Here is a 57671-nt window from a genome sequence, read left to right on the forward strand (position 1 = left end):
ACTTGGGGAGTTAGCATTAACTCTTTCAAGTTTGTATTCAAAAGACCTGACACACCATCCATAAAGTAGCTTGTAACAGATAGTGGATCTATCATGTATCTATGCCCTGTTTTATCGAATGATAAAAACTCAAAATATTTGATTAACACTAATCGACTGTGATCTGTTCCCTTGTCTACAAAATCAAAGATAACAGCAACATACTCCACTCCTATAGCAATTATTAGCAGTAAGAATGAAACAATAACAATTTCAAACGCCAACCTAAATAAAGCACCAACACCACCGGTATAGCGTGGTGGCTTCTCTCTTTTTTGTGAACCGCCTTGTTGTGAATTTCCCTTGTTTTCTTGAGCCATAATTGCCCTCCTTTTACGATTTTCACATAAAAGCCAAATTCATCATTGATTAGACAATCAACGATTAAACAACTAATCCATGTTGATTTTGTAAACAGCAATATTGTTACGTCATGGCTCAATTGAGAACGATAGAAATATGACTGTTGAATACAGAATGGATGGGCAGTTACGTCCTATAACCGAATATAAAGCGGCCTTGGTTAGCTCGTTGGGAACTTACGCCCTAGTTGCAGTTCCTAGCCTTGCTGGTTTACCAATATCACTTAGTTATACGTTAGCCGTAGCAACTGCAGCAATGGCTGGAACTCAAATCGTTAATGGTAGAAAACTAAAACGCTACCAGAAAAATCTAACACGCTTAGAAGCATTCGCAATGACCACCGAAGAATTACCTGTCTCTGAAACAGAGTTCTACCTTGGTAAAGGTTTTGATTGGACTCAAGTACATGCCCAACGCGCTTATGAATGCCAAAAGCAAACTGGTCGAAAGTATATCAAGCAATCTCCCCTTTACTATAAAGCGCGTGAATTAGAACGATATGCAGCGAAAACAGGTAAATTGCGCCTAATCGCAGATCTAACAAGTTCAGGCAAAATAATTAACGGTAAAAAAATAGCTAAACGCCTCAATCGAATAATTGAGAAAAGACCGGCACTTAAACCTCTGGCCACAATCAGTAATAAACTCAATTACATTAACCTAATTGATAACCCATATGCGCCACTCCCTCCCGTTGGTGGTGAACCTTATCTGCATGGTGTAGGTGCAAGTGAAGAAAAAGATATGTTCATGGAGCTCGGTGGCCGAAATGGACATACGCTTGTCATGGGTACTACTCGTGTGGGAAAAACCCGTGCAGCAGAGTTATTCATATCTGCAGATATTGCCCGTGTTGTAAAACGCAAGATTACTTATCGTGGGTATGACGGTTCAATTGTCAAAAAAGTAATGAGTGAGCCAGAGGCAATGGTTGCCGTGCTTGACCCCAAAGGTGATGCAGACTTACTTGCCCGTTGCTACTCAGAAGCAAAACGACATGGACGCGAGTTCATTCTATTTCATCTTGGCGCACCAGACGTTACAGCCCGTTATAACGGTATTGGTCACTTTAGTCAGATTTCAGAGTGTGCGACCCGTTCAACTAACCCGTTGGGTGGCGGCTCAGATAACGCATTTAAAGAGTTCGCATGGCGATTCTCTAACGTTATTTGTACTGCATTATGCCGATTGCGTAAGCGTCCTAGTTATGATCTGATTCGTAAATACATCATGGATATGGAAGTGCTATATCTGGAATACTGCAAAATGCTGATGGTTGAGTTAGAAATTGAAAACTGGCAAGAACTACACGAAGACTTGAAGCAAACAATGAAAGGTATTCCAGCGTCATTAAAGGCAATGTCACGCGAATCTTTAGCTTTCTATATGCTAATCAAAGAGCAGCAAGAAGCCGGTAATATGAAAGATGATCCGGTATATGAAGCTGTACTTAACGCTGTTCGTTATGATCCAAGTTACTTTTCTAAAATCACAGCTAGTTACTTACCGTTCCTTGAAAAGTTATGTAGCGGTGACAACTTAAAGGTGTTGTCTCCTAACTATGATGATTTAGATGATCCACGCCCTGTATTCGATTGGACGCAAGCAGCCCGTAAACGTGCCGTAGTTTATTGTGGTTTTGATGCCATGACAAACCGTGACGTAGCTAGTGCATGTTCAAACGCCATGCTTTCTGACCTATTGAGCTTATCCGGTAAAATATACAAATCAGGCATCAACTATGGCGTAGATGGTTGTTTATCAACTGAAAAGCCCGTTTGTTATCTGCATTTGGATGAAGCAAACGAAATGGTCGGTGAAGAATTTATGCCAATTTTGAACAAAGCTGGTGGTTCAGGTATGCGCGTAACCGCTTATACACAGTCAAGACAGGATCTTACAGTTAAACTTAATGACAGAGCCAAAGCGGAGGTATTGGAGTCTAACTTCAACACCTTAATAATGTTCCGTGTCAAAACCGAAGATACAGCCAAGTTATTCACTGATCAGCTACCAGAAGTAGACCTTTATGACACAAAGATACAAAACGGTGTCACACCTGACTCTGGCATCATAGATGATGGATTGGACACCAAAGTATTTTCAACTCGCGTTAGTGATTCTGTCGGCACAGCCAAAACCCAAAAACTTATTACACCAGATCAGATCATTGCCCTACCTAAAGGACAGGCATTTTGTATCGTTGAAGGCTCAAGAGTAATCAAGGTGCGATTCCCGCTACCTAAAGAGAGCGCATCGACACTACCACCAGATATTGAATCACTATGTTCAGCTATGCGAGTCAAATACAACTCATATGATGGATGGTGGAATGAGCCAAACTCTACCCACTAAAGTAAACTTGTAATAATCAAAAATAACATTCAGGAATGGATTTTGAAAAAAACAAAAACAATTAGCTTTATCTTGGTTTGCATTCTGCTTTCAGCATGTAGTTCCTTTGCTGAAAATGACAAGACGATCAATACCCAGATCAACGAAAATAACCATATAGTAAAAGATCTTGAAGTGACTTATTTCGTTTCTGGCAACCAGTGCATAAAGTTCTCACAATCAATTGCGGAAATAAAAAACCTAAATAGCAATAAACCTATACCTAAGTATTTATTGAGCCACGAACGTATTAATTGCCCTTAATAAACCAGTCACAAATTATTCATCAAGGCCGCCCTTTAAAAAGCGGCTTTTTTTGATGAATTAATCATTATTACCAGCCAGTAGCTATATTAGAAATTAAGAAAAAAATAATTAAGTATACTTCTCCCCTATAAATCAATAGGTTGATGTAATCCTAATAAATAAGCATTACTTTCTCATATCTCAACAAATAGTTACCGTAAAAATAAATATCCATTCACTACTACCACATATCAGCCACTTCTATATTCAAAAAAAATTTTTTAATATTTTTATTTTTTCCCAAAATAACGTAAGTAAAACTTAATACAAATCAACATTACCGTTAAAATACCGCTAGTACATCATAATGAGAATCACGATGCAGCCATTAATACTTATTAACGATGATGAAATTGATCGCGTTCTAAATATGCCATTACTAGAAACATTTGGCATTCGCACTACGAACAACAAAACACTAGCTCGACAGGTGTTCTATTCAACATTCAAATATACAAACCGACTCATTGGCCTAGCAAATAAATATGGCTACAAACTAGAAGTTAAAGCAGTACACCCTAAAAATGCCAAATATGAGCCAGGGGAACGTTATAGAATTTCATTGAGTTATAAAGTAATAGGAATTGATCCAAAAGAAGTGTCGCCAGAGTTCAAAGCAGAGCTAAAAACAGAACAGTTACATTTCGCACAAGAATCACTTTACCAACAAGTACGTTTAGAGAATGAATTATTCGTAGAACGACTAGCGATGAAATTAAATAGATTTAAACGATTAAATGATCTTATGTCTTTGAACAATATCGCTGAAATGAGTGCAGAATGTTTTTCACGCAATAGTAAAAAAGCAAAACCACGGATGATCTGTAGAAAGTATCTAAGACAATACCTCAGCAATCCAAACCGTGTAGCTAGTGCTAAAAAGCAATTTGAATCAAGCCCATTATTTGTTGAGTTTAGAGCTAATTTCATTGCTGAAATTCAAAGACTATCCGTACTACTAGATATTTCATTTATTGAGTTCAAGTACCAGACAGTAAAATACATAGAGGATCAAATTAAACAACAAGAGGTAATTTAAGAGAAAGAGCTTAGGCTCTTTTTTTGAACATAAAACATACAGGTATGATTTACAGTTATTTACGATTATTTGAGTGTGTTCATTAAAAACCATAGATATTGATGTAAATTCACTATTATCAGTTATCCATAACTTTTAAAGTTAATCGTATACGCCGATTACTCCACGATTAACTTTAAGTAACAACTCTCCCTGCTCCACACCATCAAACACGCCATACGAACGCCTCAATCGCTCTGCACAAGCCCCAAAGCCCTTAGCTCGACATGGTAAGTTCAGATCATCACAAAAAGTCTTAAATCACGCTACAGGATGATTTTATCACTCTCTGCATAATAAAAAGATCATGCGTAGTAGTCACCTCTCATATAGCTCTAAAACGCCCTGAGAGCTAATCTAAGGCTTGATTACCCAAATTAGGCTATCAAGTTAGGGCTATATTGTTGGTGGCTCTTAAAATCGCTTACAAGAGATAATTTAAGTAAAAGTTAGCAGTTGATCTTTTAAGATCCAAATCAGGATCTTCTGTGGGATCGTGTTTGTATATACCTGTTGGTCGTGTGTTTTTGTTTTTGCTGTTTTAAATTTTAAAAAAATGGCTCTAAAGATCTTTTATTTATTTTTACTTTAAACTTTAAACTTTAACGCTTTAATACTTTAGGTACTTTAGGCTTTACTTTAAGCTTTACTTTATACTTTAAGCTTTGTCTGATTTTAAGTTACTGATTAATATTTAAAATCAGGCAATATACAGCAACAAGATCCCGTTGAACAGCAACAAGATCCCGTTGAACAGCAACAGAATCCCGAAGATACAGCAACAGAATCCCGAGGATACAGCAACAGAATCCCGTGATACAGCAACAGAATCCCGTGATACAGCAACAGAATCCCGCGATACAGCAACAGAATCCCGCGATACAGCAACAGAATCCCGTTGAACAGCAACAAAATCCCGAAGATACAGCAACAAAATCCCGTAATTTAGAGTGATAAGTGCTCTTATTGGTTTTTTTTAGCCGTTACCACATGTGGATAATGAAAAAATATAGCAACAAAATCCCGTGGTTATTCGTCAGTTACCCTATCGAAACGAAAATACAGCAACAAAATCCTGAAACGTGATGCAATCGAAAACAAAAAACGGTCATATTTTCCGATAGTGCTCACAAAAAGCACTGGAAATAGGCCAAACAAAGATACAGCAACAAAATCCCGAAAATATCAGCTTTGTAGGGGGGGGGAAATCAGCAGTAGATCACTTACTGCTCAAAAAACAAGTAGTTGTTTTAGTGCTGTTGTCAAATACAGCAACAAAATCCCGTTGATTTGCCTGTTTACGAAAAAACCATGCCGATTTTGTCTTTACTGTTAGTATTTATTAGCTTAGATGTTTTGTTATTGTGTGTTAGGTGTTTAATATATGTTGTGCAGAATTTAGCAAACGATTGTTTATCAATAAGTTATATTTTATCAAGTCTAGCTTGCATGATTTCGTGAACTTGTAGATTATCGGCTTTGATGTTGTCATATCTTATGTGATCTAAAACATGTTATTCTCCATAAGTATCTGAATATAAATGATTATGTTAGATTGTGGTTTTTTGGTGATAAATATAGCAACATTGATTGTTTGCAATGTTGCTTTAATTGTTGACGACACACCTAACTCATGTTGAAATGACGTTCTAATAATAAAAATCTTTAAGTTTGGGATGACTATGAGTAATAAGCTAAGTGCTACAAGTGAACAGCCACAAACAATGCTTTATCGTATGCCAGAAGAATTGAGATATATCATTCCTGCTAAGTTTTTATTTGGTCGTCAGGAACTAAATAAGAATCAACGTAAGATTGTTGCGCTATTACTTTTACAAATTAAGCAATGGCGCGATGAATTATATGAAAGTGACCTAATCAACGGAAAAATGTCCGTTACTGAATTGTCAGTAGATGAACGTAGAGCTCACTACAATAATTTTCGTCCTGATCCAGACACACTACCTAAACATCATTTGGCCGTTCGTTTTCAGCAGGACATTATTAAGAAAATGTTTGGCAGTATTGATTACGAAACCCATCGTATTATTGGTCGAGCATTAAAAGGGATAATGGGACGAGTAGTACATGAACAAGATCGTGATGCCGCAGGTAAGCTAGTCACTAAGATGTATGTGATTATTCCAAAAGCTGAAATTTCTGGTGGTGTATTAGAGATATTAATCGACCGTGATGCTGCAATTAAACTGATTGATCATTCAAAAGGTTATTCTGACACAGATCTTTCTATTTGGACTGAGCTAGATGGTGGTTACAGCCAGAAATTACTTGAAGTAATCAGTAAGAACAAACGTCATGTAAATGGCATGACCATGAGTATTGAAGACTTCCGTTTTACGTTCGCGTGTGATTACAAGACGTATTCACGCAAAGATGTAGAAGATGCCATAAAGCGTGGTGATAATAGTGTTCGCTACGGTGATCATGTTCTGAAATACAATCCGAAAACAGAAATTTTTGAAAAAGTACCCCTTTATCCTCGTATGCAATCATTACAGCATCGTGTTATTGAGCCAGCATTTCAGCAGTTGCTAAGTAAATCGCAAGGTTATTGGGTTGCCACGGATAAGCCAGAAGCTGAGGGTGCTGAACCTAAAGGTTATGAACTAATTCGAGTTAAAAAGAAAATTACAGGTATTCGGTTTTGTTTGAAATATGTAAAGAACCCTGTTGTTAAGGCTATTAAAGAGAAAAAACCAGAGGTTAAGGATGAATCAATCCCACTACTGGAAACAATGTCGCCAGTAATGAACTCGCTTGCACAAACGATTATTGAGGTAAATAAAGTATCGGCAATCCTTGATGTTACACAAGAGCAAGTTAACACATGGAAACTGGCAATTGACTCATATATAACTACAAGAAAACTTATCGAAAGCATGACAGATAAGCCGCAGCCGTTTTTCTCTAATGACGTAGATGAAGCAATAGAGAAATTCTATAAATACTTTAAAAAATAGCTTTCACACTAAAAACGCTAGTTAGCGCGTGACAACGTAATATGAGCCTAATAAAAGTACACGAGGCTCAACATGAAACTTTACGCGCTAACTCTTGCAACCATTTTTTCTACCAACTTTGCTCATGCCGGTACTGTCGATTTATCAGGTTTAACTGATCCGCAAAGTGTGATTGTCCACTCACAACTAAATCTATTTTCTGAAATTGCAGAAAGCAAAATTACTTCTCGAAACCACCAGCAGTATTCCAAAGATTTACAGACTATTATGTATTGCGGTTATGAGGCGTTCAGTAACAATCAATCAAAATTCAGCCAGATTATGAAAGTGAATGAAGATTTTATTTTTGATACCAAGTTGCTTAAAAATAAATATCAATCTTTGATAAAAAAGCAATTGTCACTACCTAATGACTTATCTATTTGCACTAAATTTCATGATACCCAAATAGCTTTAAGCTACGGCAATGAAGTTATGGATGAACTGTTTTAATACTTAAATTATTGTTTTATAATATTGTAAAAATATTACGTGTAGAAGTGTAATATAATAAAGTCAATAGGTTACATTGAATAACCATGATTAGTAATATTGTTTTAATACTTTTTCTATATTATTGTAGATATAAAAAAAGCCTCGCTATCTGTAGTCATACAGAATGCGAGGCTTTTTTACATGTGTGGCACTATTACTTTAATGAGTAATAATGCTTACGCAGCGTACTTAAAAGAAGTAAAACTGCTATTTGCGAAATTAGATATAGTTTCACCAATCACCTTACCCGCCTTTACAAAAGCGTTAAAGATAACGGACTGTCCAAGAATCTCATGTGCGATAGTATCAGACACACCGTTGATTAATCGGTTAGGTATTGTTTTGATCCGTGCATGTTCGTTTGGTGTAAACAGTCGAGTCAGTACATCATCAAATTTAGCTTTAATGTACGGCTCACTTGAACGGCACTTGTGATACAAACGCCCTACTACACCGCAATACTTACTATTTTCATCTAAGAGAGTACGACCAAATCCTTTACCAGCCATTTTATCACGTACCTCTTTATCAATAATATATTGAAATGTTTTCCAGCGAGTAGAATCTTCTGGTACATCATCCATTAACTCACCAAGTAAAGGCACTTGAATATTAGTATCAGGTACGATTTCATCAATATCGAATAAATCAGCGAGTTCTTGAAGCATAGCTACTGCACAAAGACGATTTCTATTCTCGAATGCACCAAATTCATTTCCATTAACTACTTTCGTTTGTACCTTATAGCCTTGTTCCTCAAGAACTGAGCGAATAACACTAAAGCTCAGTGTTTTTTCATACTCAACTACATTTTCAATTAGAACGATTGGTGCTTTCAGTGCAAAGTTAAGTGCGTAGTGAAACATCGTCCCTGCTTCCGCATGTTGTTCAGCAGCAGAGATCTTGTTCTTCGATTTTCCAGCAATACTGGCACCTGTACATGGAATACCCATCGAAATAACGTCATAACGATCTGCGTTGTTTGAATTTACATACTGCACTTTTGATTCAATCACGACACTATTTTCATCAAACAAGTGAGGATTGTTATTTAGTGAGGCATCGAGGTAAGCAGACTCACACTCAACAGCTAAAGCTATTTTAGACTTGATACCAGCGTTACTCATACCATCATGAATTGCACTATCAAGCACACCGCCACCGTGAAACAGTGAACAAACACGTAATGGTTTACCCTCTTTTACACGATTAACTAATTGAGAAAGCATTTCTTTCTTAGCGGTATCGCTAGTCGTTCGACTAACAATGATGCCTTTTGGTGTAATAAGAACACGTACATTTTCATCAACATTATAAGCATCTAATTTAGAGCCAGTAATTTCGATGATCGGTAAGTATTCTTCACGCTTTTTACGCTTACTAACAATCTTGTCTGCGTTAGCATCACGTTTGATCGTTAACTTATCACCAGCAGCATCAACAGCGATGTTTGCCCCCACATTGAAGCCGCAACGTGCAAGGCGAACTCCTTCAAGCCATAGACGCTTTTTGCCACGATTTAGACCGATCTTAGTATTGATTAGAAATTTCATTAGATTGTTCCTGATGGATAAAAGGTCACTCTGGAAAGTGACCTTGATATTAGATTATTGGATTTTAGAGATTGGAGATTGAGTGTTACTGCAGATCGTTTTGAATATTTTGCGCTAGTTTATCTAGCATAGTTAATCGGTGTTTGTACTCACAACGTAAGCCATTCACGCAAGTTAAATATTTTTCGTGATATTCCTTTATGCCACCCTGTTTGTAAGCGTCCAACACAACGGAAATATCATTACCAATTGGTGCGATGGTTTCATTGGTGAAATTTACATTTGAGATTGCATGGTATGGGTTATCACGATCATCTTCCAAAATGTCGAACTCAACTTGACTCAATGTTGGTAAGCCATATTTGTTCGGAATGAAAGATGATTTTGGGTACTTGCCGTAGTCATACGTTGCGAATCTAAATAGAGGCTCTATTTCAAACTCAATTTCAGCTTGTGTAAGCCCTGTATGATTACTTAAAGCAAAGGTATCACTTGATGAAAATGATTCGTTATCATCGTATACAAGCGTGATTAGAACGAATTTAGGTGTGATATTAGATAGAGGCATTAGGTTTTTCCTTTTGGGGATTATTAGATAGATGTTTGTTTAGCCAAAGCAAAGTGCTTGTAGCTCGTTATAACTTAATTCGCAAAGTACCTTATAAACATGAATCGTGAGATCTTGTGTCGCTTGGTTATCGTGACTGTTATTTATCAATACTGATACGCTGTGATCAGTAAATGTAACGCCAGTTCTTGAAGTACAGACTGTTGAGTAAACACGATATTCGTAGCTATCACGATTAGTAAACGGGCATGAATTAAGAAACTCTGTTCGTTCGTAATCGTTAAGATCTGATTGCCAGTTAAAAGCAAACAATGCTGCGAGCTGTTGATGTTCTGTAAATGAATCAACATTAATGCCCTTTTGTTGAGCAAGGCTGTTAGCAGTATTAATCTCTTTATGGAAGTAAGTGTTGGGGTTTAGGTAATTATTAAGCATGGAGGATTGGCTTATAGATTGCTGGAACAAAAGCTAAGAACTTAGCCCTGGTAACTACGTTAGATATTGTTGTTTACAAAATCAAAAAGCACGTAGGTAGCCATGCTTGTTATAAAAACCATCAAGCATAGATTCAAACTTGCTTTCAACTGCTATAACTTCATCATCACTCATACAGGTAAGGTGATCGTTTAGATAATGCGCTGGCACATGCGATAACACATAGTTAAATGTACCATTCACATTAAATAGTTCATTTTTAAGTGAAAATTCACGACCAAAGATATTCTTACACTTGTTGAGTGCTGCGAGTAGAAATTGAGAATCAACATTATGGAATGTTTCTGCAATTTCAATGATGTTATTAATTTTAGAGTCGATAGACATAGTAGTATTTCCTGATAGGTAATTTAATAGATATAGGTAAACGCACGAACTGACTGTAGTTCATGGTGCAATATTGGACAGTTGGGAATGTTTAGATAGTTTAACAAGTAGAGTACGGGGCTTTCACCGCAAGATGCCGTTATGAAGAATGGTAATGATAATAGCTAGCGTGATCGTTGGCAAATTTACTTTTTTAAATTGTATTGCAGCAACTTAGCTTTGCGTTCTTTACGTATTGCTTTTGCTTCTTTTGTGTTGCCATGCATTGCTATTGGATCGGGTTCTATACCTAAATACGCTTGCATCATTATCTGGTGTGTTTCTAGCACTTTCGTAGCTGCTCTTGAAACCATCTTATAATGAATGCCAGATCGAGCTGCAGCAACACTTGAGCTTTGTCCGTTTTTTGCCGCCCATAGTACCGCATCACGATTTAACTGAGGTATATCACGCAAAGAGTGAACAGCAAGGCATGCTTCAATATGTTCTAATTTTATTCCGATTAATCTTTTCATGTTTAAATTTGTTTTATCTAGCCCTTAACTATTGCTTTAATATTTAAGTAGTATTGTAAAGCCACTATTTACACCAATAATCATTGGGTTAAGTGATCTTACAGTATTACTAGAGTATTGTATTATTATTGTTATAGTGTTTTTTAGCTATTGATTAAATAAAAATCTTACATTTTCAAATGATGGGGCTACCCATAAGTAGCCCATTTTATGATGTTCTTTTGATAATATTGGCATAATTAAATTTCTTGATTATTGATTAGATAATTTTATAGTTTTCAGTAGGCAAACGCATAGCTGTACGAGTGTTCACATCACCCCATAGAGATAAGCGTTTAGAGTTACCTGCAAATTTAGATTTGCCGTTTACAATTACCCATATACCAGTATCGTTAAATGAATACACCAGCTTTAAGTCTGCTCGTACAGACATAGGAAGAACCTCATTATGTATGTTATCCATTATAAGAGGACGAGTAGATTGATTAGAATAGTAACCTAGTACCATGTGCGGTGTTATACCGTTTGCTGTTGTGTATATTAGGCGTAGCTTTTCTTTATCAACACCCATGCGAGTTAGCACTTCTAACTTAGCAATTGCGTAGTCCTCACAATCACCCATACCCACACCAAGAAATTCAATAAGTGAAGCCCAGTAATCATCCTGCCCCCATAAAACTGAATCTTCGCGGTAAGCAAACGCATTAAAGAAGTCGTTAACTACGATTAGCTTTGTCTCAATAGGTGAGTTCGCATGTTTTGCCATTAGAACATTTAGGCGATCAAGTCGTACTTGTGCATTAGAGCCGTACTTAACCGTGTAATCTGTATTAGCCGTAAATGAATTAGCTGCCAATACTGGTGCTGTTGTTGTTATTAATAATGCGCCAACAAGGGCTTTCCTTATTAAACTTAAAAAATGTTTATTTTTCATATTCTTAACCTTGGATTCCATAACAATATAACTATGATAATTTTTAAATTTGTTTTCGGTAAGCGTCACCTAAGCTGATTTGTAAAAAATATAAAAAAAATTTTTACTTTAATTTTTCAATTAACAATTTTACTTTTCATTTAATACAATCACCCGTAAGTCACTGTTTTTAATTGCTTTATTTTTTAATTTTTCATCGCTGTAAATTTTTCAGATACAAAAAATGCGCCCAAGGGCGCATCGTGGATTTTGAAATATTTAAAGTTACTCAACGAAATATCTGTAAGTAATAATAATTAATTCAATTATTAGTATTGTGTTAATATTACTATATACGTAAAAACAACGGGTTATGATTGCTTTTGTCCAAATGTAATATTTATACAATATTTATGTAGGGCTACAAATATATTTAATAGCTATTGCTATTGTATATATTTCAACTCAGGTAGATAGAATGGTTGCCCTTGGAGGGGTTGGGGTAGTGTGTGATTAAACTCAACAGGTAGCATTACTGGTACAGGTTTTTTATCACATATCATTGCTTTGCAAAGTGCAGCTATACGTCTTTCAATGCTAATTGACTCATGCTTACGTTCGCAAAACTTCATCCAAAAATGCGGCTTGGCTTTTTGAGTTAAAAAAGCAGGATCAATTCGACAAAGTAAATCATCTAACTCGACAATTGCATCATCTTCATTCATCGACATATAGCTTGACTGCTCACTTACTGTAAATGCCAAATCTGTTCCTTTAAATATTGCATTCCAATTATGTAGATACACACTAACAGAACGATTTAACAATTCAGTCATAGCCTCATAGATAACAGGTTCATCCCATTCGCTATCAATATCATGTGACTTGAAACAAACATCGTTAACTACACGATTATGCTCAATCATGTTTTTAGATAAGCGAAGAAGTTTAGTGCCTAGCAAGTTTGATTTCTTCTCGTTACCGATTAACGCTGGCGTTCGACAAGTATCAAAGTGCGGTGTCATATAGCCGTATTGAGCCGCAAGGTTCAATCTATCCATATATGCCTGACCCGACTTTTCACACAAGCCTAAGAAATGCACTCTACGCCACACAGGACGCTTAACTTTACTGTTAGGTTTGATTGGTACTTTCATTTCCAGCAATCTTTCTATATCTGATAATGAAAGGCGTGGATGGATCTTATCTAAACCCTCAAATCCAGTATCAATACTCAAACGTGAGGGTACGCCAAGCGTGATATTTGGATGATAATTAAGAGCCTCAAGCATGTTAGTCGCATGATTAACAACATTCCCGCACTTATGTACAACGATCATTACTTGGCAACGGTTTGCCAGGGCAATTATTGCTTTAGCATGATCCGTAACGACTTTTAGACTTTTTGTTGGAAACAACATGTCGTCAGGGACGACTACAGATAACCTACTCGCTTGTTTTACTGTTAGGCGGTCTATGATGTTTTTGTAATTTGCAAAAACATCATTTGGAGTGACGTTTTCACCTTTGTTCATCGCTGTAATTACACCGTTATCAATGAATGAATATTGTGATTTTAGCGAATTGGATATGAAGTAAGGTAGGAAAGGTTTGGACTCAAAATAGGCGAGTGACGTACCGATGTTGCAGCCAGCAGATAAATAGCCAATTGCCTCGTCAGCATTTGCCACCCCAGAGCGGAAGATAACAGGCTTAATGCAAGACTTGTTAACTATGGCATTAACGATGCCTTTCACTCGACCACGCATATAGCCAATACCACCACAGTTACGTGAGACATAAAGATAATTAAGCCCTTTAAATCTGGTTTTTAAGCCATTTTCAGTTAGGTGATCGAATGCATGTTGATACTTTAGCGTTAGGCATACGTAACAATCACGACCTTTAGTTAACTTTTCTTTAAGTAGTGCGGTTGCCGATTTTTTGTGAGTATTAATAAACTCGTTCATTTCCACAGTGCCAATATTGGGCATTTCAAGATTGTAATGTGCAATTTGTGCATCTGCAGTAATTAAACCGTGCTTGGCTGACAGAATTAAAACATCTGCGTATTCACGTATATCACGGCAGTTCGAGTTAATCAGAGAAAATATTTTTCCCTGGTACAAATCATATGCGGTATGCACTCCGAGTTTCTTTAAATCACTACAGTTGATGATAAGTAATGGTTTTGTATTGTTCATTAGATAATTCCATTGATTTTGTTGTAGACGCAATGCGTTTGCGCTATTTGATTGGGTTGTTGGTAAAAATTAAGGTTGGTGGTTTTTATGTGTATGCGCTTGAGAAATCGCTACTCATTTTTTGGTTCGATAAATACAGGGGATATGGATAGATTTACTTGAGTTAGATGCTCAGAGTTGATTACGGAGCTTTCACCGCAAGATGCTGTTATTGAGCAGGTAGATTAATAGTTAATAAATCTGATTACAATACGAACTCAGACAAAAAACTCACCTTAAATCGTAATAATTATTTTTGGTTAATCATGGTTTTTTGTGGTTAATGATGATTCATATAAATTATTAGCATTTTTTCATGGTTATTGATAAATATTTACGGTTTTCTGTAAATCATGGCGGTATGTTTTTTGTACTTTAATGGTGACGAATTGTAGCGGAGTTGAATGAAATAACCCATAAAAATGGTGAACTTACTAATCAACAGTAAATATCACTGACGATTTATGATGTAGTTATCAAAATGAGGAACTAAAGATGATTATGTCTATTATCGCTGGCGGCTTTGTTGCTGGTGGCCTTACTTCTATCGTTGCTAATCAGTGGCGAACTGTTATTAATGAAAGTTTGGATGCTGGAAAATTAATTAGTATACGTACAGTCGTAAGCTGTGTTGTTTTTGCTGCATATGTTACCGCACTACAAATTAATGTTGATCCAACTAACTTCTATTCATTCGCGCTTTTTGGCTTGATGCTGTGGTTACTGTGCTTGCTAGATTACGACACCATGACTTTACCCGACAATATAACCCAACCGCTATTATGGGTTGGTCTATTGTTGTCTTGTACTAAATACTCAATGTTATCGCCAGTAGATGCTATATGGGGCGCGACAATCGGTTATATGTCGCTATGGTCATTGAATATGTTTTGTGTTTTTGTATTTAAAAAACAGGGTATGGGGCATGGTGATTTCAAGTTGTTTGCCGCAATTGGAGCTTGGCTTGGTGTTCAATCATTAATCGCAACAATGGCAGTAGCAGTTATTGTGGGCTTCATTACTGCATTATATTTCTTTACATCAAAGAAACACAAAAACGGTGCATTCCCATTCGGAATCGGTTTGGCTTCTGGTGCAGTAGTTTACGTTCTGTGCGGTGATATTGTAGATATGTTTCTATCACTATTAAGTTGATTATCCAATTAACCAGAGCGTCCATCATGGACGCTTTTTTATAATTAATATTAAATAAACACTAAAGAACAACTATTACAATACTTGTTCAATATTTATATAAAGCTATTGTAATACTTTTTTAATACTGCATTTTAGGTTAATTTTATTTAACTTATTGAATATTGGTTGGTGTTTTCTTGTTTGTAATATTTAAAGTATATTTAAGTAATACTTATTGGGTGTTATTGTAGTGTATTTTAGATATTGTATTTATATTTATTTTGTGCTGCTGAATGGGTCGTGTATGAAAATCCAGTTGTGATTCATTACTTCATTAAAGGTTAAATTGTGGGTGTTTCAATACCATTGATGTACTAAATGTCTTCGCTCAAAGATATTAAATTAACATAGCCATTTCTTATAATTGAACATTAGGTTATATATGGGCATCACCGTTTTAGTAATTGTTATCGTTGTTATCGTAGGGTTAATTGCTTTTTCTGCGTTTACAACTGGATCTTCATCTCAAGCTCCAGCACCAGAAAAAACGCAGGAAGATATAACTGCTGAACCAGAGTACCAGTACACAAAGATCGAGGCATTGGTAACACCTGCAGAGCTAAAGTTTTACAAAGCTCTAGTGCAAGCAACTCCTAGTGAATATGTTGTTTGCCCGAAAGTTAGAATTGCTGATGTTTTGGGTGTTGGTGTAACACGTAAAGGGAATAGCAAAGTATGGCATCGACACTTTTCAAAGATCAGTCAAAAGCACTTCGATTTTGTAATCTGCAATGTTAGTGATATGAGTTTTATCTGTGCCGTAGAACTTAATGATGCAAGTCATAATCGTAAAGACCGCGTTGAGCGTGACGAGTTTGTTAGAATGGCGTGTGAAAGTGCCAATGTTACGTTACACGAAGTATTACCAAAGCAAAATTACGATATTGAAGAATTAACATCAATGATTAATTCATAATCAACATTTAATAACGAAAAAGCCCGTTACACTCCACAAGGAATGTAACGGGCTATTTTTTTACTTAATAATTTAGATTGCTACAGGCTACATGCAAGGCAAGCAATTTCGCCCTCAATGTTTCCTTTCGCTTTATCCTTTAATCGTTGCTTTCTTATCTCGGACGGTAAACGATCAAGTGCAATGTTCTCAAACATACCAGACCAAGTTACCTCACCAAGATTAAGCTCATCTTTATCATACTTACGTGCAAAGTTGGTTTTAGCCGCCTTATAACGCTGATACAAGTCAGAGTGAACGATTATTTGTTTTTCGAGTAAGCGATCTTCAAAATCAACATACTCTTTTGCTTGCTTAAAACGTTTAGTTAAGGCTACTCGCAGGTTATCTAAATGCTCTTTTTCACCCTCACGAACAAGAATGAAATGCATCATAGTTACGTTCTGTTCGATTGATCTGTAACTTAAACCGTTTGTACCCCATGTGTAACTTTCACTTTGAATCTTATCTAACGTCAAATTGCCTTTTTGCACTTTGATTTCATAGATACCAATTCGCATGTTTGTAAGCATTGATTCTTGGGTTTCATCGTACAACTCAGCAGTAGAAATAATCTGCTCATAAACATAAGCAAGGCTACTTCTAATTCCATTGAAGCTATGTGAGAAGTTAACAATTTTAGAGTAGTAAACCCCATTAAACATATCGCCATTGCCACGGAATGCGTCATAGGTTGACTCAGGCGTAACAAGGAACATCACTGCAAAGTAAATAGTATCAACATCATCGTTATTATAGTTAACCGACGCATCAAACAAATCTAAATTGGTAATGTTTTTTGATTGCTTAATTGGCTTAATTGGGTTCGCTTCACTTTCAGTTAATGTACTAACTGGTTTGGCAATCAGCATGTTTGGATTATGTAGATGATGATTACCAATTAGGTAGTTTGGCATCTTCTTCATGATCGCATTAAACATTATTGAGTTGTTCAGCTTATCCGTATCAGCAGGGCATAACTTATCGTAAGCAGCAGTTTTGGAAAACTCACTGTATGCTTCCACACACTGCATCACTCGTTCACTATTGCGCTTAAAGAAACAGCAGCCACAGCTAGAGCGTGAAGCGTGTTTGTACACGGGTGAAATACCACATGTAGCAGCCAGTAGGCCGTAAACTTGAGTACGTGCCATGCCAAGATTAATGAACGGATAACGGGGCAATACCCAATTAGCACGTTCTTCATCATTAGATAGGTCAGTAAAACGATCTTCATCATCACGAATGCCAATATAAAGATTAACCTTATTAGCAATGCGTTTGAATTTAGCATCAAGCCAAAAATCCATGCTTTCTAGCTTTAAGATACGAGTACAGTACCGAGCTTGACCGCTAGGAAGAAAGCCATTGAAGCGTTCAATTAGATCAAATAGACCCTCACTTGGCTTAACAACATGTACTTTCGTACCAACCCACTCTGAAATTTCTTCAAACTCAGCGTAAGCGGATTCTTCTTCTGCACCAGTATCAGTACAGACAAAGAAAAAACGCTTCTTGGGGAAGATTGCTGGCAAGATCATAGCCATACATTTACTGTCACTACCGCCCGAAACTGGAACAATGTGAATACAATCAACATCATCATGGTTGGGTAGTTTATAGTCGCGCCAGTTCACACCAAGAAGATCAAGAGTATCAAGGATTAGCTTTCGGCGTTGTTCGTTCATCATTAGATATTTTCCAGATAGGATATTGGATAAGTTAAAGGCGAACATTTACGTTCGCCTTGTTAGGGATATTGCTTAATCACTTAATCACTTAATCACTTAATCAATCAGATTTAATTCTGTGGGAAACAAAATTACTTCTTCAAGATCTATTGGCAGGGTTTCAAATGTATCAATAGGTTGATTTTCATCGCCTAAGTAAGCACATTCAAATTTCAAACCTTTATGGGTAATGACAGCTTTTACTGTGTCAGGGTAAATATGTACTGCATCATAGAAATTATGTTCGGTTACGTCCGTCCATTGAAACATTTTTAGATCAGTCACATCGTAACTAACAGTGGTATAAGCCATACAAGCATATGTATAACGCTCATACAGAGCTTCTATATCATCTTGAGATAAAGTCACACGAACAAACGTAGGACACTCAGCAAATGCGCTTGTAGGCAAAATAGATGAAGTAATTACAGTAGATAGTTGTGTAGGCATTTAAGTAATTCCTGATAGAAAAGCCACCAGCATACGACTAAGTGGCTTATTGGATTGGTTGTTAATTAAAGCGCAGAACCAAGCATTAAAGGCATGTTCTTAGCTTCAAGTTGAATGTTAGATTTAAACATGCTTTCAACGCTTTGAATGTCGTAACCAGTTTCTTCCGCAGCTTCTTTTGCAGAGCGTAGCCAGCCTTTTAAGCGACCGAACTCAACATTGAATTTTTGCATGAATTTCTGATTGAACTTGATCCAAACGTTGCCATTTAGATAGAACTTAACTTCCATTAAAATTTCAAGATCACCGGTTGATAGATCTTTATATTTAAAGTCGTTCTTTTCGCCTCGCTCCCATTTAAACGACTGTGCTTTAGGGCACTGTTCGTTTTGCAGGAATCCAAGATTATTTGAAATAGTTAAAATGTTATTGATGTTATCAACAGAGCGTTGTTGTAAGCCGCAGTCACTATTGCTATATCGCCATGAACCATCAGTTAACCCACCAATCCCATGACATACAACACGGTAGTCAAGTTTGTAGTGAGAGTGTTCAGAAGCACAGTTGTAACGCCACTTGTCTTTAACAAGCGTTTTATCATTACTCTTGTAGTTCTTAGCTGATTCAAGGCTGTAAATGCTTTCAAACACTTCAATAAGCTGACTATCAAAGTAGTTATTGCAGTTTTTAAGCACCCATATACAAACAGCAAAAGCATTTTGAGCAGTAAAGTCGATACTCATATTGTCTTGCATAAGCCCTAAGAGTGATTCTCGTGATGTGGAGGTTAGACGGGAAGTAATATCCTCTAAGTTATCGAACAACTCTTTCCAATACTTCTCTTTTAATGAAGAAACTTTCATGCGTAATAATTCACGAACGTCTTTCATGGCTACGCCAATCTCACTTAGTAGGCCACTATCTATAGAAGTAAGCGATTTATATGTTTCAAGCAAACGAGTCATATCACGATTGTAAAATTGCTCTAATGACTTCACTAGACCTTGCTGATTGATTAGATCAGTACGAGCTTGATCTTTTTCTACCTGTTCCTCGTCCATTTCAAGCGTACATGTCTTAGAAATGTCGCTTTCAGTTTTGCTAGGTTCAAATTCATTCTTAAACCATAGGCTAAACGCATCAACATTTTGTTCAACACGGTAATCACGATAATATTCATGGCTACGTGAAGAAAAATCGACACGAATTATGTCAACAATGGCACGGGCTTGACGATCAGCATCTTTGAAGTCGAGTAACTTCAATCGCGTGGCGGTTGCACCTCGATCTTTGAGTGTACGTTCGATTGCAGTATTTGTTTGCCAACGGTGCGGAATTACAAAATATGCGTGTTCACAATTGGACTCTCGAATAATCTTACAAGTCCATGCTTCGTATTCAAGGTAAGGTGGATTACAGAAGACCATGTTTACTTTCTTATCCATTAGGGTTTGCTGATGAAAATCAGTACCAATCAGGAAAATACTTGCGTCCATTGATTGCTGCAGCAAGGTCGATTTTTCGATAGCATAACGCTTACCATCGGTTAATTTCATTAACGCTCGACCATCACCAGCACCCACATCAAGGATAGATTGCTTAATGTATTTGCGAGTTGGATCGTTACCATGACCAATTTCACGAACTTTATATGTTTTGATGATGTCACTTTTGATTACATCAAGAATTTCGTCAGTCGTTGGATACCATTCAAAATCTTGTTGCTGCTCTTTCACTTGCTTTAATAGTCGCTGTGTAGCACTACGATTATTAGTATTAAAAGGGCTTGGGATATTAGCAATTGCATTCATTATTAGATTATTCCAGATAGAAAAAAACCTCAATAAATGAGGCTTTAGTTAGATAGGGGATTGGAGTTAATACTTAGTGGCTGTACATCACTGATATATCTCTGAGCAATGTTGCGCATTGGTAAGGACTCATTGATTTAAACCACTCGCTAGCTTGGTGTCTAATACAGTTTATTGACTTTAAGTTGGCGTAATTGGGCTGCACTGTTTTATCAGTCATAGCAATGTAATTAACTAACCATTCGTCACTTAACATCGTTTCTTTATCTACTGTAGGTAAGTCTCTCGAATCAAGCAAAACGCTTTCAATTGCCACAAAAAGCGCGGCAGTATTATTGTTAATACAATCTTGCTCATAAGAGCTAATATCAACTTCATTCAACTGACTAAGAAGTACGGTATCAATATGACGCTGTACAGCTTCGGTAAATATATTGTTTTTGTTGTTTACAATTTCGAACATAAACGAGGTTGTTAATTGTGAAACGCCGGCATCAAATTGATTTTGACGTAGAAAAGACCAATAAACATATTCTGCAGGGCGCGATGCTTTTTGGATATATGACACAAACGTTTTTAAACGGTGTGATAAATCACCTTTCTGCTTGCCCTGGCACACGTTACGCAAGTATTTATAACTACGAGTTGAAATGGAACACGCATTACACAGTATGCTATTGCTCGTACCATAGTCACGCTTACGGGCAGATGTTACGAAGCCCGTGGCACTTAGGTTTAATGTTCTCTTATCAAAATCATTATAGTAATAACCGATATTGAAGTATTGCTCAGTGCAGAGCGACATATACGTAAACGCGAACTCAATAAAAGCAAGGTTTAGTATATTTGAACATTCTGATTTAAAGTCACGCTTTAATACGGCTTTAGCTGCATCAATGCCGCTGGCCGTATTAAATCTAAAAGCATATAGACGTGCTTTACTTTGAACTGAATCAATATCTGGTTTTGCGACCATTTCAAGATCACAAAGATTATTAACGATAGTAGTAAGAGTCTTCATTAGATAATTCCATATAGGTAAATTGGTAAATAAAAGCCCCGTTTGAAAACGAGGCTTAGATTGGTAGATTACTGCAGGTATTTTGATTCAGTGCCAGTTTGTAAGTAGTTATTGTTTACTTTACATATAACACTTGCACGTACAGCAACCTCTAGTGGAACGCTATTAACTTTTGACCATGCTCTAATGGTGTTAACCTTAGATGTTAGAACAGGCGCGAGTTGGCACGGATCATCAATCCCCATCAACTCTGCAAATCGATCATAAGAATATTCACCAAGTCCGACATTAACTTTAGTGTCTAGGTGATCTTTATATTCTTTGAACGATATTTCTTGCATAACAAAGAGTTCAGCCTTGGATGCATCGAGCAAAATAAAACGCTTGTTTCGCATTAAGCCCTCAAAAGACCAGCCTTTGTTAAATGACTGTATTTTCAAGTGGGGTTCAACACGCGCTAAAATAGCCAAAAAACTATCAATTGATAAATAACCGTGCTTTGCATGAATGTGGTTATTGAAAATGATTTCATTACCAGCGAATAACATTACTGTACCGGTACTACATATCTTTAAATATTTAATGCCGTAATCCTCTTTTAATTCAAGAGCGCGGCTATAAATATCATCAACAGTAGAAATACGGACAGAATTGCATTTACGGTTATTTGCATTAGTGGTTATTTCAGTGTTTTTTTTGTCAAAATTAAAGTAGCACATTAGATAATTCCATTTTCCACAGTTTACTTTTCCACGCATTAAAACGTAGAAAGTAAATAAGGGTATTTTTAGTTAGTTAAGGCAAATTTGCGGTTCGCAAAATTACCCATTAAGAGGTGTATTAATTCGCCCGTATTGGGTGATTAATAGATTTTGGGGAAACAATGAACTCTGATTCGTTACGCTCGTCAGTGAAGTGAATAACATCACTTTTATTGATCGTTATTTGCCAGATTTCAGGGTTTTCAGGTTTGAAACGATTAGCGAACCATCGTGCTTTTGTTAGATCGTTTGTCCAACTCAAGCCATTTAACAAACCACCACGATATAACGTGATTTGTTCAGGCAAAGACTGGAAATAGTCATCACTCAAACTCGGTGAAGTACCAAGGTGGTTAAATAGCCATAACCAAATATCTAGGTTTACAGAGGGATTTTCAGAATCAATCCAGATGTGTGAGACTAGTTCCCACTGATCCAAATGTTTTAACTGAGAAAGTTCATCAAACTTATTTAGCAGGTATTCAAGTCGGAATGGACGTTCAACAATACCTAGTTGCATTGATAGTGATTTGTCTTTTATGTGTTGTTCACGCGCACTTACTGCCTTGTTTATGTAATTGTTCATTTCTGGACAATACAAGCTAGTCAGAAGTGGATGCCTGAACATGGCCAAGTCATCACTATCGTCAACATACTGTTGAAGTTCTGGTTTGAGTTTGCAGGGTGTAGAAAATAGATCGGTATTCATATTAGATAATTCATATAGGGAAATTGGTAAATCGCAGACGCGACAAAACGGTAACGGGATAGTTACTGTTGGATAGGTATTAAATGGATTGGTTTTAGAATTGGAATACGGAGCTTTCACCGCAAGATGCTGTTATGTAGGCTTTAGATTATATCAAGTTTGATCGACTGACAATATGAAAATTGTATTAGATTTTGCAAACCACAAAAACAATAAGTGACACTGTTACGTTGATTCCGTGGTTACTTCTCGTTAATGGGAATGTCCTATCACCTATATCTATTATCTTTAATTATCCTGCGATTGATTGGAGATAATACTATGTCAAAAGATTATGATGATAACGAAATGCCACATGTGGAAATGCCAGTTTTTGAATCTCAACCAAAAGATTATGCTGAATTTATACAGCGCACTACCACTATGGCTCACTATTTTGGTGAGTTAAAAGGAATTAAGCGAGGCTATGAGGCTGGCTTGGAGAAAGGCAAAGCAAAAGGCTTTGTCTTGGGGCAGTTACAAGGCTATCAAGATGCCAATAAAGACCATGATGCTGCAATTTCAGATGGAACTCGTAAGGGTTCAAGTGAGTGTGCTAAACAGCTCAGGAATAGAAGAAAAGATTAATAAAGGTGTCGTGCTGATATGAAAAAACGAGCAACTAACTATGTAACTAATTACTCGTTTATCTAAACAGAGATTAAAGATCTTCAAATGCAGTAAATAAACCACCGCTATCAAGATTGGTCGATGTGTATCTTGTTATTTTTGAATATTTATTGTGAGATTAACTTTTACGTCCCTAAGTAAATATACAAAGGGCAGGGCAATTAAATATTCAGATTGAAGTAAATTTAACATCGAATGTTGAATAGCCTCCTGCATTTCAGGACTAAATGTAGCGTATAGACTTAAAATCATATTGATCATGTAATGATTCTCTTAAAAAATCGTGGCCATAAAGTAATGCTTTTAGCCAAGAATTACTTTTGACAATACTCAATTACGTTTTTACAATACGATTAACCTTGGATTCGCATTTAGGGTTAGTTAATCGTAAAAACATAACAGTTTGAGCGTTGGACTTATCGGAACAAACATTATTCGAGTAGTGTTTGTTCCGTCTTCATTTCTAGTATTATTTCTATATTTGTATAAATACTTCCCTCTATTTATGTGACGTTTTTAGGCAAAATATCCTCTTATTTCCTCTCCGATAAACTGTTACTCATTCTCCCATACAAACTTATAATCAAGCTAATACAGTTGCGGATGATGAATATTTAAGTCGATATAACATAAGGTTGCGTTGCGCTACTCAGTTAAGTGTTTACAAGATAATGGTGAATGCGGAGTTTTGCAATATGGTATTTTTTGAGGGGCTGTGGATAACATGGGGATTTCAAAAAAAAGTTAGCACCTGCTCACTTATGTAGTAAACAGCATCAAATAGATAATAAAAATCAATGCTTTTTAAGTTATTTTTTTAAATAAAGAAAATTTATTTTTATTGCTTTTCTTTATAATCAAATAGATAGCATTTAATTGATTTTTGTTAGGTTTATGGACTCTAAATGTAATAATGAATGTTGATTTAATGTTTGTTTGTTGTGGTGGTTATCTGTTAGTAGGTGGATTGTAGTGCAGTCCATAAATATGACAATTCATTTAACTGGTTGCAAAAATAATCTATCAAATATCTCTTTGGGATAGATTTAAGGCAAAAAAACGAGCAACTAACCAGGTTAATTACTCGTTTTTCTGTGAGTTATAAATTAGAAATCATCAAGTGCAAGAAATGGGTTGCCATTGCTTGTATTGGATTGACTATTAATACCGATTACCGGCTCGATAGTAACCGGAACATCTGTTTTAGGTTCTTTACGCTTAGTAGTCTTTGGCTTCTTAATTTTAGATTGTATTTTAGGTGTCTCAGCCTGAATGTGGCTAAATGCATTTGGGATCTTATTTGTACGATGCCCTGAGTCGAATATATACCAACAGTATTCGCAAGAATCAGTACCATTTTTAGTGAACTTTGGGCGAGGAATAAGGATTGGTGCTTTTTCAGGAAATCCTATTTCATTCCAGAACGGTATTCTTTTCTTTGAACCAAGAAAATTAACTCGCTGTAAAAAGATCAGTGTTCCATCTTCTGCAAGTTCAGATCGCATCTTACGAATAAATTCCTCACTCAAACTAAAAGGTGGATTGGTGATTATTACGTCAAACTTTTTGCCAAAATCCGTTGTTAAATAGTCACGATTTTCTTGTATTTCACACCAATACTTTTGTTCCTCTGGTAAGTTAACAGCGTTAAAAATACGACTCTCTGTGCCACGACATGGCTCAAGAAAATCATCATCCTCACGTAGTTCTATCAACTTTAAAAGGGCATCAATCGCATTTTGTGGTGTTTGATAGTCATCATGTTCAATTGTATTTCCAGTGGTCGAGCTCATTAGATAATTCCGTGCATGGTAAATGGATTAGGGTTTTTTACTTAATTTATGGCGCATCTAGATGCACCATAAATGCATTTATTTTGGGGACAGTATTAAAGCATTCAGTAATAAATTTGAGTATCGAGTAAATGAACAATAAGTATCAGTGTTACTTTCAACTTTTTGGCGTTCTTTGAATTTCGCAGCATCAATTTTTATGCTTTTATCCCCATCAATATCAAAATCAACAATTAGCTGTTTGAATCGAGGGAAAAAGTTGTATGTGATACTAGCGTTTTGTAAGTCACTCAATTCGCTAGCAACAACAGTTACATTGCTAAACTCATAGCCGGTAGATTTTATTGCTTCTATCAATCCACAAAAGATACCAGTATTCGTAAAGAAGTACGTGGTATCGCAAACTTTTGTTGATAGTAGAAATTTATCATTACCCGTTTGATCTTTAGATTTGAGTGTATGGCACTTATAACTAACTGCTAATTCATCCATTGCTTTAGAAAATGCAATGAGAATTACTGCAGAGTCTCGAACGAGTAAATTAGAAAAACAAAAAGGAAACGATAAAGCATAAGGATCATTTAACCATCGCGATAAACACAACTTGTTATTGCTGTTTACATCTTCAAATATCTTAGATTCATAGTAACTAAGAAAGCTGAAAGCATTTTGAAGTAGAAACAACGAACCTGTACTCATGCGCTGTGGCATACCGCTAACATCGTCCGTAATATCGTTGAAACGAGATAAGGCCGATGTAGCAAGGCGGTGACGCTTAATGTCTGAATTGTTCATTTAGATAATTCCGGTATTTGATAATTGGTAGGATTGTTAATGCTATCGCTAAATTTATTATTGATTTGCAAGCTCAGTGTTTTTTAGAGCAATTGCCCATACTTCATTTTCGATGGTCGTATCTAGTGGTGTGTGAGCTAATGATTCCATTAGTACAAACTCCCAACCTTGATCATCAAATAACTCATTTGGGTACGGTTTATCTGTATTTTCTAATTCATCAATATCTAATATTGGTTCACCATCACCTAATGTTTTACACATTATTTTCGCTGTCTCTTTAGCATCAATAATGACAAGACTTTCGCCAGCATCTTTTGCTAAATCTTCAAGCTTAACAATGTTTTTTAATACAGTTAATGGATCTAAATTAAGTGCAAAATATGCATCAATAGCCAATGACTTTGATTCAGCCATAATTAGCATTGTCTTTACTGAATTAGTCGGCGTGGTGTAAGAGATAATAAATGGGTATTTAGTCGACATTAGTTTTTCCTGTTCTGAAATTAGATATAAAAAAAGCCCGTTTATTAACGGGCAGGTAGATAGGTTTGTTGATTATTGATAGCAAGGGAAGCAATCATAAACATTAGCATCACAATCGAACTCGATCATGCGGTAGCCAGCGTTTAGTGCCGATTGAGCGATAGTGTAGAGGTTGTCTTGAAGTAAAGTAATTTTGATATTCTCTAAATCAAAACTCTCATACATTTTCAATAAATAACCCTCATTACGCTTACCAATAAAGGCAAATGGTATTCCATCTAATGCATCATTACGTTGTTCTATTAACACTAATTCTTCAAGTAACGCTAAATCATTTTCTGATAAATGCACTGTAGAAATACCTATAGCACGGTAGTTATCATCGGTGTTAACGAGTTCATTGATTGTGGTTTGATTAGTCATTGTAATTCCTTGAGTAAGTTAGATGATTGGTAAATTTAAGTAACGTTAATTAAACGCTCTTGTATGGTTAGAAGTTGTTTATTTAGAAATGTAATTTTCATTGTAGACTTGGCCAGCTACATACTCAGAAAGAGAAATACAGAAATCAATGTAAATATCATCATAACCATTCCAGTCATGTTCGATCTTTACATGTTCAATAAATTTCGATTGAGCTTCATTTGAGTTATTACTTTCGATAAACATTAAAATATTTTCACAGTTACTTACACGGCCAATAGTAACAAATGTATTTTTTTGATTAGCATTTGGGGTAGGCATAAAATTATTCCTTGTTGGATAGTTGGATAGTTGGATAAACGGGCTTTCACCGTCTGATGCATTAAGAAATCTATTTATTAACGCTTTAAGAAAAACGTTAAAAGATAGAGGTTAGTTTGAACATGCAATGCACATTCAAACCAACCCTAATCTCCACAAACTTTATCTCATATTAATTACTTGGTAGTTCGTGGTACATATCTGTTGGTGCAACACTGTAATCCCCTGGAGCTGGCATACCTTGATCAGTTGGCATGTCATACCCATATTGAGATTGCGATGGTGCTGGTGTGTTAGTTGGATTAGCCTGTTGATTTCGATTACGACATTCAAGCATTAATACCCGATCAATTTTGAAGTCATTTGAAACAACACGGTTTTGATTGCGATCTTCATAAGAATGAGTTTGTACTTTAGCTTTAATTAAAAGGTTATCACCTTTATTAATGCCGTACTTGAACGCTTTAGTTGCAAACTTTTCATGTACAGAAATACGAACCCAAACAGTAGGATCATTTTTACTTTTTTGTAGAGCTAGGCTAACTGTCATCCATGCATTATTAGGATTTTTTTCAACCTTACCTACAGTACCACCCAACAAAAACTCATTAGCAATTGATTCGCCACCGTTACTTACCGATAGAACATCTATAACAACGTATTCAGTAATTGTTAACTTTGAAGCGTTATTACCTTTTGCTTGGAATGAATTAATCTCAACTTTTGCGATAATTGCAGTTCCATTCACAATAGCTAAGTCTTGTACCAGTGGAGTGTTGATAATTAAACGAAGTAAAACAGGTTTAGGTTGATATTGACCCTCTGCAATAGGTGTATGCTGAACCCACAGAATAGATTGGCCATTTCCATTATCATTAATCTGAATAACAGAACCACCTAAAGTACCCTCGTTTGAATTGATTTTCATGTTAGACCCTTAAAATAAAGTTTGTAGGAATTAGATATTAAATAGTGCGCGTTCATCTGGTGTAGCAATAGTCTCAAGGTACTCTCTTAACCAGACACCACTTTGAACAGCTTTAGTAACCACCAGCCCTTTGTTCCAGTCGTTAGTATCAACTAGCGCATCAAGTGAGCCAGCAACAAGCATGTTATAACCACCCATAAACGCAGATTTCACCGCGTCTTTAAAGGTTTTAAAAACATCGTGATAACTTGCACCAGATTGGGAGTAGTAACTTAAACGATATAGGTTGCCTTTCTTACGCTGATCCAAATATGGTTCAGGAAGAATAACGACCATCTGCTTAGTTTTACTTGTTGGATCGATTAACTCTGGACAATTACTATCAGCATCCCATAACTCATTAGCAATCTTAGATAGCTTTTCATCAAAGAATGCTTCTTCTTCAACGTGCCAGTCTTCAAAGCTAAGAGCGCAGTTTTCACCATGTTTTCGCGCAATCATGCCAATAAAATCATCAAGGCAATTAAGGCGTTTTAAGCGATAAGTGAAAGTGCGTTCGGTTTGCCATTCAGCAAAAGTAATAAGTTCATCAACTAGGCGTTTGTGGCGTGGTTTTTTTGCATTAGACATTAGGGTTTCCTTGTAGGGGCGTTAGATTAGTTAAATAAAAAGTATTCACGGTGCGCGTTTATGCGCTGAGATAAGCAAAAGTAAATATCGCTTACCGTAGATGAAATTAGAGACTCGTAATTGGCATTATTTAAAACACCAAAAAAGCGACTTTCAACTTCTGATACACATGAATTAAAGATGGATTGGTCAACGACATTATTTTCTTCATACTCAACTAAAGCGTTATCTATAACGTCAATACGGTCGAGGTTTAGTGCCAAGTTAAATCTAAAATCTGGGTGCGTAATACTAGGGAATTTATTCATAATTTCGTTTCGGATATTAAGAGAAATTTCGGTAGCATTACACGGTTCAGTTTCAGAGTATGCCTTTAGGACTTCAAGAAGAATTAATGCTTCATAGATGGTTGGTGTAATAGATTTCATGATTATTCCTTGTTGGGGTATTGGAGGTTAAAGACAAATATTGGTTAGGTAGTTGTACAATTGAACGGTATCAAAACCATCATCAAGTGAAGTGCAACCACGGTGATCAATTTCAGTCCAAAGGTTATTGTCAGCATCTTGAATCAAGATAATTTCAAACCAGTTCACTTCATCAAGAGACAATCCAGTACGCGCACAAACAGCAGCATACATTTCATCTTTCGTTTGAAATGTCATACAGCCGGTTAAATTGTCAGCGTCAAAGTCATTGCCGGTTACAGCAAAGTAATGATTGTTTTGGTTGATGATGTAGTGAGTGTTAACCATTTTGGTTTCCTTAGATAAGGGGATTGGATAATGATATTGCTGTTTACAAAAACAAGCGGTTTTAGTTGGATAGGGAAGAACGAGAATGGGCTAGAGTTGCAAGCATACTTACACGCTGATTAATGCGTGAAATAACTTTATTTACGTAAAACAACTCTTGATATAAACCGTCACAATGAATCGTATAACCATCCTTTACTGCTTGCAGTATCGCCTCTGAAATAGAGTGATAAGCAACGCTAGATGAACAATGCTTATTATGTCGATGGTAAAAAGACACTTCGACTTTAAATCCATTTTCTTTAAAGCAATCACGACACTTAGAAATAGTGATAAAGCTATCGCCTGAGTTCTTCTTTAGTTCAATAAATTCACTATTATTAGCCGTTATTAAGATACGCCTAACAATTCGTAATTTACTTTGGCTATCGAGTGCCATTGCATTACTGAATAACTCGCTAGTGCTATTGGATGTAAGAATTTTGTCATTAGCAAACGACATAAATTCAGTGTTATTGATTAGTGTTTTTGCTGAGATGTGTTGCTGCGGTTTGAACGTAAGTTCATTTAGGGTTGATTTCGCCATTAGATAATTCCAGATGTGCGAAAACCCCGTTACGGATTAACCGCACAGGTAAGTTGATAAAGGGGAGTTAGATTAGGTGTAAAGTTGGATAGTTAAATAATTAAAGGCAGAGGCTTTAACTGCATCGCTTTCTAAAGAGGTATTAGAATAGCGTTAACATAAGATCGCGTCAACGCTGATAACTAAAATTGTTTTTGTAATCGGTATCATTATCTATTTTTAAATTCCTGCAGATCAAAGTGCTTCGATATTTGAACACAGATAAACCACAGTTGGATCTTCTGTATTGATGCCGTTAATAAAACCTTTCTGAGCCCAAAATTGTTGTGAATCACTATCAGTAGATTTGCACTCGACCAAGATCAGTTCAATGTTAAGTTGAGTAAAATATGTAATTGCGTGGTCTAGTAGTTGATTGCAATAACCTTGATTCCGCTTCATGGTTTCAGTGTAAGCCCAAGTGACAATTGCTAAGTCTTTTCGTAAAGGTAATTGCTCACAAGTCATTGCTGACAGTGTATTGCCGTTGCTATCACAAAGCTCGAAAGCATATAGTTCTTGCAAATCATCATTGCTAACAATTAGTGGTTTTAAAACAGCATCACGATTGTTAATTGAGTATAAGTCGTGGGCTCGTTCACGTATGCGATTGATGTTATCCATGCCGAATGGCTGATTGCCAACATGATTGATTATTGAAAGATTGATTGTCATTGGGGTGTACCTAATTGGTCAAAGTGAACTTGTCACTGAGAAAGAAAAAAATACCCCGATATGTGATTCGAGGTATGTTATTAAGCAGAATTTTGAAGTGGCTTTGATAACTTCACTTTCTATTTATAAGCAAAATCAATTATTTGTCAATAGTCAGTAGGGAGCACTAAACCAAAAATATAAATTAATGGTGGTTATCGTCATTCATTATATTGTAAGTTGAATGTGAATTTGTAAAATCAAACGGCTTATCGTCATTCAATACATTGTAAGTTGAATGTGGGTTTGTAATATCAAACAGGTCATCATTAAAGTTACTTTTAAACTTATCGTTATGTTTATTGTTAATGTTGAATAAATTGTGTTTTGCTGCGTACTTTTCTTCTTCCCACACCTTTAAAATAAATTTAATGACTAAAGCAACAATAAAAATGATAATTAAAACGTCCATATTCCTAATCCTTTAGATAAATTCCCGCAGTAATTGTATCAACAAAAATTTTACGTTATATGGGGCAGCGCAAAAAACGAGCAACTTCATTTAAACTCAACGAAAAAAGAACAATGCTCTCTTTGCTAACAGTAACATCATAATGATGTTGATACTTCATCAATATGATGTAATATTAATAGTATCTTGTGTCAACATACGGGCTCTGTAATGATTAATACTGCAGTAAATGATGTTGCTTTTAATGGTGATGCACCACTACCAGAAAACATCTTTAATAATGATAAGGTCTATTATCAAACTGTCGTTAAAGGATTATCTGGAAAGGTAATTAAATGGGCTGTTTCGGCAATGCCAAAGCAGAAAGAGGTGATTGTAAAAGCACTTGGTACAACGTCAGGCAATCTAAGCCGTCTATATTCAAAGACTGCGCTAGATAAGCACCAAACCGAGGAAATTCTTGACGTTCTTAAACTATATGTCGAAGTTTGTGATGTATTTGGCAGTACCAAGAAAGCCGATTTATGGTTGTCTATTTCTGTTCCAGCACTGCAAGGCGAAAAACCAATTGATTTAATGGACACATTCATTGGTCGAAAAATGGTACGCGAAACGGTTAATAAAATTCGTTTTGGTGAGTTTTCATAGTATCAAAAATAACAATAAGACCTGTATTAAGGTAATTTTTAATGATCACTAATTTATTTCGAGCCTCACCAGAAATATACTTAAACAACCTAGATGGTAAAGGTGGTAGTTATGCTAATGGGGCGCGATGGAATCCTGCTGGTTATCCAATTGTGTATTTAGCCAGTTCAGCATCAACGGCCTTACTCGAAATGGCTAATTACATACCGCATCCAGAGTTAGTACCTGATAATTATCGTTTGGGCAGATATGAAATACCAACCAATTTGATTGATACTTACGATAAGTCGAAACTACCAAAAAATTGGGATGAATATCCTCACCCGCAATCTACGCAGCAAATAGGTAAGGCTTGGTTAGATAATGGTAGTAACGTAGCGTTACGGTTGCCAAGCAGTGCAGTTCCAGGTGGTTATGATGATATTGTTATCTTCAATCCTTGTCACCCCAAGGCTGGTGAACTCAAGTTCATTGAAGCGTTGCCACTAGCTTACAGTAGTAGAATGTTCAGTGGTTTAAGTAAAGATTAGAGAACATTAAAGCTATCCAAGTAATGCATTGTTTTCATTAAAAATGGTAGCCAATAACGTTTAAGTCATTAAGATTCACAATATCAACGGGCGCGTCTTTGTGTGCATTTCTAACAAGCCCATTTTCTTGAATAAACACATCATTAAACTTGCCAGTAATGTCATTGTTCCAATTCTCAATATTAGAGAAAACTTCCGTACCATTTAGAAATATTGCTAATTCTTGTCCTTTTTCTAATCTGTGTTTAATTGTCTCATGGTGAAGAATATCATTAAGGCAAGTAACAGCACCGCCATTATATCCTTTGATAACCAGTCTATTTATTGCTTGTTCGTGCGTTAAGCCTTTAAATGGGCTGCCAGCCCCAACGACATAAGTGGTGTCTATGCCGCGCAATTCGTTAATCTTCTGGTAATATTTTTGTATATCAGGCGTATCTAATTTTGGATACAAAGTGGAATTGGGATCATAGTTACTCACGCTACGAGTTGAATAAACATACAGATTTTCAAATGTTGTTATTTGACTAGCTATGGCAGAAAGTGTTCTTGCAAGTTCCATTTGCTCATTTGCACAAATATTATTAATTGAGCTTCCATTTTTGTCTATCGACTCAAATACTCCGAATAGAGCAGTGTGAAACCCATCCCAGTAGAAAGTGCCATTAAGCATATTAATAGCTGTACTAGTAGTAAATCGTCGTCGAAATCGCTTTCTAACGATTTGGTTTTGTTGGTTGTAATATTTGTTTGTAACCTCAACGAACACTAACGAATTACATTTCTGGTTCATATCAAAATACCCTGCACTTTGTTTAAATCAATCTTATTCCTCGAACGTTGTTCTTACAAGTGCGCGATGTTAAATATACCAATAAATACAGCCTGTTACATAGATCTTGAGTTGGATTTTAATGCACTTTTATAGGTTTAAAAATAGTGTTGCAAAAATAATTATATCTCACTGAGTAGTGTTTATTTCAAAATTAATACGATTTTGTACAGGACAAGAATTGTTTTAATTCTGTATTGATTTATTCTAATTGCATAGCGGAAACCAGCATCGTTATTTGGAATTAGACAAATGTTAAGTTTAAAGAAAAAAGTAGAACTAAAAATTCAACAATTAGTTAATCAAGACAAAAAATTACAAGCATTCATATTGGTTGTGATTTTAGGTCTATTCAAACAATTAAAGCGAGTTGGTATTGTTGTTGGCATCTACTTGGCTATTTATTTCAGCATAACCATATTGAGTTATATTCTGCCATTCGGTGAGTATGAGCATGTAGATGGTAAAGTGAAACTGAGTGCAAACTTAACGTTTTACATTGTATGTTATCTAAAACGAGTTCCACTAAAAGCATTCTTAAAGCGTAGAAGTAAAGCGTTGATGGTTAAAATGGGTTTCGCTGCTTAATTTACCCCAATCACAACGTAAAAAACCGCCACTAACAAGGTTTATTAGTAGGCGGTTTTTTATATAAAATTAAGAGTAAAACCTTTAATGCATTTGATCTTTAGTTGGGGGCGGGGAAGTTTTTTTAATTATTTGCGTAGCCAGTCCATCAGTAATAAGCATTTCTTCTACTGATTGCGATGTATGAGTCAACTGAATCATATATCCAATTGAACCGTTTGAAAACTCACCATGCACTAATCTTATTTGATGATCGTTTACATTGGTGTTTGATTCTTCAGCTACACTTTCAACCCAATTGGTCAAATCTTTTAGTGTGTTAATTCGCGAGTTAGGACGCATTTAATTACCGCGCTTTTCTAAAGTTATGCCACATTGTAGCATTAATAAGTAACGAGGGTCACAAGACTATATACTTAGCCAATACCCATGATTTTCTCAACAAAAGCTGATTGGCTCAATATATAAACCAATTGAAGCGCACTTAAAGTTAAAACCTGAAAAATTAGAAAGTTATGAACTTCTTGCCTATCAATATTAGTCACCATAATGCATATAAATGTAGAAGCTAACAAGCAATTTAATATCAATAAGTACGTTTGATTGTAATAAAATATTGCTATTGTTCCCCAGACCATTGCATTAACAATTTCTACAAATGGGTAACGTGTACTTATTGGGCTTTTGCACTCACGACATTTGCCGTTTAACACCAACCAGCTAAGTATAGGAACATTCTCTATAGCAGTGATCTGGTGATTGCAAATAGGGCAAGCAGATCGCGGTACATTAAGATTAAACGGCTTACTTAGGTCAAAATTTGGATCTAAATTTACTTCTTCATGTAACTCTTTTATATGAGGTAAAGCATTTTTTAGTGCGTTTCGTTTTGCCATGATTGGTAAGCGATAAATAACGACATTCAAGAAGCTACCGACAGCTAAACCTAAACCCGTGGCAATAATTGTTGTAAGTGTCATTTCTATTGTCTTAATTAATGTATGTAATTCCTTATTTTTGCACGGCTAAACATTGCCACTGAGATTAGTTGTTAGACTCATAAAAAAAACCAGCTATTTATCTTAATAACTGGTGAACGGAACGGAGTCGTTAAGAGTATGAAACATTTAGTCAAATTGTTAAGTAAAAAATTAGTTAGCAATTTTGTATAAGCGTGTTTATGTAATAGGTAAACACGTAAACACTATGGCGATAGTATGCTTTTATATTGTCAGGATCAAGTTTTTGCCCAGAAAAATATACAAATTGAGCTTATAACGTATATTTTGAGTCTAAATTTATACGCATTAGACTTGGTGGTTGTTTTGTTTTTGTTGTTTGCAAAATCAAAACAAAAAGCAGTGAATTGTATTAACTATCGCGGTGGCTGGTTCGCTTTCCATGCATTTAAGACATGTTGTTTGGCTAATACGGGAGAGCGTTAACCATTATTCTTAACCACACATTAGTTTAATGAATAGGTTTTTTATGTTCTGTTTACAATACACACAATTACGCAGCTATTATGGTGTAATATATTTATCTATTAGGTAATCAGTGATATTGTCATAAGACTATAATTTTTGTATGTGGCAAGAATGGACGTAACTTTAAAGGCAACAACCGTTACCAATGATGAAATATATGCCGTTGTTAAATCCACAATGGAATTTGTACTATCTGTAGCGGAAATTTACACATTAGAATCACAACCACTCAATGTTAGTGAATCTAGTCCAGTAACATTTAAAAATGGTATTCGTAAATTCTATTCATCAGGCTATCAATATCTATTAGAGTTGAATAAGAACATTGTTCCAAACAATGGGAATATTTACTGTGCGAATATTGATGTGGCATATATTTTACTTGGTGATGTGCTTGGTGGGCGGTTAACTGGTGATGATATTTCAGAGAAGAACATTGCCATTACAGTTTGTGCGTATATGGGGCTGCATACCCGTAAAACATCTAAAAATGTTGTGGTAAACAAAATAATTCGTTCCCCAATGGCTTATTGTGAGTATATGACAGACAATGATCTTAAAATCATTGCTGTGACAACAGGTACAGCATACTCAACGCTTAATAAGTGGTTCTTTACACGTTTTACCTTGTTTGCGAGCATTGTTCACCAGTACCAAATTCAGCGATTCAATTCTCAAATTCAGAAAGTTATGACCGATAGGGTTATATGTAAAATCATTCCAATCGTTGAAGAACTTAATCTTTAAAAAAAGAGGTGATTCATCACCTCTTTTTTCGCCCCTAACATCTAACTCGATTCTTTAATTTCATATGTTATTCATTACAAAACTCTAATGAACGTGACGAAATTCTTAAATTGTCACCATTGTTAATTCTGTGCTTATTGAACAATTCAACTATATCTGTGCTGATAGGGCTCAATTGTCGGGTTATGGCATTAACCGGTCTGTTTACCAACTGCTCTTGTAGATCTGTTTGCGTAATATTACTAATATCGTAAAACTCAATATTATTGCTATCAATACAATCACCATCGTTCCCTGCATGAATGCGAATAATTGACTTATTCATCGTTCTATAAGCTGTCAACGACCATTCTTGATTGAGCTTTTTGGTTGCAAAGCGGAAAGATTTATAACGGCCAACTTCAACTACCATCAACATATCAGCAATCACACATACGAATTGAAACTTAATATTGTTTCGTGGCATAAGCTTGCTCTTTTTTGGTCGCTTATTGCTAATGCCCTGGCTTTCCTTTGACATAACAGTAGCGTAATCAAGCTCTAACTGAGACATTAGAGATACGTAAGCACAACCTGATACTTCTCTGCCAATATTGCCGCCTTTAGGGATGGTGTGCTGTCTGATGATGGAGTCTAATTTTCCTTTTGGCCGCTCAAGCTTAGTTGAGTCACTGTTAATGAGAGAATGCTCTACATGAGCTACCGTATCTAACAGCGCGTGTTGAGGTACTTTTATAATTGATAATGGTTTAATTAAACAAAATGACGAGTTGCAGTTAAAAGCGGCAATATCTTTTTTGTGAGGCTTTAGTGTTAGCATGTTTTATGTTCCATATTTGTTGTTAGAGTTTCCATATAGGGATTCAATAGCCACATAGTAGACTGTTTTTAATGAATTTATTTGCAATGCTTGCTAACAAAAGGGTTATCATTTCCTTGAATAGCTTTAATCTTAGCGTTGCGTTCACACTCCCAAGAGCTAACTGGATCTTGTTTATCCCATGCTTGCATCATTTTTTTTTGCTGTGAGCTTAAACGGTACATAGGATAAGAATATTCCATGTACATACTCGCTCTTGCCACTTCACCGCGACTATTCTCTGGCGGCTGCGCGATACGTTTTTTAGTGTCGTAACGGAAGTCACACGATCCAAATATAGACTTAGCATTAGGCATCATTGCCCAACGATAATTGCTATGCGCGGCATTAACTGAGCCAATCGCAGGGCTAAGATTATGGAGGTCTGCTTGAATATAACGATACTGCTTTGATACCTTGCTTGCGCAGTTTCGGCCTTTAAATGATTTGCCTTTTTTATCTACGCATTGAGGTGAGCCCTCACGCCATTCTTTGAACGATCTACCGATATTTTCCATCGGTACTATATGTTCAGCCTCCCAACGTAAAGCTCTTTTTTTCCACTTCTGATTAATAAATCCTGTTGGTAGAGTAATGTTTTTTCGACTATCAAATTGGGCATTACAATAAAGTGTTTTCATGTTAGTCGGTTGAGTATAGATCTGGTGTTGCATGATTTTTTTTGCTTTATTGAACGAATCATTATGCGTATTACCCGTAATACCAGAAGCAAAAGAGCTACAAGAACTTGCTGCAGCTAGAATGGTGATCGTTAATCTTGTCAGTTTCATTTTTTACTACCCATAAATTATTGATGAATATCTATTTCGATTATTAGCTACATTAGCTTCTGTTAAAAACAGCATTAATCCAGCATCACTTGTGTCACTAGAAACAAAAAGCAAAAAAAATCACCGTTTTGGCAACTATGATGTTTGTTGATAAAAAATATTGGTGAAAGACCGAAAAACGCAACCGCATCTACACCAATATTTTCTATTATCAACTCAACAAAAAATCTCTACTTACCGCAATTGAAAATATCTTGTGGCAACTTTTTAAATATAGCCACGCAATTATTTTTACTTTCCGGACAACTAAAATCTCCAACAGGCAAAATGGATTCACTCACAGAGTCGTTTGAGCAACGCTTAATTATTAATGACGAATAATCACCAGAATAGGCGACTTCATCACTCATTAAAGAACGGGGATTTTGTAGTGAAGCATTGGAAGAACACCCAACCAAGGCTGCAGTTACTATTACACTTGCCGCAATTTTTACTAAATGAGATTTAAACATTTTCTTTCATCCTATCTGTATAGTTGATTTGCGCTATTAAAGCACATAAATACACACATTACATTATTATGTTTATCTAATGGATAAACATCTTGCTTAAATGTGTGGGTTGGAGCTATATTGACTTACCGCAAAAATGGCGATGTTTTGTTGTCAGCAGTCATTTTATGTGTGGTTGTGAGAATAAGGATTATTAGTTGTTAAGGCTGCTACTGACTAAAAGCCGTATAGAGCTAATAAATCTTTATTATTAAACTCAACATGGAGAGAGGTACGAAAATGAAGAAAGTTACAAAAAAAAGGTTATGGAAAGTTGTAGACAGCTTTCTTAAAGCTAATCGTCTAACGTACAAGCAGAAACTTTTAGCTGAGGCCATATTTTGGGCGATGAAACAGGATGGTAAATGTGTATTGGATTCATCTTTGTTATGTAGTGTTGTGTCGGCTCATGTCACTACGATGTACCGGTATCGTGAAGTGCTAGTTGGTATTGGTTTAATCAGACATAGCCGCATTGGTATAAGGTCTACATATGAATACACATTAAATTTTGGTGCGTTGGTTGAATATGGGCTTTACGATTTAGCTCCCATTACGTTACGTGAGTTTAACTCTGAGGAATTAATTAGTATTCCCTTAACATTTGACGTTGATTTGCTGGATATTGATCGTTCAGCAAAGGTTATTAATATAGCTGCACCAAACTTACCGGAGGCTACACCGTCAATAAATAATTAAATAACACCCCAACTTACACACGGAATTATCAAAATGACAAACAATCTAATGCTACAAACTTATCAAAATGGAGTGAAATTATGATCACTCTTGAAGAATTTCTTAAACAAGAACAAGCTAAATTACAATCATTCGAGGCGTATTGGCGCAAGAATGAAATTGTACAACCAGAATTATTTCCTAGTGAATTATTAGCTGGCGATTGGGATGAAATGCTTGCCATATATGGCGAAGAAGAATAATTATATTTCGGCAATCCATACAGCAAAAAGCCCGTTAGTAACGGGCTTTTTTAATGTGTATTCTAAGCACTAACATAGAGTAATTGGCGTTCTTTTGCCTCACGTTTGATTTGTAATTCTTTGCGTAATTTCAGACCAAACTTATGTGTTAATAGATTAGCAAATAAAACAGTATTGTCGCGTGTATCAATAGCAATAAACACACATGACTTACGAATTACAATGCCATTTTGATTTGTAACATCGTATTCGTAAATTTCAGATTCAAGATGTTCTTCAAGATCAGTGTGCTTTGCATTTTGACGTACAAGCCACGCTCCCATCTTTACTTTACCTTTGACCTCTTTAACACCTGCAGCATTAAGACTCTCAGCTACGTCATTGATAAATTTTTGATCGAGGTTCAGTTGGTTTTGCATGTTTGTAATTCCTAATCATATTGTTTCGTTCTGCAGGTATCATAATGGGCAAAGATAAAAGGGTAGGGAATAGACTGTAAATTACCTACCCCCAGGTTTATTGTTTCGTCCCAAATAGAAATTGCAAATAACAGAAACTATTACTGGCCAAAGCCTAAGTTTGTTAAATATGCAGGATAATAATTGAGTCCAGTATCATCGTGGATTTGTTGACCACTAACAGGAATAACATATAAGCCTTGTGCGCGTTCTAATATGTTCGCGTATTGTTCATCCGAATGAACATCAACGAGCATGATAGTGACGTTCTCACGCTTAAAACGCTTAATGTTTGCGTCCAACCATTGCATTGAGTATTGGTCACTTCCAATAATAGCCAAAGAACTTGTCATTCCCTCTAACGGCTTTGCTAACTTGGTATATGTCATACCACTTTTGGGTTTCATGCTAGGTGTGACTACCGGAAAAATAGCAGCAAGTGCTTCATCCATAAGTTGTTGCCTATCACCTTTAATGTTCATTTCTAACTCTGCTTTTTTAGCTATTTCACTCATTCTGTCAAAACGTATTACCCCTTGCGCTTCTGCTATACGATCTTTTCCCATAACCTCAACCAGAGTTTGTGTTTTTAGTTGTCCAGTTGGAAGTTCAGTAAGTGCGTTCGCGTAAATTGGCGTTATTAATAAAAGGTACGTTAAACCCAATTTCGTAGTGCGATTTTTCAAGTAAATATTCCTTTGATGCTTCAAGTTTCTTCATTAAAAGTAAGCATGAAATATCTAAATCATGTGCAGCAATGGCTTTTTGCCTCGCAGTGGTGCAGCTATCAGCATTAACCATATTGAAATTGTATTTGGCAAAATCGTATTGCCATTGAAGACTCTTAATTGCATCAAGAGCCAAAGGTGCAGATTGATTTAAGATATTCTCAAGCGAAAGAGGTATTCCCTTTTGTTTAGCGATATAAAATAGATTTGCACAACTAAAGCAATTAAGGGTTTGTTGTCCTGTTAATAGCGATCCTGTAATTTGTTCTGAAATCTCATTCTCACATGCGCTCTCATAATCAAAATACGTACTATCAATGCTCTCTTTTCTCCATTGACGATGTTTGTTCAACGTAATGCCAATACCTAATTCAAGATCAATCAGGTGATTAGCTGTTTGAGCGTTTGTATTGGACTTATACCAGTATTCCCAACGGTTAATGCCGTAAAGAGATCGCAATGTTTTTATTGAATGACTTTTACCAATAACCTGAACAGCTACGTGATTAAATCTTTTATGCCAATGCTGTCCAGTTGGTAAGTTGTAGCAACTCATGTATTTTTTTTTATTACTCAATTGAACTACTGGTTTAGTGCGCTTGTAGCTCGTCAATTCAGCATCAAGTGAGGGTAGAACATTAACTCTACGTGAAGTCTTGCTATCGCGCATATAAACAACGTACATACCGTTATTGCGTTTTTCTAGTGTATGAAGCTCGCATGGACGCAAACCGGCACTAATTATTAGTCTTGTAGCCAGTGACATACGATCAGATAAGTTTTCAATGATTTGTTTAAGCTCGCTAGAGGTATAGCCATTCTCTGTGTTGCTGATAGATAATTCCATTATGTATATTGCCGTAATGTTTTTGATAGTTTAAAGGCTAGTACGTATTACAATAAATTTAGTGTGTCGGGCTTTATGGGGCTTTTATCGGAAAAAACCTGATACGTTAATCAGGCTTAAAGGTAAATGGTAATTATGCGATATATCCATTAAAAAATAGGAATAACATAAAGAATAAAACTGCAGGGATACACACAATAATTGTACTAATAATGTGTTGCGGGACTGTCATTTTGATTTTGTTATTTTCAACGTTAAGTTTCATCAAACCATGAGGGATTGTAAGACGTAGAAATGCAAAAATTGCGGATGATGTTAAGACCCCAAAGAGGGAACGAAAGATCTCACCAGTCGATAAAGCATGTTCTGACAAAAAACACTGGCTTATAGTGAATAACGACTGAGAAAACATATAGCCATTCACCACACAAAAACCAATAAACAAAATCCAATTATCACGTTGTTTAAATCTACCGGTTAAGCAAACCTCTTTAATGTATTTCAACAATTCTTTAAAGGTTGGTTTCGCGTTAGTATATTTACTCAATGCTTTACTCCAAAAAAAGCTGCTAGTGATCACCACCAGCAACTAATTAAATTTATTTTATCGAATGATATATTTCAGAACAGAGCCAATTAACACTAGTGCGATGTAAACCCATAAAAGGCTAATCTTTGCTACAGCAACAGTTTTAATCTTCATGTACTGTTTAGCTGTTAAGTTCTTACCACCATCAAGAAACATACGGAGAATAGATTTAAGACTACGATCTCCCTCAAGTCCGTAATAGATAAATGCTAAAAGGTGGCTAACAGTCAGTGTGGCAAAAACAGCAATACCTAGATAGATATTGCCCAATAGAGCAATTACAATTAAAAAGCTGATGCTTGTGATGATATTTGCTTTTTCTATTGGTTTTTCATCAAACTCAATTAATCCTTTAAAATCAAAATTAAAAGATTGGTTCTTCTTCTTTTGATCATCATTTGAGTTTTCAGTCGAGGTATCTACATTCTCAATGTCAGCCATGTTCACCTTGTCGTCACGAATATTTTCATTAGTTTCAGACTGGTTTTCTGTTACTTTTAAATAGGTCATTTTTGCCTCTAGTTAGTCTCGTAGCATGGGGAATATTGTCGAATGGAACTGTAAAAGTTATGGACTGTTTTTCTTACATTGGATTCAGATGTTTCTAGTAGGGCTAATGTCGCCTCTTGACACATTTGTAAGTTCAAATCTTCTAAATTACCTAGACAGTAAACCTGATGTATTGCGGCCATTTTAGTGCGAATAAAATCATGATTTACTTGCTTGCTATCACTTGCTAATACCCAATCAGCGGTCTTGCACATTAGAAACATGAAGTCCTCTGTTTTATCAGTAGGGTTAAGCAGATCTCTTTGCTTTTGTGTTAGCTCTTTCGTATTTAAAGTTGTGTATAGCGGTATATGAGTCATTGATAGCCATTCCATTGATGTCAGATGAAAAAGGCTGTAAATAAGTAATGTTGCAAACAGCCAGTTTTCTTTTTGGTTACATTCTGGTGGCTAATATAATCGTCATTAAAAAATACGGCTTAATTAGTCACGCAGCGCAATATTCAAAATTTGACACGAGGGTAATCTAAGAGGTTATTCGTACCAGTCTTGCTATAGGTAAAGCGGAAATTAGAGCAAAAAAAACTGCAAACGGGCGTTTGCAGTAATAAAAAAGTTGGGCATTACATAATTGGAAGTTGCTCGAACATATTAGCCTTACTTTCTGACATTTCGTTTAGTAATTGCCGTGAGATATATGCAGCACTAAAGCAGTCTTCATTTTCGTTAATGGGCATAACCAATAACATGCAGTGGCGGCCATAATCTCTAATGGATTGTATTTTGGTCACACAGCAACATTGAGTGAACTCATTAATGGTGTGTTGAAAGTCATAGATGAATAAACGTGTATTCAATGTTTCATTACTGAGGAAGTCACTGGCTGGCTCAAACTCTCGCTCAGGATGATTAAACATTTCTTTTCGATAGACCATTTCAACTAGCCAATCCAGAAATTGGGTTTCCGTGTTTAACGTATTGAGTGTACTACGTGCGTTGATAGTCATTGCTGGCTGCGTTGTTTCTCGAACCAAAGTATGTAACGTTGATAGTGAAACAGGTGATTTCTTATTTTGTATGGTCATGTTATCCAGATCTTTTAATTATAAGTACGAGCTAATTTGTTTTTGTATCGTTTCTTGTATCGTGAAGCTGCTTTATTGTTTCCAGGGGAGTGGTAATAAGCAGCAGCATCAATCCAATTACCACGCGCCATATATCCCTCCCGTAGTATTTCGCACCCAACACGGACGTTAGTTTCTGGTGCAGTCATTTCCCATAAAGATTTAACTCTATCTTTATGCCAACGCCAATTCACTTGCATAATCCCAATATCAAACAAGAGTTGTTTGCGGTCTACAAGACGCTGCGCTGCAATATAAAGCGATTTTCGGTTAGGGTAGAAATAGGATTTGCCTTTGTGGTTTATCGTCCACGCCCACGGTGACGAACGCCCATTTTTCAAACCTGTTTCTGTCTCAGTTAGAGCAATGGCAAACAAGTTTTTAGCTGGTACATTGCATGAACTGGCTATTTTTTTAAATGCTGATGGTACTTGAACTTTTTTGGCATTTGCATGGGGTACTGTTGAAACACCAAGTGCTAGTGCTAATACAAAATAACGAAATTGTTTACTCATTTAACTGACTTCCTCTATCGAACAACACCATTTTTATCCAATTATTATTTTCTGGTGGAATTAGTGCGTAATAGAAAAAAGCGCGGCCAATAAAAATTATTAGCCGCGCTTTAGTGGTTGGATAAGTGTTTAATTAGATAGGTTAGTTGTAAGTTTGATTAGATTTTGAAAACTACAAAATCATTTATTCAAAATGGTTCGACACGACTTTTACCGGAGAGAACGCACAGATAGTATTTACATCATACTCAAAACCACCCGTCGCTTGCTGCACTGGTGTTTCAATTGCAGCCACAATTAACTGTAATTCAATATCGCTAGATAACAACTCAAGACAAGGGATTACATCACTAACATCACCGAAATCACTCATACCGTTCTTTAGAACTGCAATACATGTATTAACGGATAATTGTACGTATTTGATATGATCTTTAATTTCAGATTCAGGAATATTGCGCTTTTGCCCAAAACCAACTTGAACACCGCGCTCCCATGAAACTACTTCTGTGTCATTCGATAAGTAATTGGGAAAACTCCCCATAACCTTTTCTGGTGCACTCGGAATCATTTGCTTGCTTCTTCTTACACACTCAATCAATAAGTTTAAAAAGAAACGATCATTTTGTTTTTTACCAATCATTACGCCCATCCTAAATATCCATTTTTGAAACCAACGGGTGAATGATATACGTCCTCTGGACTCATGCCGTTTTTAGTTGTTATAGGCATTTTTGATAATTTGTTGATGCTTAACTTTCAGTTCAGTCCAAATTTTGTGTGCCGATCTTTTTAGGGTTTTACAATCAAGTGAAAACAAAGGGTTAAAATGAATACATAACCGGAGAATCCGCGTATCAATGGTGATTCGCCAGCTAAAACTCACATTAAAATGAATAAAAATATTATTTATCTTAATTGATACTTTTCAATCGCTATAGAGCAATTAAAATAGCTGGTGGTATAAAACGGATTCTTTTACAGCTAACAGTATAAATAAAGTGTTGATTGGTTATTCACTCAATAGTTACAATTCAGCCAATTAACCAGATAACACTCACCTTATGACGAATAAATATGTATTTAATATTTTTTGCTACCGATAAAATATCGTTGAAAACTTTAGCTGAAATAGATTTTGTATTTAACACTTTCAATTATAAATAAATGAGCCGTTGCCTTTTTACCGCAGGACTCGTTTACGTTTCGGCATAATATCAGCAAAAGTGCCGCCACTGGCTAAGATAGATAAGCTATCGTTTATCTGTTGGTAGCACCAATTATGATCATATAAGTCTCGTTCCGAAATTAACTTTTTCTCAATGAATGCATTTCGCTTGGCCATTTCATCAAACCACAAAAACTTTGCTGTTATATACAAATGATTAACGTAAAAGTGATTAACTATACCAGCATGTAATTCGTGCGTAATCTTCGCTATGTAGGCCGTAAGTGTCTTAAAGTAATCATCTATTGTGTGTGGGATCTTCGTGGCCTTAATCGGGCTTCCCGTGTATTTTGTCGGTATTTGTAATGCTAGTGTGTACTCGTAACTACGAACAACTTTGCGACATTGCATTTTGATAAATAGAGGGACGCAGTTATGTATGTAATCTGTTTTAAATACAATTGAACTAGGCTCTTGATGATTAGATATAATGTTAGCTAATTTATGCGAGTAACAAGATTCAAGATCAGGCTGTAAAGCTAGATGTTTAGCATTTCGATGATCGCTACAATCAGGCATTTTTAAATGTTCAATGTAGTACCAATCCACAGCCTCACATATAGAATGAGTAATACCTAACTCCCCAATACGAAAAAACTTATTTGATTTTACGTAAGTGCGGCTAATTCGGAACGCTGGCGTGAATGTGTCGCCTTGACGATAGCAATTCAAAATAAGGAAATCGTGAATAGAACTAATCATCATAACCATATACCGTCTGTTTGCTTTGTTTGTGTTGTTCTATTCGCATTAAACATGCTTGTTCAAATGAACTTCGTTCTGCAAAAAATGCGGCACAACGATTCAATTGGCTGTCACGAAAACTAGGAAGCAGTTTGATAGCATCTGATAAATAAACCATTACAATCACTGGCTCTTTACCAGAAAAGCACAACCATTCGTAATCGTTTTGCCAACCAGTAAATTCATCATCAAGCGTAATCTCAAAATCAGCAGCAGAAGATACAACGTCACTTGCTGGCACAACAATAAACCTAATGTTGGTAGATTTATCACGAATACGTGAATACGCCCTACGTGTTAAATAGTCGATTGATGATTGCATGAGATTTATTATCTCAATAGGTTCTTTAATTAACTTGCAGCTTTCTTTGTTTTTTAAAGATCTTGCCATGAGGGTTAATTTTAGCTCGACACTAGATCTTTCTATCTCAATATTTTCCATAATCGCCACCAGCAATGAGTATGGAATTATTATGATAGATAAGGGAAGTTTAGCGGTGTTTAGTTGGGAAAGGGTGACGGCCTTACTCAATGGCCATGTTTTTAACTCGAATAAAAACCTTTAATTAACCGGCACAAAATGAAAAAACAAGTTTTTCACCTCGTACCGGTTTAAGTTTAAATCAACGCAATGATATTGTTTGTGTTTTACCATTACTACTTACTGTCATGTAAGGCAGTGAGCGAGCCGGTTGCTTTGATCCGTTATCAACGAACGATACACCAGCCAATTTATTTGGGTGTTTGCTTGATAATGAATACTTGAACTGCTTAGTTGAAGCATCCGTTGCATTGTAAAAGTGATATTTAAGCTGAGTGTGCGGCTGCTTGGCTTGGAGTGTTCGACCCATACCAACTAAACACTGACTATCGCTAACACATACACTTGGATCAACGTAAATATTAACAAGTTCAGTGTTGGCATTTCCGGTATCGGCCATAACAATCGTGTCTTTAAGAGCAAACTCTTTCTTCTGCTCCCAATTCATCCAGCGAGGGCTGTTTGGATCGTTCTGCTTCTCAACTTTAATCATGGTTATAGCAAATGCCGTTTCTAAACGTTCACGCTCAGTACGTTGTTTATAAGCTAGTTTAGCGTATTTAGTTCGTTCTTCTTCCGTTTTAGCCGAATTACCAAGAGCAATTACAGGATCTATATCTGGTGTCCATTTACCGCGAGGGGTGTACTCCATAATGTACTTATACTTGGCATATTCTTGATTGCTCAAGTTGAAGTTTTTAGCCTTAATAAGATCTTCTTTAGTTAGGCCAATATTCACATCGTTAATACTAAGGCTTTGGGCAATATTACTTACAGTGTTGCTATATGATGCTTGGCTAGTCACGGTCTTAATAGAACTAGCTTGTGCCGGTACAGATACAGCAGAAAACAATGCACTAGCGATGAAGAATGATAGTTTTGCAGATTTCATAATTACTTCCCTAATTACGGAGCTTAACTAAACGATTATTCGGTGCAATAAACGTGACTGAGTGAGCTTCAATGCTTTTAACGACAAAACCATTCACGTTATAACCAGGGTAAATAACGCGAAAACCATCTGGCGACATTAACGTAGCTGAGTATTTGTGATTCCACATATCAATGCTGGCTAATGTAACACCGTTAATGCGATAGACTTCTTGGATCGTATTAGTCTTAGGCTTTCTTACTATCTTCTTGTGCTTACGAACAACGGTCTTTTGTTTGTACGAACTGGACTTCTTGGCCTCTTGTTTCTTAGCTTCAATAACTTTCTTAGCGTTAGCCTGTTCGATACCATCAACTTTCGTATTTAGACGTATAAGGGCATTATCCGTTGAAAGTGACTTCTGATTAACAGCCGTAGTTAAGGTTTCTACCTTTGCATTGAGTGCTGTTACTTTATTTTCGTTACTGCCATTCATTTGGAACATCGTAAGCTGATCACTCGATAGCTTTTCGATAGCAGCCTTGTTTTCTTCAACAATTTGCGACTCATTAACGGCACGACTCTTAATACCGTCTAGTTGCTCTTGTATGAGCGCAACTTCACTTGCATAACCCTTGGCTTGGGTTTGTGCGTTTAAGCCCGTATACACGCCACCAGCAGCAAAAAGTAGACTAATACCAGTAACACACCAGAGTAGGACGTTGCTTTTCCCTGTACTTGATCGTTTAGGTTCTTCATCATCCGGTATCTCTGTGTAAATAGGTTCAGCAACGTCTTTTTCTTCTTCTTTGCGGTACTGACTTTCTAAGCTATCATCAACCTCAGCATCATGGGCACTCTCAAGCTCAGGTTTAGGTTCAGGTTCAGGTTCTTGTCTTTCGATCACTTCACCATCACCACTTACATCTTTACCATCACTCGATACTTCTAAATCAAGATCACCGGTAGGATGCTGTAGCTGTTCATCTTTATTATCGAACACTGCAAAATCATCATTCTTATCAGTTTTACTCATACTTCCCCCTAGCGATTATTGCTACCAACAAGAAACTTAAATGGCTTTTCTTTGTGGATAGGTTCAATGCCAACAAGATCTGCAGGGCAGATGATTTTTACTGTTCGCATTACTGGATCTACACGGTAATCAAAACCATCACCGATTAACGTGCCTATTAAATTACGAACGGTTACTTGGCTAACGCTACGTTGCACCAGTGGCAATGGTAACTGCATCAGACGATTAGCACTTGCCGTTAACTGACTTGGGGCAACAAGCGTATAACCAGTACGCAATAGCGTGTAATTCAATGCTTGACCCACAGTAGATACATTCTGTGGAAAAGTGATTGTAGTTACTGTCAGTAGGGGATCTTTTTGTTCAGCAGATGTATTAACGTTAATTAGCGTTAAGCCATTTTCTACGTATTGTGGCAAACGATCTGGATTGTCGATTAGATTGGCGTTAGCTGTACTAGCCGCGCCTACTAGTAGTAATGCCGTTGTTAATTTAGATATGGATAACTTCATTAGTAATAAACCTCATTATTCGTGAGATCATTATCAGGGAAGTTTTATTTGTGAGCCGTTTTAGTCACTCAGCCGATATATTGTAGCTGTAGTAGAAGTTCATGATTCGATATTGCAAACAACAAAAACAATCTATTTTGCAGGCTAATGTGGTCTGTGAGCGAATTTGGACTGCTATATGTAGGTTATGCCGCTGGCTTTTTACATTCCAGGGGGATTAGTCTAACTAAGTTATGCCCCATTATCATTCAGAGCAAATACTCATTCATATCGCATTAACATGATTTTGGATTAGTTCTCGTAATGAATTTAACTTCGTTGTTTAGTTAAACATCAATTCAGACGTTTTATAAAGCAACTCCTCTATAAGCAGTAAAATAATGTTACTAGCGTCATGATTTTATATACAGATATCAAGTATGATCGCCCAAATTTTTAGTTATTCATTCAAGTTAATTACAATTCAGGAGAACCATGTTACAGATCTGTTCGGGAAAACTATTTCAAGACACTGTTGAGTATAGAAATCAATTGAGAGGGATCATTTATACTAACTTACGGTTCGGATTTGGGCGAGATGAGAAACTTGATACCGAAGCTGGCTCTCTCTTGTCAACGTCAAACTTGGGGCTATCTAATGCAATCGTTTACGAAATAGAGGAACTAATAGAATCTAATGGGCAAGGGAAAGGTATTCTTGTTTCACATGCCGTTGATCCATATATATTAGATTTCTCAACTATTATTTCTTTTGCTCTGAATTGTACTGCTTCACCAAGTTATACTCTCACAGATCGGCTTTTAAGTAATCAAAAGGGAGTTTCGACACATACGGTACCTAGTAAAGTCGTAAAAAGCTTTTTTGATAAAGACGTTTATTGTACTGAGGCTGACGGTGAACATTTACGTCAATTTGTAAAGCACTTAATTGGACTTGAAAGGCAAACATATTTAAGTGTGATGCGAGCAATAAGAACATATGTCACTGGTATACAACGCGTAGCTGATGACTTTGAACTAGCATATACATTACTTGTAGCATCAATAGAATCTCTAGCTCAAGACTTTGATGGACATAAGTCCTCTTGGAGTAGTTATGATCAAAAAAAGAGAAGTTTAATTGATAAAGCACTCTCTGGAGCCAGCAATGAAGTATCAGAAAGCGTAAGAAAAGCTATTCTTGATATCGAACATACATCATTAGGCAGAAGGTTTCGGGATTTTTCTATAGAACACCTTAAGCCTTCATACTTTCGAGAAGAAGCAGTCGGTGTTGTTCATCCTATTTCAAAATACGATTTACCAAAAGCATTAGCAAATGCTTATCAAGCTCGCTCCCAATATATTCATAATTTGAGAACACTTCCAAGTCAGTTAACTAATACTATCGAGTATTCTGAATCCACTCAGATTGATAATAAAGCTTGGTTGACCATTCAAGGCTTGTCTAGGTTGGCAAGACACATCATAACTGAGTTTGTTCAACGACAAGTAACAATTGATAAGGAGGTTTATAACTACTCTCTCGAAAGATCTGGCATCATACAAATGAAGTTAGCACCACAATATTGGGTGGGAAGGACTGAGTTATATCATGGTTCGGGTAGCGAGAAACTTGAAGGTTTTCTGTCGCAAATAGCCTCGCATATGTCTGGAACTAAGGGAGGAGTTGCTACGGACTTAAGAGAGTTACTAACAAAAGTGGAGAAAAGTATCCATGAATTAAAAAAAGAAGATAAATTACCTTATATAGCACTCTACTTTATTTTTAATGCATCTGTATCCGAAGAGCAAATGACAGAAAATACAGTAAGCTTTAATGATCGTTTTAACAATGAGTTGATGTCACCAAGCTCAGAATCATTACTTGTACACAGCCTCTTTAATATAACGCCGCCTTGGGAAATGGATGAGTATCATCGTACTTTGATGCGTTATTTTGAAAAACGAGATAATAGATTTAGTTTCCGTGCTCCTGTATTGTTTGAAGCAGGAATGATATTGAGTTTGGCTGAAAGTTATCGTGTTAAGGAAGATCTTTCAACAGCAGTAAATTTAGTTTCTATGGCAGTTGAAAACTATCCTGGACATGAAGCATTGATACAGTTTGAACAGGATTTTAAACTTGAGAGTAAGCCAATAGAATGGCAAACAATCCTGATGCCAAAAATTGAAACGTAATGTGTAAAATTGGGCATCGGCAACAACGGTGGCCTTTGATGTTTTGAGATACCCAAGCTATCCGATAGGTAGATTTAATCCTTGCAGTCTATAACGTTTCTGTCTAGTTCTGAGTTAGCTACTTGGTTAACTCATACTTGCCCCTTTATCAGTTAGACCTAATACTCATTCATATTGTATTAACGTATTTTTGGATTGGTTTTATCTACATATCCTTGTGCTAATAATACTTATTTAATCTATTTCACATTTTCTACATTTAGAACAAATACTTTCAAATAAAAATATAATCAATCCGTTGATATTTAAAAGCTAAATTAATTATGATTTACGGGTATTAGTGGCATCAGAGGCATAATTGCATATGATAACAAGAATATTTACTAATGCGTTTTTATTAATACCAAATCAATGGCTTACTTGACTTTTGCCTATGCTTTGTTTAGATTCATATCGGTATCAGATGATGGGGAGGACGCAATGGGCGTAGTTCAATTCCTTGAGTATTGTTCCGGCAGGTTCAATTTCTGCCCTCCTCGCCCTAATAGGTTTTGTTATGGCTTGTGAATTACATCAATCATGGAAAATTATCATATCACTTAATGATAGCAGTCCAAACTACTACCTTTCGAATAAAATTTTTAACGTAAAAGCAAGTAAGTCTTTTATGCGTAAAATGGGTGGAGGTATGGAAAACTTCCAGTTGAGCCCTGATGTACTTTCTCCCACTGCTGCATTTCATGATGCCATCTTAAAAAATGTTACGGATTTAGGTTTTTCTGGTCGAACTCTTCCTTATAAATACAAAGACAACGAAGTAAATATACGCATCCATCATTATTTTGGTAAATATATCTCAATTACACTTATCCTACAAAAAGGACGAGAGGTATCGGTTGATAATTTAATTGAAAGTAATAAGCTTGAAAATAATCCAGATTTATACAAATTAGTATGTACAATTGCTGGATTGATCACTGATGGAAATCTTAGAAAATTTTCCCCAAAGACTTCAATTCCTTCGATATCTTGTTGCCAAGTAAAATCGTTTTTTGAAAGTGTAACAGACAAAGTGCTTGTTTCATCATTAACCGGACATTCACACGCTACTGATAATATAGTAAGTAAGGTGGTAATTAAAAATGAATGTCATCAGATAAATGACGCGCTTACTTTAGTCGATAAACAAGGCCTACTCCAATATATTCCTAATTCAGCTTTAGATAATAGAGAAACCAAATCTAAGTTTGAAAGTTGTAGTTCCTTATTTGAATTGTTTTCAATTATCAGCAAGTCATTTCATGACCAATACTTAGATAATAATAATCTTTTTTTCTCAAGCGTTGATAGGTTGGTAAATAAATCATCATTGGTAACTAAAAGTTATACATCACAAATGACAATTGAAGTACTAGCAAATACATTTAATATATCAGAACAACTTGAGAGAACAAGTCGGTTATTACTTCCAAAAAAAGAAGAAAAAATTCAAAAAAATAAAGGGTTATTTGATCGGTTTTTTACTGAGTACTGGGGATCGAATGACTTCTTTACAACATTTATACCAATAGTTGTATCAATAGTTGGTGCAACTTTTTTAGCTTTCTGGGCTTGGTATAAAAAATAATGCGTCGCAGTTAGAGTGCATATAGCAGATAAGGATATTTATCGCGTAGTCGATACCTATCCGAAGTGTTGGATAAGTCCAGTCCCATTATATAAGTAAATATTGGAAGTACCAAATGTGCAATCAGATATCAGAATAACTCTCTCCACTCTAGGTTAAAAAAACCCACCTCTCGCGAAGTGAGATTTTTATCATTTAAGCGCTATTTTTTGGTTCTTCGCGCTTTTAGCGCAGCAAAGTAAGCCTTTAGCTTCTCGAAATCATCTGTAACTTCCGCAAAGTCAGGCACGCCTTCATTCAGCTCAGGCGCTTGGTCATGTCCATACATAAAAGTACTGCACTTCGACATGCCTTCCTCGATGGCAGTATAGTCTTCTGGGGTGATACCTCCCTTTTCGACAACATCCTTGAGGCTTTGTGTTTTCACACTTCGACCAAATCTTTCAACGACTTTCTTGAATAGCCATTCCTCAACAAGCCTTTCCCATGTTTCACGCATCTTGTTATACGTTAACTTAGCCATAGCTTCGTAGCCGTCAACATCTCCAGCATCTTCAAGCTGCTTCAAAGGAACCATTATCTTGTTTAGATCTTTGACTCGATCGCCAGTTGATTTAACATCCCACGGCGGCTCAGATGTAGGGAACCCAGCAAGCTTCCCACGTTTCACAATTGAAATAGCCGAGTACTTCGAATTGGCCTTTTTAGTTGCCTCTCCGAGCATGACTAAAAATGACATGTCATGGGTAAACACAATGACCTGACGGCTTTGTGCTTCCTCTGCGATGCGGGCAGCAAACTTTCTTCGCCACTTATGATCGAGAGAGTTAATTGGGTCATCAAAAACAATCGCTGATTTTCGGTCATCAACAATAAGTTCAGCCATGAACCCAGCCAAAGCAACGCACTTTTGTTCGCCTTCACTGGCGATGTCAGAAACGTTGTTTCGCTTGCCTGTCATACTAAACTTCAACATTTGCTTGCCGCGAGAGCCGCGAGTTTCAGTGCCTACATCGAAGTTTCTAAACTCAAGTTTCTTCAACTCAGCCTCAAACACTTTGCTAAGCTCGCCAATAGCACCCATTTTGGCAATGTTATTTGTTTGAGTGGTTATAATTGTTGATAAGCAAGATTGAGTGACAGCGTTATATAAACCAATAATTCTCAGGCGCTCAATCTCGTTGAGAATGTTTTGCTTAGATAATGTAAACAGCTTTCTGTCATCAAGTTCGTTAATAGCCTGTGACGCAGTAACGATCTGCTTAGTTAACCCCTCATTGGTTTTAACTGCATCTTCTTTGACCTTTAAAGAAACAATTTGCCCGTTGATCCAATCTAGCGCTTTGTAATCAATTGGAACAATAGAGAAGTCCGGTACCTGTTTAGTAAGATTCGAACAGAGAACTTTTAACGACTCTTCCAGTGCGATAAAACTCTTACTTATTTCTGGATTAAATTCAGCCACCTTGCCTAGCATAAACTCATAAGGTTTTAGGTTGAATGACAGTCGCCTTAGAGCCGCAATTGAACTATCAAATTTAACTTTTGCCTTGCAGGCTTCCATCTGAGTTTTATCTTGGAGATAGTCGTTAAATAGCTTTAGTTTTTCGGCAGATGCTTCCGAGACAGGTTGCAAGCAAGTAGGGCAGGCTTCTCCCGCTGCTGCTGGGAACGATAATGCCGTATTATGCTTTAGTACGAATGTCTGAACGTGATTCCACATCTCTCTCCACTCAGGTGAGCAAATACCTGATAGTTCGTGACCTTCAATTGCCTGCTTGCGAGCTATCTCTGCTGCTGCCTGTTTGGTTTGATAGTCATCGTAATTGAGTTTTATCGTATCAAACTGCTTTTCATCGAGTTTGGCTCTTAGTTGATTAAAGTAAGTACTAAGAGGGTTTAGCTCTTTTCGACTGTCACTAAACCCTTTTCTAAGCTGCTCAGGTGTACTGGTTTGCAGTTTAACAAGCTCTGCTTTTAATACTGGGATTGATTCATCTTCTTCTTTGCTCAGACAGATGGCATCAACGGCCTCTGATTTTGTGGCGCCAGACAAGCCAAATACAAACGCTGCGGTTTTACCTCCAGGTCTACATTGAGGTAACGAAGCGGCAACGTTATATGGTCTTTTCTCTGACTCGTTTGCAGCTCTTACATAATCACAAGCCCTCATTAGCTGAGACAATAATTTCATTCCCGCAGGCTTGTAATCAATCGAGTCCTCGTCAGAGATGTAATGCGCCGCCGAAGTGTTGTCAAAAATTCGAATCGACTTTAAATCTTCATGTGAGTTTCCAGAGAGAAGCCATGGAATGTCGTGCTTGTCCTCGCCAATCAAAAGAGAGATGTCCGCAGCAGGCTCACCTGTTTGAGTGTCGTAGATGTTCGAGATGATTTTTGGAGTACTACCGCGAGTAAGACAGGCGTTCTTTAAAATCTTTGCATAGCTAGATTTACCCGAACCATTATCGCCATAAACTGCGGTCAGACCTTCGCTTTCAAATACAATAGATTTGTTCGGGGCAAGCGCTGAAACATTAGCAACGTTGCTAATACATACCAACTTTACTGGATGCTTTTCTTCGCCAAAGCCTGCTAGATCTAGCAAAGCTATACTGACCGCATAAGCATCACTTTGTGGTTGCAAACCTGCTTCTTCTTTAGAAAGAGCAAACAGTAATTGCAAATCACCGTCATCAAGTTCGCCTTTATTTGCTGCCAATCTGAGAGCGTGACGCCACCAGAGGTTCCTCTTTAGCTTATTAGCCCAGCCAACAACGCTTTCTATCGACACATTATTCTCCAAACAGGTTATGTTTCAGGAATATATACGCCTAATTTCACTATAGTCAATTAGTTGCAATTACCTTTGAGCAAGCGGACACGAGGAATATTCAGCCTGTGCGACATAGATCCCACACTTGTAGTGTGAGGATACTACGCTTTACTCTAATTGATACCCCATTTGGATATTGTTATAGTTCTTAAACGGTTAGGGGATGATTAATAACGAGACCTGTTTAGCTGCCGCGATATCTGCAGCAGAGGTAACTAGACCGCTGCCACTTATTTCAAAAAAGCACCTCATTGAATACGTCGGTAAGATGATCACAACTCACAAATTGTGTCAGCAAACCAATTCAGATTATCGACGAGTTAAGAGACTAATGAATGCTGGTGTGGCAGCAAAAAATGCTGTAGGGAAACTAATCGACAAGCGAGTAGCTACCACCAAAACAGCAAAGCTATCGCCCAGTGAGATGATTAGCATTTACGTGACATTATTTAGAAAAGAGAACGGTCAAGTGATGTTAGCTACAAAGTTTAATGTTCTATTAGGGAAAGAGTTAATTGAGTGAATTGTCTTGTATAGGCTGTATTAGGTAGCGCTTCTCCTTATCTTCGTTGGACGTCAAGTTCAGCGATTTGCCTTACTTTTAGTTATTCATGAATCGCTAATATTCGATTATCTGAAACTAATTTTTGTCCAGAAGTTGCTCAGGGATAGATTAGGCTTTATTGATAGATTAGGCTTTATTACATATTGGTATTTTGGCTTTTATCTGTTTTTTAAGATAAAGAGCGAGCTACTAACTCATTAATAGACATAAGTAGCTTGCTCGATTATTGGCTTTTTTTAGGGCTATTCGCGCTTGAGTACATTCATACAGAGTTCTTTTTGCGAGTTTAACCATCTTTCCTAAACGATGCGGCTGGTGGCCGGCATGAAGCTCCTATTTCGTATTTGACAACGGTGGGCAGTAGTCATCTGTTTCAGTTCTAAACCAAGTCTCGCCATTGGCATCTGTTTTTTCATAAAAGCGTCTAACTTCACCATTTGCGTGACGTTCGACAAACATTACTGTTCCATCTTGTCGAATTTCTTCAGTTTCTAATGGTTGAAGGTCTTTGTATTGTTGCATACGCTCACCACCCACAGAACTACCAGCTCGAAGTGCGGCAGACGCTACTCGTTTTTCATTATTGATAGTATTGAAGTGTGTGGCTGCTATCGCGTCATTTATGTCAGATTTTGTATAGCCCGTCATTGTAAAATCTCCGTATTAAGATAAATCAATAATACGATGTACGGCTGGCTAGTCAATGATCTTACTTTCATGACATTTCAATTGTTTGCTACGCATTAACGGTATTAATTACCACTGTTGGCAAATAAATATCACCAGTCGATAAATTCACTCGATAACCTTGCTTCTTCCAGCGAAAAAGAAGTGCTTTTCGAGCATTTAATGTTCTCGCAATCTGTTCGTTATCTTGAAGAAATGCAGCTTCCGCACCTCGTTCATCACCATAGGTTTTTGAAATAAACTCTGAAATATCCATTAGCAGGTTAACTCTTGATGCAGTGCTACTTTAGTTTCTATGCAGCGATTAATGACACGTTCAGCCACTTCACTTGAACAAAGTAATAATGAGAATACGGGATTAAGGTCAAAGGCTGAAAGAAGCAAAACTTTCAATGAGTTACTACCTGTCATTGCCTTTTTAATGGCTTGTTGTTCAATCGAAGTATCGCAGTCTCTATTTAGTAAAGCGTCAAGCACATGGCAAGGCTCGAATGATTGAGCAAATACAACATTGCTGCTTGAAGCCTTAATAAGTGTTTCTGCTTTGTGTATGCCAGTAATTACAGCTTTGCTATACATTTGTTTAGATAAGTCACAATCACAAT

The 57671-nt window shown here is 36.5% G+C and carries 67 protein-coding genes (2 of these 67 running past the window's edge); 17 read left to right on the forward strand and 50 right to left on the reverse strand.

The features are described from left to right. Positions 1-359, reverse strand: the 5' portion of a protein-coding gene (locus tag BTN98_RS18120) for an IncC plasmid conjugative DNA transfer DtrJ family protein (protein ID WP_065190020.1). The gene continues 343 nt to the left of window position 1, outside the view; the window shows 359 of its 702 coding nt (coding positions 1-359); it begins with the start codon at positions 357-359; the stop codon falls past the left edge of the window. A 139-nt stretch (positions 360-498) separates the two neighbouring features. Here BTN98_RS18120 and traD point away from each other — a divergent pair, with 139 nt between their 5' ends. The 5 genes from traD to BTN98_RS18140 all read left to right on the forward strand — a co-directional run bounded on the left by traD (position 499) and on the right by BTN98_RS18140 (position 7653). Beyond that, a complete protein-coding gene (gene traD, locus BTN98_RS18125) occupies positions 499-2757 on the forward strand; it encodes a type IV conjugative transfer system coupling protein TraD (RefSeq protein WP_082970513.1) in 2259 nt (752 codons plus the stop codon). 664 nt (positions 2758-3421) lie between these two features. After that, complete coding sequence (locus BTN98_RS18130) at positions 3422-4141, forward strand: hypothetical protein (RefSeq protein WP_065190018.1); 720 nt, start codon at positions 3422-3424, stop codon at positions 4139-4141. A gap of 852 nt (positions 4142-4993) precedes the next feature. Continuing rightward, on the forward strand, positions 4994-5134 hold the full coding sequence (locus BTN98_RS20540; protein ID WP_162843101.1) for a hypothetical protein: 141 nt from the start codon (positions 4994-4996) through the stop codon (positions 5132-5134). 728 nt (positions 5135-5862) lie between these two features. Further along, a complete protein-coding gene (locus BTN98_RS18135) occupies positions 5863-7161 on the forward strand; it encodes a RepB family plasmid replication initiator protein (protein WP_065190017.1) in 1299 nt (432 codons plus the stop codon). A gap of 72 nt (positions 7162-7233) precedes the next feature. After that, positions 7234-7653: a hypothetical protein gene (locus tag BTN98_RS18140; protein ID WP_065190016.1), complete on the forward strand. Its 420-nt coding sequence runs from the start codon at positions 7234-7236 to the stop codon at positions 7651-7653. 218 nt (positions 7654-7871) lie between these two features. Here BTN98_RS18140 and BTN98_RS18145 read toward each other — a convergent pair whose 3' ends face one another. The 7 genes from BTN98_RS18145 to BTN98_RS18175 form a co-directional block, all read right to left on the reverse strand. Then, complete coding sequence (locus tag BTN98_RS18145; protein ID WP_065190015.1) at positions 7872-9248, reverse strand: DNA cytosine methyltransferase; 1377 nt, start codon at positions 9246-9248, stop codon at positions 7872-7874. Between the two features lie 85 nt (positions 9249-9333). Then, complete coding sequence (locus BTN98_RS18150; protein ID WP_065190014.1) at positions 9334-9816, reverse strand: hypothetical protein; 483 nt, start codon at positions 9814-9816, stop codon at positions 9334-9336. A 39-nt stretch (positions 9817-9855) separates the two neighbouring features. Further along, the gene (locus BTN98_RS18155) at positions 9856-10251 is read right to left on the reverse strand and encodes a hypothetical protein (protein WP_065190013.1); all 396 of its coding nucleotides are present in this window, start codon (positions 10249-10251) and stop codon (positions 9856-9858) included. Positions 10252-10332: 81 nt separating this feature from the next. After that, the gene (locus tag BTN98_RS18160; RefSeq protein WP_065190012.1) at positions 10333-10638 is read right to left on the reverse strand and encodes a hypothetical protein; all 306 of its coding nucleotides are present in this window, start codon (positions 10636-10638) and stop codon (positions 10333-10335) included. Between the two features lie 185 nt (positions 10639-10823). Then, entirely contained in the window at positions 10824-11153 is a 330-nt protein-coding gene (locus tag BTN98_RS18165; protein ID WP_065190011.1) for a hypothetical protein, read from the reverse strand. Between the two features lie 259 nt (positions 11154-11412). Then, positions 11413-12087, reverse strand: coding sequence for a transglutaminase-like cysteine peptidase (locus BTN98_RS18170; protein WP_065190010.1), 675 nt, complete (start codon positions 12085-12087; stop codon positions 11413-11415). Between the two features lie 425 nt (positions 12088-12512). Further along, complete coding sequence (locus tag BTN98_RS18175) at positions 12513-14270, reverse strand: DUF6884 domain-containing protein (protein WP_065190009.1); 1758 nt, start codon at positions 14268-14270, stop codon at positions 12513-12515. Between the two features lie 534 nt (positions 14271-14804). On the opposite strand from BTN98_RS18175, the gene BTN98_RS18180 reads away from it, so the two are divergent. Beyond that, positions 14805-15464 (forward strand): prepilin peptidase, encoded by a 660-nt coding sequence (locus BTN98_RS18180; RefSeq protein WP_065190008.1) that lies wholly within the window; start codon positions 14805-14807, stop codon positions 15462-15464. A gap of 424 nt (positions 15465-15888) precedes the next feature. Next, a complete protein-coding gene (locus tag BTN98_RS18185) occupies positions 15889-16422 on the forward strand; it encodes a DUF2726 domain-containing protein (RefSeq protein WP_065190007.1) in 534 nt (177 codons plus the stop codon). Between the two features lie 80 nt (positions 16423-16502). Here BTN98_RS18185 and BTN98_RS18190 read toward each other — a convergent pair whose 3' ends face one another. The 6 genes from BTN98_RS18190 to BTN98_RS18215 form a co-directional block, all read right to left on the reverse strand. Then, positions 16503-18152 (reverse strand): adenine nucleotide alpha hydrolase family protein, encoded by a 1650-nt coding sequence (locus BTN98_RS18190; protein ID WP_065190006.1) that lies wholly within the window; start codon positions 18150-18152, stop codon positions 16503-16505. A gap of 96 nt (positions 18153-18248) precedes the next feature. Further along, the gene (locus BTN98_RS18195; RefSeq protein WP_065190005.1) at positions 18249-18641 is read right to left on the reverse strand and encodes a hypothetical protein; all 393 of its coding nucleotides are present in this window, start codon (positions 18639-18641) and stop codon (positions 18249-18251) included. 65 nt (positions 18642-18706) lie between these two features. Continuing rightward, the gene (locus tag BTN98_RS18200; protein WP_105030063.1) at positions 18707-20452 is read right to left on the reverse strand and encodes a DUF4942 domain-containing protein; all 1746 of its coding nucleotides are present in this window, start codon (positions 20450-20452) and stop codon (positions 18707-18709) included. A 73-nt stretch (positions 20453-20525) separates the two neighbouring features. Beyond that, a complete protein-coding gene (locus BTN98_RS18205) occupies positions 20526-21473 on the reverse strand; it encodes a hypothetical protein (RefSeq protein WP_065190002.1) in 948 nt (315 codons plus the stop codon). A gap of 68 nt (positions 21474-21541) precedes the next feature. After that, positions 21542-22192, reverse strand: coding sequence for a hypothetical protein (locus BTN98_RS18210; protein ID WP_065190001.1), 651 nt, complete (start codon positions 22190-22192; stop codon positions 21542-21544). A 121-nt stretch (positions 22193-22313) separates the two neighbouring features. Next, positions 22314-22943 (reverse strand): hypothetical protein, encoded by a 630-nt coding sequence (locus BTN98_RS18215; protein WP_065190000.1) that lies wholly within the window; start codon positions 22941-22943, stop codon positions 22314-22316. Between the two features lie 321 nt (positions 22944-23264). On the opposite strand from BTN98_RS18215, the gene BTN98_RS18220 reads away from it, so the two are divergent. Next, complete coding sequence (locus tag BTN98_RS18220) at positions 23265-23570, forward strand: FliH/SctL family protein (RefSeq protein WP_065189999.1); 306 nt, start codon at positions 23265-23267, stop codon at positions 23568-23570. 1148 nt (positions 23571-24718) lie between these two features. On the opposite strand, the gene BTN98_RS18225 is transcribed toward BTN98_RS18220, so the two are convergent. The 12 genes from BTN98_RS18225 to BTN98_RS18280 all read right to left on the reverse strand — a co-directional run bounded on the left by BTN98_RS18225 (position 24719) and on the right by BTN98_RS18280 (position 31494). Continuing rightward, complete coding sequence (locus BTN98_RS18225; protein WP_065189998.1) at positions 24719-25405, reverse strand: DNA methyltransferase; 687 nt, start codon at positions 25403-25405, stop codon at positions 24719-24721. 78 nt (positions 25406-25483) lie between these two features. Then, positions 25484-26200: a hypothetical protein gene (locus tag BTN98_RS18230; protein WP_065189997.1), complete on the reverse strand. Its 717-nt coding sequence runs from the start codon at positions 26198-26200 to the stop codon at positions 25484-25486. A gap of 57 nt (positions 26201-26257) precedes the next feature. Continuing rightward, the gene (locus tag BTN98_RS18235; protein WP_065189996.1) at positions 26258-26686 is read right to left on the reverse strand and encodes a hypothetical protein; all 429 of its coding nucleotides are present in this window, start codon (positions 26684-26686) and stop codon (positions 26258-26260) included. Between the two features lie 72 nt (positions 26687-26758). Then, complete coding sequence (locus BTN98_RS18240; protein ID WP_065189995.1) at positions 26759-27109, reverse strand: DUF5983 family protein; 351 nt, start codon at positions 27107-27109, stop codon at positions 26759-26761. A 78-nt stretch (positions 27110-27187) separates the two neighbouring features. Further along, on the reverse strand, positions 27188-27430 hold the full coding sequence (locus tag BTN98_RS18245) for a hypothetical protein (protein ID WP_065189994.1): 243 nt from the start codon (positions 27428-27430) through the stop codon (positions 27188-27190). Between the two features lie 172 nt (positions 27431-27602). After that, positions 27603-28358, reverse strand: coding sequence for a single-stranded DNA-binding protein (locus BTN98_RS18250; protein ID WP_065189993.1), 756 nt, complete (start codon positions 28356-28358; stop codon positions 27603-27605). A 30-nt stretch (positions 28359-28388) separates the two neighbouring features. Continuing rightward, positions 28389-28988 (reverse strand): hypothetical protein, encoded by a 600-nt coding sequence (locus tag BTN98_RS18255; protein ID WP_065189992.1) that lies wholly within the window; start codon positions 28986-28988, stop codon positions 28389-28391. 26 nt (positions 28989-29014) lie between these two features. Next, positions 29015-29416 carry a hypothetical protein gene (locus tag BTN98_RS18260; protein ID WP_065189991.1) on the reverse strand — a complete coding sequence of 134 codons (402 nt, stop codon included), beginning with the start codon at positions 29414-29416 and terminating at the stop codon, positions 29015-29017. A gap of 27 nt (positions 29417-29443) precedes the next feature. Next, positions 29444-29743, reverse strand: coding sequence for a hypothetical protein (locus tag BTN98_RS18265; protein WP_065189990.1), 300 nt, complete (start codon positions 29741-29743; stop codon positions 29444-29446). Between the two features lie 61 nt (positions 29744-29804). Beyond that, complete coding sequence (locus BTN98_RS18270; RefSeq protein ID WP_065189989.1) at positions 29805-30329, reverse strand: hypothetical protein; 525 nt, start codon at positions 30327-30329, stop codon at positions 29805-29807. Between the two features lie 234 nt (positions 30330-30563). Next, complete coding sequence (locus BTN98_RS18275) at positions 30564-31043, reverse strand: GNAT family protein (RefSeq protein ID WP_065189988.1); 480 nt, start codon at positions 31041-31043, stop codon at positions 30564-30566. 184 nt (positions 31044-31227) lie between these two features. Further along, entirely contained in the window at positions 31228-31494 is a 267-nt protein-coding gene (locus BTN98_RS18280) for a hypothetical protein (protein ID WP_065189987.1), read from the reverse strand. Between the two features lie 210 nt (positions 31495-31704). Here BTN98_RS18280 and BTN98_RS18285 point away from each other — a divergent pair, with 210 nt between their 5' ends. Next, positions 31705-32142 carry an antitoxin Xre/MbcA/ParS toxin-binding domain-containing protein gene (locus BTN98_RS18285; protein ID WP_065189986.1) on the forward strand — a complete coding sequence of 146 codons (438 nt, stop codon included), beginning with the start codon at positions 31705-31707 and terminating at the stop codon, positions 32140-32142. A gap of 41 nt (positions 32143-32183) precedes the next feature. Further along, positions 32184-32672 carry an RES family NAD+ phosphorylase gene (locus BTN98_RS18290; RefSeq protein WP_065189985.1) on the forward strand — a complete coding sequence of 163 codons (489 nt, stop codon included), beginning with the start codon at positions 32184-32186 and terminating at the stop codon, positions 32670-32672. Positions 32673-32709: 37 nt separating this feature from the next. Here the strand turns inward: BTN98_RS18290 and BTN98_RS18295 are convergent, their stop codons facing one another. Further along, positions 32710-33465, reverse strand: a complete 756-nt coding sequence (locus BTN98_RS18295) for a hypothetical protein (RefSeq protein WP_065189984.1) — start codon at positions 33463-33465, stop codon at positions 32710-32712. Between the two features lie 291 nt (positions 33466-33756). Between BTN98_RS18295 and BTN98_RS18300 the strand changes: the two genes are divergently transcribed. Then, positions 33757-34092, forward strand: a complete 336-nt coding sequence (locus tag BTN98_RS18300) for a hypothetical protein (protein WP_065189983.1) — start codon at positions 33757-33759, stop codon at positions 34090-34092. Between the two features lie 84 nt (positions 34093-34176). Here the strand turns inward: BTN98_RS18300 and BTN98_RS18305 are convergent, their stop codons facing one another. Both BTN98_RS18305 and BTN98_RS18310 read right to left on the reverse strand, forming a co-directional pair. Beyond that, on the reverse strand, positions 34177-34434 hold the full coding sequence (locus tag BTN98_RS18305) for a hypothetical protein (protein ID WP_065189982.1): 258 nt from the start codon (positions 34432-34434) through the stop codon (positions 34177-34179). A gap of 74 nt (positions 34435-34508) precedes the next feature. Next, positions 34509-35072 carry a prepilin peptidase gene (locus tag BTN98_RS18310; protein ID WP_065189981.1) on the reverse strand — a complete coding sequence of 188 codons (564 nt, stop codon included), beginning with the start codon at positions 35070-35072 and terminating at the stop codon, positions 34509-34511. Positions 35073-35690: 618 nt separating this feature from the next. Between BTN98_RS18310 and BTN98_RS18320 the strand changes: the two genes are divergently transcribed. Beyond that, the gene (locus BTN98_RS18320) at positions 35691-36326 is read left to right on the forward strand and encodes a hypothetical protein (protein WP_065189979.1); all 636 of its coding nucleotides are present in this window, start codon (positions 35691-35693) and stop codon (positions 36324-36326) included. 67 nt (positions 36327-36393) lie between these two features. On the opposite strand, the gene BTN98_RS18325 is transcribed toward BTN98_RS18320, so the two are convergent. The 3 genes from BTN98_RS18325 to BTN98_RS18335 all read right to left on the reverse strand — a co-directional run bounded on the left by BTN98_RS18325 (position 36394) and on the right by BTN98_RS18335 (position 38488). Beyond that, positions 36394-37146, reverse strand: coding sequence for a hypothetical protein (locus BTN98_RS18325; RefSeq protein ID WP_065189978.1), 753 nt, complete (start codon positions 37144-37146; stop codon positions 36394-36396). 77 nt (positions 37147-37223) lie between these two features. Next, positions 37224-37976 (reverse strand): endonuclease I family protein, encoded by a 753-nt coding sequence (locus BTN98_RS18330; protein WP_065189977.1) that lies wholly within the window; start codon positions 37974-37976, stop codon positions 37224-37226. Positions 37977-38206: 230 nt separating this feature from the next. Beyond that, the gene (locus BTN98_RS18335) at positions 38207-38488 is read right to left on the reverse strand and encodes a hypothetical protein (RefSeq protein WP_065189976.1); all 282 of its coding nucleotides are present in this window, start codon (positions 38486-38488) and stop codon (positions 38207-38209) included. 279 nt (positions 38489-38767) lie between these two features. Here BTN98_RS18335 and BTN98_RS18340 point away from each other — a divergent pair, with 279 nt between their 5' ends. After that, on the forward strand, positions 38768-39226 hold the full coding sequence (locus BTN98_RS18340; protein WP_065189975.1) for a hypothetical protein: 459 nt from the start codon (positions 38768-38770) through the stop codon (positions 39224-39226). A gap of 80 nt (positions 39227-39306) precedes the next feature. Then, positions 39307-39468 carry a hypothetical protein gene (locus tag BTN98_RS20415; protein ID WP_156674904.1) on the forward strand — a complete coding sequence of 54 codons (162 nt, stop codon included), beginning with the start codon at positions 39307-39309 and terminating at the stop codon, positions 39466-39468. A gap of 62 nt (positions 39469-39530) precedes the next feature. Here BTN98_RS20415 and BTN98_RS18345 read toward each other — a convergent pair whose 3' ends face one another. The 14 genes from BTN98_RS18345 to pilL2 all read right to left on the reverse strand — a co-directional run bounded on the left by BTN98_RS18345 (position 39531) and on the right by pilL2 (position 49170). Continuing rightward, positions 39531-39887, reverse strand: a complete 357-nt coding sequence (locus tag BTN98_RS18345) for a hypothetical protein (RefSeq protein WP_065189974.1) — start codon at positions 39885-39887, stop codon at positions 39531-39533. A 140-nt stretch (positions 39888-40027) separates the two neighbouring features. Continuing rightward, the gene (locus tag BTN98_RS18350) at positions 40028-40492 is read right to left on the reverse strand and encodes a DUF2859 domain-containing protein (RefSeq protein WP_065189973.1); all 465 of its coding nucleotides are present in this window, start codon (positions 40490-40492) and stop codon (positions 40028-40030) included. A gap of 43 nt (positions 40493-40535) precedes the next feature. Continuing rightward, positions 40536-41501 carry a hypothetical protein gene (locus BTN98_RS18355; RefSeq protein WP_065189972.1) on the reverse strand — a complete coding sequence of 322 codons (966 nt, stop codon included), beginning with the start codon at positions 41499-41501 and terminating at the stop codon, positions 40536-40538. Positions 41502-41634: 133 nt separating this feature from the next. Further along, positions 41635-42048, reverse strand: a complete 414-nt coding sequence (locus tag BTN98_RS18360) for a hypothetical protein (RefSeq protein WP_065189971.1) — start codon at positions 42046-42048, stop codon at positions 41635-41637. A 57-nt stretch (positions 42049-42105) separates the two neighbouring features. Beyond that, positions 42106-42600, reverse strand: a complete 495-nt coding sequence (locus tag BTN98_RS18365) for a hypothetical protein (protein ID WP_065189970.1) — start codon at positions 42598-42600, stop codon at positions 42106-42108. 8 nt (positions 42601-42608) lie between these two features. Continuing rightward, positions 42609-42854 carry a hypothetical protein gene (locus tag BTN98_RS18370; RefSeq protein WP_146107043.1) on the reverse strand — a complete coding sequence of 82 codons (246 nt, stop codon included), beginning with the start codon at positions 42852-42854 and terminating at the stop codon, positions 42609-42611. 368 nt (positions 42855-43222) lie between these two features. Further along, positions 43223-43684 (reverse strand): hypothetical protein, encoded by a 462-nt coding sequence (locus tag BTN98_RS18375; protein WP_065189968.1) that lies wholly within the window; start codon positions 43682-43684, stop codon positions 43223-43225. A 14-nt stretch (positions 43685-43698) separates the two neighbouring features. Next, a complete protein-coding gene (locus tag BTN98_RS18380; protein WP_082970510.1) occupies positions 43699-44238 on the reverse strand; it encodes a transglycosylase SLT domain-containing protein in 540 nt (179 codons plus the stop codon). A gap of 184 nt (positions 44239-44422) precedes the next feature. Then, positions 44423-44881, reverse strand: a complete 459-nt coding sequence (locus tag BTN98_RS18385; protein ID WP_146107044.1) for a hypothetical protein — start codon at positions 44879-44881, stop codon at positions 44423-44425. A 540-nt stretch (positions 44882-45421) separates the two neighbouring features. Next, the gene (locus BTN98_RS18390) at positions 45422-46171 is read right to left on the reverse strand and encodes a hypothetical protein (protein ID WP_065189966.1); all 750 of its coding nucleotides are present in this window, start codon (positions 46169-46171) and stop codon (positions 45422-45424) included. Then, entirely contained in the window at positions 46161-46652 is a 492-nt protein-coding gene (locus BTN98_RS18395) for a hypothetical protein (protein ID WP_146107045.1), read from the reverse strand. The genes BTN98_RS18390 and BTN98_RS18395 overlap by 11 nt, the downstream gene beginning before the upstream one ends. A gap of 181 nt (positions 46653-46833) precedes the next feature. Continuing rightward, positions 46834-47643 carry a hypothetical protein gene (locus BTN98_RS18405; RefSeq protein ID WP_065189963.1) on the reverse strand — a complete coding sequence of 270 codons (810 nt, stop codon included), beginning with the start codon at positions 47641-47643 and terminating at the stop codon, positions 46834-46836. Between the two features lie 10 nt (positions 47644-47653). Beyond that, on the reverse strand, positions 47654-48658 hold the full coding sequence (locus BTN98_RS18410; protein ID WP_065189962.1) for a hypothetical protein: 1005 nt from the start codon (positions 48656-48658) through the stop codon (positions 47654-47656). An 8-nt stretch (positions 48659-48666) separates the two neighbouring features. After that, positions 48667-49170 (reverse strand): PFGI-1 class ICE element type IV pilus protein PilL2, encoded by a 504-nt coding sequence (gene pilL2 / locus BTN98_RS18415; protein WP_065189961.1) that lies wholly within the window; start codon positions 49168-49170, stop codon positions 48667-48669. Between the two features lie 474 nt (positions 49171-49644). Here pilL2 and BTN98_RS18420 point away from each other — a divergent pair, with 474 nt between their 5' ends. Both BTN98_RS18420 and BTN98_RS18425 read left to right on the forward strand, forming a co-directional pair. Further along, positions 49645-51351 carry a hypothetical protein gene (locus BTN98_RS18420; RefSeq protein WP_065189960.1) on the forward strand — a complete coding sequence of 569 codons (1707 nt, stop codon included), beginning with the start codon at positions 49645-49647 and terminating at the stop codon, positions 51349-51351. 556 nt (positions 51352-51907) lie between these two features. Beyond that, the gene (locus BTN98_RS18425; RefSeq protein ID WP_065189959.1) at positions 51908-52978 is read left to right on the forward strand and encodes a hypothetical protein; all 1071 of its coding nucleotides are present in this window, start codon (positions 51908-51910) and stop codon (positions 52976-52978) included. 202 nt (positions 52979-53180) lie between these two features. Here BTN98_RS18425 and BTN98_RS18430 read toward each other — a convergent pair whose 3' ends face one another. Then, positions 53181-55772 carry an AAA family ATPase gene (locus tag BTN98_RS18430; RefSeq protein WP_065189958.1) on the reverse strand — a complete coding sequence of 864 codons (2592 nt, stop codon included), beginning with the start codon at positions 55770-55772 and terminating at the stop codon, positions 53181-53183. 205 nt (positions 55773-55977) lie between these two features. On the opposite strand from BTN98_RS18430, the gene BTN98_RS18435 reads away from it, so the two are divergent. Then, a complete protein-coding gene (locus tag BTN98_RS18435; RefSeq protein WP_065189957.1) occupies positions 55978-56337 on the forward strand; it encodes a hypothetical protein in 360 nt (119 codons plus the stop codon). A 375-nt stretch (positions 56338-56712) separates the two neighbouring features. Here BTN98_RS18435 and BTN98_RS18440 read toward each other — a convergent pair whose 3' ends face one another. From BTN98_RS18440 to BTN98_RS18450, 3 genes are all read right to left on the reverse strand, one after another. After that, positions 56713-57027 carry a hypothetical protein gene (locus BTN98_RS18440; protein WP_065189956.1) on the reverse strand — a complete coding sequence of 105 codons (315 nt, stop codon included), beginning with the start codon at positions 57025-57027 and terminating at the stop codon, positions 56713-56715. Positions 57028-57115: 88 nt separating this feature from the next. Continuing rightward, positions 57116-57322: a hypothetical protein gene (locus BTN98_RS18445; protein WP_065189955.1), complete on the reverse strand. Its 207-nt coding sequence runs from the start codon at positions 57320-57322 to the stop codon at positions 57116-57118. Beyond that, positions 57322-57671: the end of a hypothetical protein gene (locus tag BTN98_RS18450; protein ID WP_065189954.1), read on the reverse strand. 394 nt of this gene lie beyond the right edge of the window; only the last 350 of its 744 coding nucleotides appear in the window; the start codon falls outside the window, past its right edge; it ends in the stop codon at positions 57322-57324. The genes BTN98_RS18445 and BTN98_RS18450 overlap by 1 nt, the downstream gene beginning before the upstream one ends.

Source organism: Photobacterium aquimaris, from assembly GCF_002954455.1.
Classification (GTDB): domain Bacteria; phylum Pseudomonadota; class Gammaproteobacteria; order Enterobacterales; family Vibrionaceae; genus Photobacterium; species Photobacterium aquimaris.

Bases quoted from the DNA above. Each gene is read 5' to 3' on its own strand.
- BTN98_RS18135 (WP_065190017.1), top strand. From the start codon at position 5,863: ATGAGTAATAAGCTAAGTGCTACAAGTGAACAGCCACAAACAATGCTT.
- BTN98_RS18345 (WP_065189974.1), bottom strand. From the start codon at position 39,887: ATGCAAAACCAACTGAACCTCGATCAAAAATTTATCAATGACGTAGCT.
- BTN98_RS18195 (WP_065190005.1), bottom strand. From the start codon at position 18,641: ATGCCTACACAACTATCTACTGTAATTACTTCATCTATTTTGCCTACA.
- BTN98_RS18385 (WP_146107044.1), bottom strand. From the start codon at position 44,881: ATGATTGGTAAAAAACAAAATGATCGTTTCTTTTTAAACTTATTGATT.
- BTN98_RS18155 (WP_065190013.1), bottom strand. From the start codon at position 10,251: ATGCTTAATAATTACCTAAACCCCAACACTTACTTCCATAAAGAGATT.
- BTN98_RS18410 (WP_065189962.1), bottom strand. From the start codon at position 48,658: ATGAGTAAAACTGATAAGAATGATGATTTTGCAGTGTTCGATAATAAA.
- BTN98_RS18210 (WP_065190001.1), bottom strand. From the start codon at position 22,192: ATGTGCTACTTTAATTTTGACAAAAAAAACACTGAAATAACCACTAAT.
- BTN98_RS18310 (WP_065189981.1), bottom strand. From the start codon at position 35,072: ATGACACTTACAACAATTATTGCCACGGGTTTAGGTTTAGCTGTCGGT.
- BTN98_RS18235 (WP_065189996.1), bottom strand. From the start codon at position 26,686: ATGTCGACTAAATACCCATTTATTATCTCTTACACCACGCCGACTAAT.
- BTN98_RS18355 (WP_065189972.1), bottom strand. From the start codon at position 41,501: ATGGAATTATCTATCAGCAACACAGAGAATGGCTATACCTCTAGCGAG.
- BTN98_RS18325 (WP_065189978.1), bottom strand. From the start codon at position 37,146: ATGCTAACACTAAAGCCTCACAAAAAAGATATTGCCGCTTTTAACTGC.
- BTN98_RS18230 (WP_065189997.1), bottom strand. From the start codon at position 26,200: ATGAACAATTCAGACATTAAGCGTCACCGCCTTGCTACATCGGCCTTA.
- BTN98_RS18185 (WP_065190007.1), top strand. From the start codon at position 15,889: ATGGGCATCACCGTTTTAGTAATTGTTATCGTTGTTATCGTAGGGTTA.
- BTN98_RS18365 (WP_065189970.1), bottom strand. From the start codon at position 42,600: ATGACCTATTTAAAAGTAACAGAAAACCAGTCTGAAACTAATGAAAAT.
- BTN98_RS20415 (WP_156674904.1), top strand. From the start codon at position 39,307: ATGATCACTCTTGAAGAATTTCTTAAACAAGAACAAGCTAAATTACAA.
- BTN98_RS18200 (WP_105030063.1), bottom strand. From the start codon at position 20,452: ATGAATGCAATTGCTAATATCCCAAGCCCTTTTAATACTAATAATCGT.
- BTN98_RS18270 (WP_065189989.1), bottom strand. From the start codon at position 30,329: ATGGCGAAATCAACCCTAAATGAACTTACGTTCAAACCGCAGCAACAC.
- BTN98_RS18330 (WP_065189977.1), bottom strand. From the start codon at position 37,976: ATGAAACTGACAAGATTAACGATCACCATTCTAGCTGCAGCAAGTTCT.
- BTN98_RS18425 (WP_065189959.1), top strand. From the start codon at position 51,908: ATGGCTTGTGAATTACATCAATCATGGAAAATTATCATATCACTTAAT.
- BTN98_RS18215 (WP_065190000.1), bottom strand. From the start codon at position 22,943: ATGAATACCGATCTATTTTCTACACCCTGCAAACTCAAACCAGAACTT.
- BTN98_RS18445 (WP_065189955.1), bottom strand. From the start codon at position 57,322: ATGGATATTTCAGAGTTTATTTCAAAAACCTATGGTGATGAACGAGGT.
- BTN98_RS18180 (WP_065190008.1), top strand. From the start codon at position 14,805: ATGATTATGTCTATTATCGCTGGCGGCTTTGTTGCTGGTGGCCTTACT.
- BTN98_RS18295 (WP_065189984.1), bottom strand. From the start codon at position 33,465: ATGAACCAGAAATGTAATTCGTTAGTGTTCGTTGAGGTTACAAACAAA.
- BTN98_RS18350 (WP_065189973.1), bottom strand. From the start codon at position 40,492: ATGGGAAAAGATCGTATAGCAGAAGCGCAAGGGGTAATACGTTTTGAC.
- BTN98_RS18390 (WP_065189966.1), bottom strand. From the start codon at position 46,171: ATGATGATTAGTTCTATTCACGATTTCCTTATTTTGAATTGCTATCGT.
- BTN98_RS18175 (WP_065190009.1), bottom strand. From the start codon at position 14,270: ATGAACAATACAAAACCATTACTTATCATCAACTGTAGTGATTTAAAG.
- BTN98_RS18440 (WP_065189956.1), bottom strand. From the start codon at position 57,027: ATGACGGGCTATACAAAATCTGACATAAATGACGCGATAGCAGCCACA.
- BTN98_RS18265 (WP_065189990.1), bottom strand. From the start codon at position 29,743: ATGGTTAACACTCACTACATCATCAACCAAAACAATCATTACTTTGCT.
- BTN98_RS18275 (WP_065189988.1), bottom strand. From the start codon at position 31,043: ATGACAATCAATCTTTCAATAATCAATCATGTTGGCAATCAGCCATTC.
- BTN98_RS18435 (WP_065189957.1), top strand. From the start codon at position 55,978: ATGATTAATAACGAGACCTGTTTAGCTGCCGCGATATCTGCAGCAGAG.
- BTN98_RS18300 (WP_065189983.1), top strand. From the start codon at position 33,757: ATGTTAAGTTTAAAGAAAAAAGTAGAACTAAAAATTCAACAATTAGTT.
- BTN98_RS18395 (WP_146107045.1), bottom strand. From the start codon at position 46,652: ATGGAAAATATTGAGATAGAAAGATCTAGTGTCGAGCTAAAATTAACC.
- BTN98_RS18205 (WP_065190002.1), bottom strand. From the start codon at position 21,473: ATGAAGACTCTTACTACTATCGTTAATAATCTTTGTGATCTTGAAATG.
- BTN98_RS18255 (WP_065189992.1), bottom strand. From the start codon at position 28,988: ATGTCTAATGCAAAAAAACCACGCCACAAACGCCTAGTTGATGAACTT.
- BTN98_RS18320 (WP_065189979.1), top strand. From the start codon at position 35,691: ATGGACGTAACTTTAAAGGCAACAACCGTTACCAATGATGAAATATAT.
- BTN98_RS18370 (WP_146107043.1), bottom strand. From the start codon at position 42,854: ATGTGCAAGACCGCTGATTGGGTATTAGCAAGTGATAGCAAGCAAGTA.
- BTN98_RS18150 (WP_065190014.1), bottom strand. From the start codon at position 9,816: ATGCCTCTATCTAATATCACACCTAAATTCGTTCTAATCACGCTTGTA.
- BTN98_RS18405 (WP_065189963.1), bottom strand. From the start codon at position 47,643: ATGAAATCTGCAAAACTATCATTCTTCATCGCTAGTGCATTGTTTTCT.
- BTN98_RS18170 (WP_065190010.1), bottom strand. From the start codon at position 12,087: ATGAAAAATAAACATTTTTTAAGTTTAATAAGGAAAGCCCTTGTTGGC.
- BTN98_RS18340 (WP_065189975.1), top strand. From the start codon at position 38,768: ATGAAGAAAGTTACAAAAAAAAGGTTATGGAAAGTTGTAGACAGCTTT.
- BTN98_RS18375 (WP_065189968.1), bottom strand. From the start codon at position 43,684: ATGACCATACAAAATAAGAAATCACCTGTTTCACTATCAACGTTACAT.
- BTN98_RS18145 (WP_065190015.1), bottom strand. From the start codon at position 9,248: ATGAAATTTCTAATCAATACTAAGATCGGTCTAAATCGTGGCAAAAAG.
- pilL2 (WP_065189961.1), bottom strand. From the start codon at position 49,170: ATGAAGTTATCCATATCTAAATTAACAACGGCATTACTACTAGTAGGC.
- BTN98_RS18285 (WP_065189986.1), top strand. From the start codon at position 31,705: ATGATTAATACTGCAGTAAATGATGTTGCTTTTAATGGTGATGCACCA.
- BTN98_RS18130 (WP_065190018.1), top strand. From the start codon at position 3,422: ATGCAGCCATTAATACTTATTAACGATGATGAAATTGATCGCGTTCTA.
- BTN98_RS18160 (WP_065190012.1), bottom strand. From the start codon at position 10,638: ATGTCTATCGACTCTAAAATTAATAACATCATTGAAATTGCAGAAACA.
- BTN98_RS18305 (WP_065189982.1), bottom strand. From the start codon at position 34,434: ATGCGTCCTAACTCGCGAATTAACACACTAAAAGATTTGACCAATTGG.
- BTN98_RS18140 (WP_065190016.1), top strand. From the start codon at position 7,234: ATGAAACTTTACGCGCTAACTCTTGCAACCATTTTTTCTACCAACTTT.
- BTN98_RS18260 (WP_065189991.1), bottom strand. From the start codon at position 29,416: ATGAAATCTATTACACCAACCATCTATGAAGCATTAATTCTTCTTGAA.
- BTN98_RS18225 (WP_065189998.1), bottom strand. From the start codon at position 25,405: ATGAGCTCGACCACTGGAAATACAATTGAACATGATGACTATCAAACA.
- BTN98_RS18380 (WP_082970510.1), bottom strand. From the start codon at position 44,238: ATGAGTAAACAATTTCGTTATTTTGTATTAGCACTAGCACTTGGTGTT.
- BTN98_RS18240 (WP_065189995.1), bottom strand. From the start codon at position 27,109: ATGACTAATCAAACCACAATCAATGAACTCGTTAACACCGATGATAAC.
- BTN98_RS18280 (WP_065189987.1), bottom strand. From the start codon at position 31,494: ATGGACGTTTTAATTATCATTTTTATTGTTGCTTTAGTCATTAAATTT.
- BTN98_RS18245 (WP_065189994.1), bottom strand. From the start codon at position 27,430: ATGCCTACCCCAAATGCTAATCAAAAAAATACATTTGTTACTATTGGC.
- BTN98_RS18165 (WP_065190011.1), bottom strand. From the start codon at position 11,153: ATGAAAAGATTAATCGGAATAAAATTAGAACATATTGAAGCATGCCTT.
- traD (WP_082970513.1), top strand. From the start codon at position 499: ATGACTGTTGAATACAGAATGGATGGGCAGTTACGTCCTATAACCGAA.
- BTN98_RS18420 (WP_065189960.1), top strand. From the start codon at position 49,645: ATGTTACAGATCTGTTCGGGAAAACTATTTCAAGACACTGTTGAGTAT.
- BTN98_RS18220 (WP_065189999.1), top strand. From the start codon at position 23,265: ATGTCAAAAGATTATGATGATAACGAAATGCCACATGTGGAAATGCCA.
- BTN98_RS18290 (WP_065189985.1), top strand. From the start codon at position 32,184: ATGATCACTAATTTATTTCGAGCCTCACCAGAAATATACTTAAACAAC.
- BTN98_RS18190 (WP_065190006.1), bottom strand. From the start codon at position 18,152: ATGATGAACGAACAACGCCGAAAGCTAATCCTTGATACTCTTGATCTT.
- BTN98_RS18250 (WP_065189993.1), bottom strand. From the start codon at position 28,358: ATGAAAATCAATTCAAACGAGGGTACTTTAGGTGGTTCTGTTATTCAG.
- BTN98_RS18335 (WP_065189976.1), bottom strand. From the start codon at position 38,488: ATGTTTAAATCTCATTTAGTAAAAATTGCGGCAAGTGTAATAGTAACT.